Genomic DNA, 57,671 nt, shown 5'->3' on the forward strand with positions numbered 1-57,671 from the left:
CACTGCGGCTGGCCGGGGAACTGGGTGTAAAAAAAATTGTAATGATGAGCGGCCTGCCTCCGGCCAGTCCGCATGACACCATCCCGAACTGGATCACCTATACCGTCAGCTGGCCACCCACGCTGAAAAACTGTCTGGACTATCAGTGGAATGAGGTTGCTATTCCATACTGGCGGGATCTGGTCGAGCAGGCGAAGACCAGCGGCGTAGAAAAATTTGCGCTGGAGAACTTCAGTTCAATGCTTGTCTGGAATCCGGAAACCCTGTTCCGGCTGCGTGACGCCGTGGGACCTATGGTTGGACTGAACCTTGACCCCAGTCATCTTATCTGGATGGGTGCCGACCCTATCGCTGCCGCCCGCGCACTTGGACCGGCCATACATCACTGTCACGGTAAAGACGTACGCCTTGAGCGTGGACTGGTTAACATCAACGGTCTGCTCGAAACCAAACCGGTTGAGGACGTCGCAAACCGCGCCTGGAACTATGTGGCTGTAGGTTGTGGTCAGGACCTTCAATGGTGGAAAGAGTTCTTCTCGGTCGTACGCATGATGGGCTACAACGACTGGGTTTCACTGGAGATGGAGGATTTAACCATGTCCGTTGAGGCAGGTGTTACCTCATCAGTTGCTGCGTTACAGCAGACTATCAGTCAGTAGTTTTTCCCCTTAAGGCTGCCGTAAAGCGGCAGCCTTATCAAAAATATGTTCATGCCTGAACAGACCATTAAAAAATGTACCCCACATAGCCTAATCTTCAGATGGAGTAGCCTGATGGAACATTATATTTCGAAAAATCCTGCCTCCGGCCCCAACAGTAAAGTACGAACTGAACCTCTCGTGAAGGTCATTACCGCCATTGCTACTTTAGGCGGTTTGTTGTTCGGTTATGATACCGGCGTGATTTCAGGTGCATTACTTTTTATGGGGCCTGAACTACAGCTAACCCCCTTCACCACAGGTCTGGTAACCAGTTCACTGTTAGTGGGCGCGGCTACAGGCGCGCTGATTTCAGGTGGACTGGCAGATCGCCTTGGCCGTCGTAATATCATCCTTATCCTTGCTGTCATTTTTGCTCTGGGAGCGCTGGGAACAGCCGTTGCGCCTAACCTGGAAGTTATGCTCATTTCCCGCGTGGTTCTCGGACTGGCAGTCGGTGGCGCTGGAAGTACCGTGCCTGTTTACCTGGCAGAAATTGCACCAGCAAACAGGCGCGGACAGCTTGTCACCATCAGCGAATTAATGATTGTCTCCGGTCAGATGCTGGCTTACATCTCGAATTTCGCGCTCAATGCACTCTGGGGTGGCGAAAACACCTGGCGCTGGATGCTGGGCATTGCCACGCTACCGGCAGTCGTTCTCTTTTTGGGTATGCTTTTTATGCCTGACTCTCCCCGCTGGTATGCGCTTAAAGGGCGCTTTGCTGAGGCTCGCCGTATTCTGAGCCGGACACGAGCAAAAGAAGATGTAGATTGGGAAATGATGGAAATCGAAGAAAATTTGTCGGAAGAAGCGCAGCAAAAAGGTTCGTTGCAGGATTTACGTACGCCCTGGATGTGCAAAGTTTTTTTTATCGGTCTCACCTTTGCCTTTTTCCACGCAGCAACGGCCGTTAACAGCATCATGTATTATGCCCCCATTATCCTACAGAATACCGGTATGAGCACGAATGCCTCACTGTTTGCGACCATAGCTAACGGTGTGGTGTCAGTCATCATGGTTCTGATCGGCATTGTTTTGCTGGGTTATATCGGTCGTCGGACCATGGCTGCGATGGGCCAGATAGGGTGCACCTGCTGCCTGTTTCTTCTCGCCGCCATATCGGCTTTTATGCCGGAACATATGGGTAACGATGTCAATCTGTTACGCAGTTATTTCATTCTTGGGGCAATGTTACTGTTCCTCTGCTTCATGCAGGGCTTCTACTCACCTGTTATCTGGCTAATGTTGTCAGAAATGTTTCCGAGTAAAATTCGCGGTATATGTATGGGCGGCGCAGTATGTGCGCTCTGGTGCTCTAATGTCATAATCACTATGTCTTTTCCGGTACTTCTTTCCTCATTCGGGCTTGCCTGCACATTTGGCATCTATGGCATCGTAGGAGTTTTAGGCAGCGCTTTTGTTCTGAAATTCATCCCGGAAACCCGCGGCCGAAGTCTGGAGCAAATTGAGCATTATCTGCGCGATATTTATAAGGATAAAAAAGGAGTGAAGTCGGCACTGTCTGAATAATTCAGATTTATAAATTCACAGAAATATTGCAAAAAATGAGGCATGACATAGCGCTTTTTATGACCTGCTGAACTGCTCCCCGCGATTTAGCATAGCAGGATGATGGAACGTCAGCTTCTCGCACAAAGTGGAAATGCGTGCTGACAGGTACGCTATGAGCGAGGAGCGGACGTTTACCAACGTTAACCTGCATATACTCAATTTTTGCCACTCTATATGCTGCTACCGGCACGTTTATCAGAAAAAATCGACATGCAATCCGCGCATCTGCTGGAACAAAATGCGTGCACAGAGCAATATTTCTACCTGTCATTTTGCCGGAAATGAAGTTTTCAAGGCCTGTTATTACTTCATCTGGAGAACTTATCCACAGGTACGTTAGATATCCTTAAGGATGTCAGGAAACCGTTCAAAACGCATTTTGCCTGCTGTCACCGGTATATAATAATCCCCCCAAAAATGGGATGACATGAGGTTTGCCTCGTGGTCCGGCCCCACAATAAACAGGTCGTCACCTTCACGCCGGGCTTCAGCACGGCGCGGCAGAATGTGCCGATAAACATTCATCTGCATTTCAGTCAACTCTGCCGCACTACCTTCAAACGGAAAGCGCAGGAACATGCCCGGACTGGATGCATTCTGCCCGCCATGCTCATCTTTATCCTCGCGACAGCCAAAGGTCAGTATCAGTCGGATGTTGCCGGAGGAGCTGTCAGGTTCAAACCGTTCTGCGAACCAGGTGGGTGATTCTCCGCGAAGGAGGCGCGCCGCCTTTTTAAGGCCCTGCTCACGCTGCTCCGTGTGGAAAGCAATAGAGTAGAGGTCGGCGCTTTCACACTGGTAGCTAAAGGTCACATCAGAATGCGAGGGCGCGCTGAGCCATGCTGTTTCCGGTTCCGGCATGGTGCGAGCGGATGATAAGAGGCTGGGCTGCAGGCCGTGAAAATGCCACTCTTTCGTCTGCCTGTAACGCGCCGGGGGCAGACAAAAATATTTTGTAAAGGTCCGGGTGAAAGCTTGCTGATTGGTAAAGCCGAACTGTTCAGCCGCATGGATGACAGGTGCGCCGGTCATTTTCAGCAGGATAGCCGATTCAGACAGTCTGCGTTCGCGAATGTAGGTGGCCAGTTTCATGCCAGTTTCCTGGCGAAACAGTCGCTGGAGATGCCACTTGCTGTAACCGGACTTCTCTGCCACTTCGTCGAGGATGATTTTTTTATCAAGATTCTCTTCAATCCAGACAATGAGATCGTGGGTAAAACTTTTCATTTGTATTGGCCCCGGAGCATCATAAAATTACATATCTATTGTTGAATGCCTGAGACAGGAAAGCCGATGGGTATTATTCATCGAAACGTTTTACGTAAAGCCTTAAAGGCCCTGACACACGTTAAGTCACGTGTGTCAGGGCAGCGAACCTGCTGCAAAAAATCTTTATATCAGTAAGGCGGGTAAAAGCGTGCTCGTGAAGAAAATGTCAGCATCTCAAGAGCCTTGATTCTTTTTTATTGGGGGTTCTTTGCTGAAGCAATTAGCGCATTTTTATTTTCAGTCAAGTATTCCCGCACCGTTTTCGCTGGCCTGCCGAGAATATAAGGAAGATCGTTTTGCACCATCGACATATAGGACATCCTGCCATCAAGCATCTGGGTAACAAAATCAATGTTTGCACTGGCATACCAGCTGTCAGCACCTTGAGAAATAAGTGAATCGATCAGCTGACGGAAGCCTTCCAGTCCTTTGTCTTCGCACCTGATTTCAAGCCCGGTCACCTCACTCATCAGCACGGCTATTTCTTCACCGTTCAAACTTTCCACGCTCAGCCAGTAATGCTGTCCGGCATGACGCGCAGGCCCATCGAAGAGCACTTTTGCAGCGACGGCGGCAATGTCCTCGGGCGCGATATAGCCGACTCTCCGATCGCCCCAGTAAGTTGTGTAGGTGAAATTTTTGGGGATATAAAGGCCGGTGAATACATTCATAAACATATTTGGATGGAGATGCGTCCAGGCAATGCCACTCGCCTCGATATATTTTTCAATCATCTGGTGCCATACAAAGTGGGCATCCGTGGTATCCCATTCAGCGAACACACCCACATGAACGATATGGCTCACACCTGACTTTTTGGCTGCATCCACCAGGGTTTTACTCTGCGTGAGCATGGCAACGCTGTAGCCGGTTAAGAGGAAGACGCGATCAACGCCCGCCATCGCGAGCGCGAAGGTCTCCGGTTTATCGAGATCGAGATAAACGCCATCTTTTCCTTCCCTGCGCAGCTGGTTTACCGTGTCTTGCTTGCGTGAAGCGATGCGCAGATGAACATCTTTATCGTCAAGTTCTTTGACGATATGGCTACCGATAGTTCCGGTAGCGCCCAGAACAAGGACGACGGGCTTCTGATGTATTGTCATGAGTACAATACCTTATTCAGTTGGTTGATAGAGCGTCAGGGCAACGCCACGTTTCAGGAAAGGAGATGTCTGAATCCCCCACAACGGGCTGCATACTTTGCCCGCTACGTCAGCTACATAAAGAGCGCGCGCGTCAGACGCACGGCGTAGTCCGCGTCGGGGTTGGTAGTGCTGTCGCCAACCCGTTCCATGATCGCCTCGATCGCGAGGTCGCGGCGTTTCGGCAGGCGGCCCCGCTCGGCTGCGGCCAGGGCATCGGGCACCTCATCGCGCGCCAGATCCGTACAGTAAACTGGTGCGCCGGGCTGCTGGCGCCATGATTCGCTGAGCGGTCCCGAATAAACCGCGTCGAGCCCGGTCTCGTCGACCAGTCTCATCGCCACATCACGTTCCCGCTCGCCGTTGGCTGCAACGGGAATGGCGATCCGCCCGGTCGATCCTGCAGGGACACCCTTCTGTGCGAAGGAGGCGGAGGTGATGGCGTTCCACGCTTTGGCAATGGGACGACCCAGCTGCCCTGCAACCCACTCACTCTCGGTTTGTCCGGCTTCGATGTCAGCGATTTCGCCGTCACGTTTGGGATAGTAGTTCGATGTGTCGATGACAACGGTGCTGGCAGGCACGCTCGCGAACAGCGGAGCGATCTTCGTAATGGCGCTGAGCGGCGTCGACAGGATTACCACGTCGACCCCCGTCACTGCTTCAGTGGACGTAACGGCCTGAGCGCCGTAGGTCAGGATGTCGCCTTCGATCGTGTCAGGGCCGCGCGAATTGGCAACCTTTACGTCATGACCAGCAGCGCTGAGTTTCATAACCAGCGTTATGCCAATGTTACCTGTGCCCAGTATGCCAATCTTCATGATGTCATCCTCGTAATGAGCAATTGCCGTTTGGGGGCGGGCAAAATGATGCCGCCCTGGTGTTTCAGTCGTGGAAAGTCACGCTGGTGTCCACCGGTACGCGATCCATACGGATCCGGTTGCCGGGTGCCGCTTCGTCCGGGTAGCCGAAAGAGATGCCAAAGAGCAATTTCAACTCATCGGGAATGCCGAGGAATTCACGGATTGTCCCGGCAAAAAAACCAAGCGCAGTTTGGGGAATACCACCGAGACCGCGCGCCGCGAGCGACAGCAGGAAGGTTTGGCCATACATACCTATGTCACCTGCAACACGGACATTGTCACCAAATGAGGGCATAAACAGGAACGCGACCTGGGGAGCATTAAAGAACGAGTAGTTCATCGCGCCCACGCGACGCCGCCCCTCCTTGTCCTCGCGCATCACGTTCATGGCTTCATAATAGGCCTTGCCCAGCGCGTCGTTACGCTTACGATATTCGCCGTAGTAGTCGTTCTGGTCGAAAGAGAAGTCCGGCGTGAATTCTCCGGCGTCGTTTTTGGCGTGCAGGATTTGAGATAGCTGCTTAAGCTTTTCGCCGCGGACAATGTGAGTATTCCAGGGCTGCGTATTGCAGTTGGACGGCGCGCACTGGGCATCCTCCAGCACCTCGCGGATAAGGCTTAACGGCACGGGCTTGTCGAGAAAGCCACGGATAGAGTGACGCGCGTGGGCTGCCTCGCTAAATGGCAGTGTCTCATCTGATGATGTTTCGGTTCGGAGATGGACTGGAGTCATAGTCATAGTCATAAAGGTTTCCTTTGTATGAGAGTTAGTGGTGATTACCACTTCGCACAAACATCTCTTGCTTACTAGACCATAGCGCACTAGATAAAATGGTGCAAAAAGGGCATGTACAGTCTCTTTAATCCTGTCGTGGTCTACTGAGATCGCGCAAGGTGTCGCGAAGCTCGATCATTCCCGCTTCGTCCAGTTTACAGGCGCTCTTGATCTTCTGACTAACGCTCAGGATTTCTTCCCGGATGCTCTCGACGCGAGGGGTCAGATCGACCAGCACACGTCGTTCATCGTTTGGGTCACGAGTACGAGTAACAAATCCTGCACTTTCAAGGCGTTTGACAAGAGGCGTGATCGTCCCCGTGTCCATGTCGAGACAGGCACCAAGCGTGCCCACAGATAAGGGCGATCCGTTCAGCAGTCTGAGCATCACCAGGTATTGCGGGAACGTCAGGCCTAACGGCTCCAGGAAGGGCTTGTGCATCCTGGCCATACGGTTAGCCGCTCCATAGAGAGCAAAAGAGAGCTCCATACCAACGCTGCGGGATTGTGTCATCATTAATTCGCCTGATATCTTCTAGTGCACTAGATTAAACCAGCTTGAAATAATTTCAAGTGTTGTAGTCGGCTGTGTGGGTAATAAAGCGTCAACCGTGCTGCGAATTATAAGCTTTGATTGCCTTTCTGGATGAGCGGGTGAAAGAAGCCAGGGCTGCTCAGCAATTAACGTAACATGAAAGTTGCAACGTCCGCTTTTGGCACAAAGCGGATGGAATCAGATAAACGTCCGCTATGAGCGAGGAACGGACATTGAGTGCAAAAGAACAGCAACACGCGATAATGGGGCTGGCTTTATCTTGTTTTGTGAGCCTGACATTACCGGGCATTACGACATTTCATGTATAAGAAATATTTCCCCAGAGCACGGTACGCATGAAAAATTCTATGTTCAGATTTTCCCCGACATTTTTACTCTTTTTGCTTGCCTCTTCAGCCACCGCACAAAATATCTCCCCCGAAATTACGACGCAATTTGGTAAGGTCAAAGGCGAAGACCATCACAATACGCTGTCATGGACCGGTATTCCTTATGCGAAAGCCCCGGTCGGAGAACTGCGCTGGAAAAAACCGGTTTCTCCGGACGCATCAAACACCGTCTTCGATGCGACCCGGCCCGCCGCCGACTGTATCCAGGTATCCCCTAACGGAGTCAAAGGTAATGAGGATTGCCTGAATCTCAATATCTATCGCCCAACTGGGACCAGCACCCCGCTTCCGGTGCTGGTTTATATACACGGCGGCAATAATCAGCTGGGCAGTTCCAGTGAGTTTGCTCCGGCGTTTATCGCTGAAAAATACAATGCTGTGATTGTTACCGTAAATTATCGTCTGGGCGCACTCGGCTTTAATCCATTAAAAGCCCTTAACGATGGCAACCCGCTGAATGATTCCGGAAACTACAGCTTACTCGACATCAAAAAATCACTGGAGTGGATCAAAGATAATATTCAGGCTTTTGGTGGTGACACAAATAATATTACCGTCTCCGGATTTTCGGCTGGCGGCAGAGACGTGATGGCGATGCTTATATCACCCTATTTTAAAAATACCTTCGACAAAGCCATTGTTTTCAGTGGCGGCATGACCACCTCTGACAAACATGAAGCGGAAAGCGTGTTCGCGCAAAGACTAGCACCTCTGGTAGTCAAACATGGCATTAAACCAGATGCCGGAGCGGCGAAAATCTGGCTCCTGTCAGGCTCGCCAGAGGTCCGTCATTTTCTCTATCAGCTCCCCGCCGCAGAACTGGCAATGCTGTTTGGCGATGCGGGGATTCGCATGAATCAATTTCCCCATCTCTACCGCGATGGTGTGGTGATCCCGAAGGATGGCTTTGAGACCAAAAAATATAATGCCGTCCCAGCCATTATGGCCACAGGGCAACAGGAGTTTTCTTTCTTCGCCCGTAACGACCCTATGTTTGCCACACAGGTGAAAGACGGTACGCTTGAAAACAACACCACCCTGCTGAATAAATACACCTTTGCAAATCACTATGGCGGGCTGCTATACAGCCTGTTTAATGTTAATCAGTCTGCTGAGGTGATGTATAAAAATTATCACGCGCCGCTGTATGGCATGGAGTTCCGCTATGGCACGGATGCGTTTGTTACTGGTGACAAATTATCCGCCATTGGTTCTTTCCACGGCGTGTTTATGCCTTTTTGGGATAAAGATAAGTATGCTGAATTTACGCAGGATGCGCTGAAGCTAAAAGGCTCCAGGGCACTAGGAGAATCTTTTAATACCTACATTAAAAACTTCCTGGCAACAGGGTCACCAAACGATCAGACCCTTCCGGAATGGAAGAAATGGACTCCGGAAAATGCAGCTGCGGGGGAATCACTTCTGATGATGGATGCCAACAGGCAGAAAGCCATCATCTACATGAGCAACAAGACCTATAGTTATAAAGATATTCTCACCCGCATTGAGCAGGACAACTCCTTGTCAGCTGTAGACAAAAACTTTGTTATCAAAAACGTGCTGAACAATCGCTGGTTCAGCGCACCGCTTGATCAACACTTTAGCCACTAATCCGATGCCTCCTGCTATTGCAGGAGGCAAATTTTTACTCAGCGAGCGAACTGTAGATTATTTTGCGTACTTTGCTGTTATTAGCTCCTGTTAATGTGCCACCGTATAGCTTTGCCGCAACCTTCATTCCAGGGCTTCCAGCATCACCCCTTCGGTTTGCGACACATTACGCTGAATGTAAATCGTGCTCTGTGCTCAGATGACGCCATATCGATTTAAACGCCAGAGCCCGAAAGCTGATTGATGTGATTTCTCTTTTTCTCGCTGGCTCTGGTCATAAAATCTGGCTCAGTATGCTGAGTTAGCCGCCTTTGCAGTCTTTTTCCCGAATGTCTGCCGAACGAACTTCACACACTGCCAACTTGTTCAATTAAACCTATCAACCTGACTGCACCAGCCTGGCATTAAACTGAAGACAACGCTGACAACGGTAAGTGCGTAGTCCGCTATGAGCGAAGAGCGGACTATGCGACTTTCGCTTAAAAGTTGAATAAAAGCTTAAAGGAAATAAAAAGTATGTACGTCATATAAAAGCCTTTAACTCCTCAGCATCTATGTTCGCCAGCATTGATGCTTTCAAGTTTGGGGATGATGCGAGATACCTGGCTATAAGGTTGAAACCTGCCGTATAACCCAGCCACCTTGGTAAATCTCCTGTTCCGAAAAACCAGGCATTATGGTCGTAATCAGTGCGATGCCAGTTTTCAAGCATGAGTGGATAGTAGGGCTTTACAATATCAGACCTGAGGCTTTCCCAGGGCTCACATTCACCCCCCAAAAGCTCAAGAGAAAAATGCCCGGCCAGTCCTTCAGAGACAAGCACTTCTCCCAGCGTTGAGCCGTATCCCGGTCCTGCCCACCTTGCAGCATGGTGAAGTTCATGAGCAAATAGACGCTCAATAGAGTGCGCAACGTTTTTGCAGAATGCAGGGTTTTCAGGATCGACGGTTACATAGATAACACCAGCTTCAGGACAATAACCGGCATGCCCTTTTTCAGGGATAACCAACTTCCCGGCCTTAACTACGACATCTACTGAAGGAGTCGGCATCAACCTTGTGACTTGTACGTAGGTATCGGTCAGGTTAGTTCGCAGCCATTCACTGTGAACAGTGAGTTTATCCTGAGCGTTCAGAATATGGATGGTTATTTGAGACATGTGATTCTTACCCAGAAACATTAGTAATGTGCGCATACTAACAGACATAGAGGGCATGCCATGTTGCTACTCAGCAAGTGGCCGAGCAATGGTCACTAATGTCCGCTCCTGGCACAGCGCGGACATGCGCGCGCGACAAAGTCCGCTATGAGCCAGAAGCGGACATCGACTTATGCAGCGGTCAGATCTGTGCCAGTAGCGCATTTACCGGCGATAAGTATGCGTACAAAATCAGCAGCAATGAAAGTCCGGTATCAATAAGTGGGGGCTAAAATCTCCCAGTACCGGACAACATGCCTCGTCCCGGAAAACCATATTACCTCATGCCATGAACGCGGTTGCGACCGCTGCTTTTCGCCTCATAAAGTGCTCTGTCAGCCTGCTGCTTCAGACGCTCAGCCTGATCCGCCTGGCCGTCAGAAATCAGAGCGCAGTAACCGGCGCTGAGGGTAACGACCCCTTCCGGAAGCCCGGAGCTTTCATGAACTATTCCGGCACTCATAACGGCCGCTACCGCCCGCCGTGCCACTTTTTCTGCATCGGCTTTACCGGTGAAAGGCAGAATAATGGCAAACTCCTCGCCGCCGTAGCGTGCCACCACGTCGCCACTGCGGTGAGTGAGTCCCTTCAGAATGACGCCCACCTTTTGCAGGCACGCATCCCCTCCCACGTGTCCGTACGTGTCGTTGTAACGCTTGAAGAAATCAATATCAAACATAATCAGGGATACAGGTTCGCCTGACGTGTACGAGCGCTGCAGGGCCTTTTCCAGCATAGCGTCAAACTGACGGCGATTCGCCAGCCCGGTCAGTCCGTCAATCAGCGCCAGAGTCTGCAGCGTGTGGTTGATGGTGGTAAGTTCATCCCTAACCTGCGTCAGTTCAATCTGGTTTCTGACGTTAGCCTTTACCTGTCTGAGCACAAACATACCCATGCCGGTAATCATCATAAGCAACACCAGGTTCAGCACAACGTCGGCAGCATTGGCAGAAAGCCACGCTGTCCTGATTGCATCACGGTCATATCCCGCTGTGACTATCAGGGGATACTGTTCAAGACGAGCGTAGCCATATACCCGCTCGACGCCATCCAGAGCTGAACGCCACGTTGCGCTGCCGCTGGCAGACGTTTTCAGGACCGTTGTAAACAGTGGGCTGGATGAAAGACTGCGGTTAATGGCCGTGTCCGGAAAAGGCCGGATATACAACACAGAAGTGTCAGCCAGTATCAGCGCCAGGACGTCGCGTTCACCCAGCGTATAGTAGCTGTAGAACTGCCGGAAGTAGTCAACCTTTACCGTAGCCAGCGCGATGCCGGCGAAGCGACCTACCTCATCATTCAGGCGCACCGATACGGGAATGACCAGGTCGCCCGTCGAGCGGCTGCGGATAACACGCCCCACGTGCACGCCCGTCCCGGTGTGTGTGCGGTGCCAGGCAAAATACTCTCTGTCAGCATTGTTCCCTTTTGCAGGCGTGTAATTACCCGATGTGGCAATCCACTTACCCTGCGCGTCATAAATAAACAGGCCGTGCAGCTGACGCAGCCTCTCCTGCTTCTCTTTAAGCTGCGAGGCAAAGGCGGGTGTTGCCGCATAGTTAAGCCCGTTAAGGGTGAGCTGCCTGACCGCATCAGCCAGCGTAATATCCACCTGAAGGAAGGCGTCTTCCGCCTGTTTTGCCAGCGAAACCGACAGGTTGCGGGCATCGTCCTCGCGTAACTTCTGATTGTGCTGCCAGGAGTTCCACAGCGTCCATATATTAACACCCACGACGGCAAGCACGGTCAGCAGCAGGAAAAAGGCCATGGTCCGGCCCAGCGAATTGCGCACATAAGGTGGCACGGAGCTGCCGGTTTTGTTATCCAAGGTATTCATATCCTCATCCAGTCTGAAACTGAAACATAATTTATGAATAAGCTTATCACATGAAGGGCATATCCCCGGAGGGTAATGCTGAACGGCCGGGATAAACCGGGCGTGACCCGATGCCATCTCTTCCTCCACACCGGTGCGGTCAGGGGCAGTGAGATTCATTTATTTCGTTAATGCATGCGCGGTGAGGTCATCCAACTCCGCTTCTGGCGCTGCCGGACATCAGCACGATGAGGTTGAAGCCCCCGGCACTGAGGGTTGAGGCTTTCATGTGGGATTTCGGGTGAGGCGGATTTATATTTTCATACAGACACTCACCTATTGGTTAAATTCACATCCTGAAAATCACCTTTCAGTCATGAAAAAATAGGGAAGATAATGAGAGGAGTACTGTTTTTCCACTCCCGGAAAGGAAGTATTACATGATGCTACGGGGTATCTTAAAACCATCCTGAGACAAATTGAAAAAACAAAGCGCATATTACTTCAGATGAGATGGCTGGCATGAACGAGGGTGCCGACGCGGAACAATACTGAAACAGCTGACACCATTACGCGTGCATTTCAGTGACTGCGTGATAGCATCATTCACAGTAAAGTCCGCTTCAGTTGTCTGAAATTTATTGAGCAGCAGATGAAGTGAATTAATTAAAACCGATCTGGCGACCGCCGGAAGCCGATCAGGATGATCCCGTTGCCTCTTTAAGGCCCATCAGAATTACCCTACAGCCGCGCAGCACACCAGGACTGAGAAGGTCAATACACATCTCCCTTTGAGTAATCAGAGAGAACATGCCCCCTGTCGGGATACCTCTGCAGACACCGCACGCAGGGCACTGCCCTGTCATCCGGAAAAAAGGGATATGAAAAGACGATCAATGCCAGGTCAGATCATCGTAATTGTCGGTTGAGTTCATGGTGAATTCTCCCATGCAACTTCTCTGTAGTGCATCGCGCCTTTTGATTTCGTCGCTGACATCATTGATTGCCAGTTTCAGGGCATCAATCCTGTAAGTATCGCTCTCTGTTTTGAGAAAACTGTTCAGCTTGTTCAGTATGCCCGGCCATGAGACGCGTGTGTTGTCATTAAGTATGGCAAGGGTCGCCTCCCCGATGAACACATCACGCAACAATTGCATATCCTGTTCTGTCATTACCGCAACTGGTCTCCTGTCTCACAACACCGAAAAGACGGCAGCGTAGTAAAACTCATTTACTGAACAACAGCTCTATCAGCGCATGCAACTGCTGCTCTTCTGCATCAGATGAAGCCTTATCAAGACGTACAATCAGCCTTAAGCAGATAGCTTTGCGGTTCAGTATCTGACCTGAGCGGAGAATCTCAGCAACAACTGCACCGAGAATTTCCTGCTGCGAAGGTAATTTTGCGCGGCTGAAATAGTCAGCGATATCGCTGTTGAAACCTGTGCTGTTCAGCTTGAGTTGCATGACTGACCCCACTGTATGATTCGAAAATGACCTTTTTTGCGCAAATTATACAAAAAACATGGCTTTGTACAGATATTTCCGTTTCGCTTACAACAGCTACTGACAAGGACAGAGGCCGGGAGAGTATTCATCCGGGTGAAGTATTGCTACAGCCTGACTGGAGTCTTATCTTGCCCGGGGCGGGTCCCATACCCGCGTTGTATAGGCTGGCGACAGCATGTCTCTCTTCATCGACCAGGATTTCTGGATCCCCTGCCCTGCAAATAACAGGCCGGCCTTCCCGCTCTGGTTAAGTCCGTCAACCACCCGCATCAGAACCTCATTGTTAGCCTGTGGACAGTATTCATCAAACAGACTGAGCTGAGCCACGCCCTGGCTATAGAAGTCGCCCAGCATTACGCCCGCATTCATATAACGATGCCCGTCTACCTATATCCGTTAAAGCGCATCTATGGCGACCTGGATAATATCGCGGGTGTCGTTCGACGGGGTCAGCAGTTTGCCGGTTGCCTGATTACCGTAAGACACCCCACCGTCAGCATGCCGGCTGGTCGGCACAAAAACGGTTATCTGCCTGCAGTACTGCCTTTCTTTTCTCAGCTCTTCGGCGGCATGCTCAGCAAATGCGCATACCGCCTGCCGCATATCCATGTACTCAGTGATACGTGAACCGAATGAGCGTGAGCAGACAACCTGCTGTCTGGTGGGTGCAAATTCCTCAAGCGCCAGACATGACTCGCCGCGCAGCTCCCTGAGCGGGTAAACCAGCGCAGCATATAAAAAGTCGGCTGATGCCGGCTTTTTCACACTGTTATGCCCGCAGCCTGGTAAAAAATCAGAGGCTGACACGGTTCCCGTGCTCATCAATAACTGTTTCACCCTGCTCTTTGGTAAATGCGCCCTTCTGCGGGTCCGGCAGGATGTCCAGAACCTCTTCGGAGGGACGGCACAGCTTCGTTCCGAGCGGCGTCACCACCACCGGGCGATTAATGAGGATCGGATGAGCCAGCATGGCATCGAGCAATTCTTCATTGCTGAAGCGGTCTTCTGCCAGGCAGAGCTGTTCGTAAGGTTCGGTATTTTTGCGCAGCAGGGCACGCACGCCGATGCCCATGTCCGCAATCAGCTTCTTCAGCTCATCGCGCGACGGTGGCGATTTCAGATACAAAATAACCGTGGGTTCGGCGCCGCTGTTACGGATAAGCGCGAGGGTGTTGCGGGATGTCCCGCAGGCCGGGTTGTGGTAAATGGTAATGTCAGTCATAAGTGGTACTCCGTTAAGGCGCTGCATAGTCACAGCACCGTTGCCAGTGTTAAACAGACAGGCGCAGAGCAAGCGCCGACAGCGTCACAAACAGTACCGGCAGGGTCATCACCATGCCCACGCGGAAGTAGTAACCCCAGCTGACGGTAATGTTTTTCTGTGCCAGGACGTGCAGCCACAGCAGGGTAGCGAGGCTGCCGATAGGGGTGATTTTCGGGCCGAGGTCGCAGCCGATGATGTTGGCGTAAATCATCGCCTCCTTCACCACGCCCTGCGCGGTGCTGCCGTCAATCGAAAGCGCCCCAACCAGCACGGCAGGCATGTTGTTCATCACCGAGGAAAGCGCCGCCGTCAGAAAGCCGGTGCCGAGCGTTGCGCCCCAGACACCATGCTCTGCAAACCGGTTCAGCGCGGCGGAAAGGTAATCAGTCAGCCCGGCATTGCGTAGTCCGTATACCACCAGATACATGCCCAGCGAAAAGATAACGATCTGCCAGGGCGCACCTTTCAGTACCTTTCCGGTATCAATCACATGGCCTTTACGGGCTACCAGCCAGAGAATAAAAGCCGCCACCGCTGCCACCAGGCTGATCGGCACGCCGAGTGGTTCGAGGGCAAAGAAGCCGACCAGCAGCAGAATGAGAACAATCCAGCCGGTTTTAAAGGTGCGCGCATCGCGAATAGCCTCACGCGGTGATTTAAGCTTCGCAAGGTCGTAAGTGGCGGGGATATCCCTGCGGAAAAACAGGTGCAGCATGACCAGCGTGGCGGCAACTGAGGCTATATTCACCGGCACCATCACCGAGGCATATTCGCTAAAACCCAGCTTAAAGAAGTCCGCCGTGACGATGTTGACCAGGTTCGATACGATGAGCGGCAGGCTGGAGGTATCGGCGATAAAGCCCGCCGCCATCACAAATGCCAGCGTGGCACCGGGGCTGAAGCCCAGCGCCAGCAGCATAGCGATAACGATCGGCGTCAGAATGAGCGCCGCCCCGTCATTGGCGAACAGGGCCGCCACCGCCGCCCCCAGCAGAACGATATACGTGAAAAGCAGCCTGCCTTTACCGCCTCCCCAGCGGGAGACGTGCAGCGCGGCCCATTCAAAAAAGCCTGACTCATCGAGCAGCAGACTGATGATTATGACCGCAATAAACGTGGCCGTGGCGTTCCAGACAATCTGCCAGACCACAGGGATGTCTCCGATGTGTACTACGCCGGTCAGCAGTGCCAGCGCAGCGCCGATAACGGCACTCCAGCCGATACTGAGTCCTTTTGGCTGCCAGATAACCAGTATCAGGGTCAGGACGAAAATCGCACCCGCCAGAAACATATCTTCTCCTTTTTGAATAAAATGGCCCATTGATCCGTGCTGCTTATAACATATTCGAAAATTCGGATATGTTTCGATAAAATTTTTACATGCAGACCGGCTTGCCGTTAGTTGTCGCATTATTGCGTTCAGCCTGCTGGCTGAGTTGCATAATGTCATCCCGCTGGCAAAGGTAAGCCTGTTCAATCACTGCTGCTGCCCAGGCTGGCATGTGCGGAGACAAACGGTAATAGATCCATTTTCCATCCCGCCGGTCGATAAGCAGTCCGCCTGCTCTGAGAAGAGCCAGATGTCGTGAGATTTTAGGCTGCGTTTGTTTCAGGATGTCTGAGAGTTCGCAGACGCAGAGCTCACCTTTTTCGCGCAGCAGAAGCACAAGGCTGAGCCGCGTGTCATCTGAAAGGTTTTTAAAAAGCTGCAGGGGGTTTACTGACAACATGGTCACTCCTGATGGTTACTGACTGAGTCTCCCAGAGAAGCTCTGTATGTTAATAATATATTCAATAAACCATATTTGTATATCCATTTCCTGATTACAAAGGCCTGCAGAATAACCGGCTGTCAGAGTGCCGCCGCCCCCCATTCTGCAAACGGCATTTTCGTCCTCTGCGTTGACCCTGTTAACAACTGGTGTAGAGTAAAAAACGCTTTTTGCCGTGCGTCAGCTGCACGGCTGGCATTCATGACCGGTACTGAACAGCTCTTCAGACGGTCTTTCTGGTTACTCGCGCTGCTCTGTCAGCCGTGAAGGAGTGATAAACACCGCCATGCGTCTTACGCCACCCTGAGTTTCATCCCCTCTCCGTCGCACTGAATAAACTTCGGCGCGCACTCAAAAACATCCCGTCTGCGGATGTGCTTTTTCGTCTGTAAATTTTTTGCCCTCACGGGCTAACCGCAATCAAAAACTGAGAAATGACTATGTTGCTGTCCTCGACACATAAGGACTGGCTGGGTAATGTCCGTGGTGACGTTCTTGCCGGTATTGTGGTCGCGCTCGCGCTTATACCTGAAGCGATCGCCTTTTCCATTATTGCCGGTGTGGATCCGCAGGTCGGACTCTACTCTGCATTCTGTATTCCCCTGGTTATGGCCTTCCTCGGTGGCCGTCCGGCGATGATTTCGTCGGCTACTGGCGCTATGGCCCTGCTGATGGTCACGCTTGTAAAAGATCACGGCCTGCAGTATCTGCTGGCCGCATCGGCGCTCACCGGCGTCCTGCAACTGGCGGCCGGTTACCTGAAGTTGGGTAGCCTGATGCGCTATGTTTCGCGCTCGGTAGTAACCGGCTTCGTTAACGCGCTGGCCATTCTGATTTTCATGGCGCAACTGCCGGAACTCACCGATGTGACCTGGCACGTATATGCCCTGACCGCAGCGGGCCTGGCCATTATCTATCTGTTCCCGTATATCAACAAAACCATCCCCTCACCGCTGGTCTGTATTATCGTGCTGACGGCCATTTCCATGTGGCTCCACCTGGACGTGCGCACCGTCGGCGACATGGGCAAGCTGCCTGACAGCCTGCCGGTTTTTCTGATCCCCGATATTCCGTTAAACCTCGACACGCTGATGATTATCCTGCCGTACTCTGCGGGCCTGGCCGTGGTGGGACTGCTGGAATCAATGATGACCGCCACTATTGTGGATGACATGACCGACACGCCGAGCGATAAAAACCGCGAGTGCAAGGCGCAGGGCGTGGCCAATATCTGTACCTCGTTTATTGGCGGCATGGCGGGCTGCGCGATGATCGGTCAGTCGGTGATTAACGTGAAGTCGGGCGGACGCGGGCGTCTCTCCACGCTCACAGCTGGCGTGGTGCTGCTGCTGATGGTGGTATTCCTGCGCGACTGGGTCTCCCGGATACCGATGGCAGCTCTGGTGGCCGTGATGATCATGGTCTCCATCGGCACTTTCTCCTGGCGCTCCATTGCCAATCTGCGCAGCCATCCACTTTCAACCAGCGTGGTCATGCTGTCAACGGTCGTGGTAGTGGTGGCAACCGATAACCTTGCCTTTGGCGTGCTGACCGGCGTGCTGATAGCCTCGCTGAACTTTGCCACCAAGGTGGCTCGCTTTATGGTGGTTAACTCCACGCTGAGCAATGGGACCCGTACCTACATCGTCACCGGGCAGGTATTTTTTGCCTCGGCCGATCGCTTTATGAGCCACTTTGACTTTCGCGAGGCGGTTGAACGCGTGGTGATTGACGTCACACACGCGCACTTCTGGGACATCACATCGATAAGCGCGCTCGACAAAGTGGTGATTAAGTTCCGCCGCGAAGGCACAGAAGTGGATATCCGCGGCATGAATGAGGCAACACGCACCCTCGTTGACCGCTTCGGTGTACACGATAAGCCCGAAGAAGTGGACAAGCTGATGGGCGGCCACTAACCGAGTGCCCTGGATGAAATTCTCGCGAAACCGGGCTGAACACGGCTAATGGTGCTGGGTCGCCGTGGTGCGCATAACCCGGTGGGCAGCCACCTTGAGAGCATCATTCGCCTGCAGAAACGGCCGGTGATGGTTGTGCCGGAGACGTTTACGCCGCCCGCACGAGTGATGTTTGCATACGACGGCAGCAAGGAGAGTCGCAGTAACCTGACGCGCCTCACGGTCAGCCCTCTGCTGAACGATCTTGCCTGCCATATTGTGATGGTAAACGGCGAAATGTCCGCCCTGCAGGCCGCACAGGCGATTTTGCAGGAGGCGGCCACCACCACTGAGGCCCATTTACATAACGATGAATCCGTTACCCGGATATTCCTGATTATGGATGGATCACATACGGGGAGCGGGTCAGTTTACATAACAACCTTTAACCCATACATTTAGTATGGCTAATCGAATTCCCAAATAGGTCGTAGTTAGAGGATGAGGCAGAATCGAAAATCGCCGCTCAGGCTCAGGAGCAGGGTGCGCAGTACAAAATTACGGAAGCGAACACTCATAATCGTGTTCACATGACCCCAGAACTGTATAAATAACGGATGGTCGCAAATGGATTTGCCAGAAGAGGCTGCCCAATGGGCAGCCTTTTTTATTCCTGCTCAGGCAAGGCGGGTGGCAGGTGAGCTACCGGTGCGCCACCATAAAATCAGCGCCAGCAGGGCTATCGCCCCGAGAACTGCAAACGCAGTGCTGTAAGAATAACGCGCGGCGATTGCTCCGGTCATGGCCGGACTCAGCGCAGCGCCTGCGCCCTGCATCAGCATAATGACGCTCTGCCCGGCATTAACATGGCCGGTCCCCCGCATCAGAGACACAATATAGCCCGGCACCGCCACGCCCAGAATCCCTGCCGCAATACCATCCAGAATCTGAACCGGAATGACAAAGAGCGGTTCGGCAAAGCCTGCTGCAATAACCGCGCGCAGCGGTAAAATCATCAGGGCGACCATGATGAACAGGCGATAGCCGTGCGTTTCCACCCGTTTCGAGACCCACAGCGCGACCGGGATCATCACCAGCTGGGAAATCACCACCGTTGCCGCAGCGTACAGACCGGGACTAACCGCCGCCTGTCCGCCTGCGGAGGCGACGCGCATGCTCAGCATTGGTAATAGCGCGGCATTGGCAAGGTGAAACAGCAGCAGCGTCACGCCCGCTATCATCAGCGCCGGTTTACGCATCAGCATCGATAAGCTCAGCGCTGGCTGACGCTCTTCATTCTGTTCAAAGCCTCGCGCCACCTCGTTATCAATCTCATCACCGCGAATCGCAAGTGTGGCGAAGGCAGCAAAAATCGCCATCACCGTCATCAGAATAAAGACAGCACCCATGCCCCAGTACCAGGCAGAAAAACCCGCCAGCAACGCTGCAATGGTGTTACCACCATGATTGAAGGCTTCATTGCGTCCCATCTGCTGGTTGAAGCCGCGCTGACCGGTCAGCCCCAGGGTGATCCCCGCCACGGTCGGACCGATAAACGCCGCAGCAATTCCCGCCACAATTTGCGAGACCATCGCCGTCCAGGTCTGATTGCTGTACCACAGCAGCAGCGTAGCAACGGTGATCACCAGACAACCCAGCAGCACAATCATTTTTTTATGGCGGGTCGCATCGGCAGCTATCCCAGCAGGCAGCGTGGCAAGTAGTCCGGCGATGCCGCCACAGGTCATCACCAGTCCGATTTCATCAGGACGCCAGTGCCGTTCCGTCAGAAATATGCCCAGAAAAGGTCCCAACCCGTCGCGGACATCAGCCAGAAAAAAGCTCATTAAACAGAGCGCATAGAGTGAACGCTGAGACATGTTATTTCCCTGGAAAGTAAGTGTTAAAGGCAGTAGCGCTTCGGTTAACAGGGAAATTATGTGTTACAAAGAAGAAAGTCACATTTCGTTATAGTAACAAAATGAAAAAGGCCACCCGTCACAATGGACGGATGGCCTGATACTTTTCACTTCGCGCAGAAGGAATTATTTATCCGTGCCGAAACCCTGTTTCAGCAGTGCGGGCAATACAGCCGGGAAGTAGATATTTTTATAGTAACCGCTGACGCTTTCGCTCCAGCTCTCACCGTCGTGACGACCGATGTTTTTCCAGTGCTGAACCATTTCATCGTTGTAAGCTGCAATCTGCTGCTCCAGCCCCTGCGTCTGATAGGTCTCATCATGGCGGAAAGTAGCCAGAGGCAGACGCGGTTTCTGATGAGCAGGCTCGTCCACGTGACCGATGACCACACCCGCAACCGGGAAGGTCAGCGGCGGCAGCTCCAGCAGTGAAATCATCGCCTGTGGATCGCGACGGATTCCGCCAATCGGCACAATGCCCAGACCTTCTGCACGCGCAGCGGCCATGACTGAGCCCAGGGCAATACCAATATCGGTAGAACCCGACACGATGCTCTCAATGCTCTGATGGGCAATCTGCTGCTGATCGACAGCGGCCATTCCCACCGCCGATTTATGCATGTCCAGCACGAAAGTGATGAAGACGGGTGCTTTGGCAATCCACGGCTGACCGCCCGCGATGGCGGCGATCTCTGCGCGACGTCCGGCATCACGCGTGATCACCACAGAAACCTGCTGTGAGTTTACTGATGTCGGTGCGCGGTATGCAGTACTGATAATACGATCCAGCACCGCTTCATCGACAGGTTGCTCAGTGAAACTGCGTTCACTTTTATGACTTGTAAAAATATTAATCAGTTCGCTCATGGTTCCTCCCACATAAAGCGCAAGAATAGCAGTAAGTCACAGGGAAAAACTTAACCGCACTGGTCATGCTGTCCGGGCATTTCAGCCTCCCCAGCGGCTTTTAAGGTAGCTCACCGCCTGCTGAGTCTGCGGCTGATTCAGATAGTTCTCTCTGAACAGAATGGTGCCATCAATATTGGGGTTAGATTCATTCAGGTCGAGCTGCTTTTTCAGTTCAGGCACACCACCCTGGAGCGTCCAGTCAGGTTCAATTTTTGATGGCTCGCCGACTTTATAAAGCGCAAGACCGATGTAGAGCCGGGTTTTAGTCGGTTTCACCACTTCTGCCCACCAGTTTGCCAGCACGTCATATCGGGCAGCCTGACGGGAAAAAGGCCAGTAGAGCTGCGGGGCGATGTAATCCAGCAGACCCTGCTGCACCCAGTGACGGGTATCCGCAAAGGCTTCGTCGTACGCTGCCGCGCCTCGGGTATCGGAACCAGCAGGATCGTGCGACAGATTGCGCCAGACGCCCGCCGGACTGACACCAAATTCAACGTCTGGCTTCAGCTGTTTGATAGTGCGTGACACCTGCTCAATCAGTTGCTGAGTATTGTGACGTCGCCAGTCCGCTTTACCGGCAAAACCCTGCCCATAGCGACTGAAGGTCTGATTATCGTTGAGCAGCGAACCTGCTGATTCGGCATAGAAGTAGTCATCGAACTGCACACCGTCGATGGGATAACGCGCCACCACCTCGGCCACAATACTGGTGATCCAGTCACGCGCCTCAGGAATGCCCGGATCGAGCACGTAGCGATCCCCTGCGGTGCGGATCCAGTCGCGGTGCAGCACAAAAACACTGGCCGGATGCAGTGACAGCGTGCGGTTCAGTTCGCTGACGGTCGAAGGTTTAGTATTGACCGATACCCGGTAGGGATTAAACCAGGCATGAACTTTGATGCCGCGCGTGTGCGCCTCATCCAGCATAAACTGCAGCGGATCATATCCTGGATCTTCACCGATTTTGCCAGTCAGCATATCCGACCAGGGGAGGATTTTTGAGGGCCAGAGCGCCGTGGCATCCGGCTTCACCTGGAAAAACACCGTGTTAATGCCCAGGCTTTTCAGCTTATCCAGTTTGTTGGTCAGGGATTGCTGCTGCAGGCGGATACGCTGCGCCGGACTGGTGCCGTTCACCGACGCCACGGGCGGCCAGTCGAGACGTGACACCGTGGCTAACCAGACACCCCGCATCGGTTGACTAGCCTGAGGCTGTGCTGGCTTGCCGGGCACAGGTAATGGCTGTTTCGTTACCGGCGGAAAAGGGGTCACCAGCGATTTCGGCGGTTCGGATGCGCAACTGACCAGCAATAACGCCGCAGCCAGCGCAGCGCCTCGCTTAATAGCCGCTCTGGCCTGTGCAGAAAAGGGATTAAGGGCGATGATAAACTCCAGTATTTTCTGGTCGAAACGCAAAGAGCTGTATTCTCGGTGACGCTGATGAAATGTCAATGCGTTAGCACAGCTCCAGCCCTGAAACTGCTGCCTTTTAAAACCCATGAACCGCTAACGCGGCGGACTAAAGACCATCCCTGCGGACATAAGACAGGCTTTGAGTGTGCCAAAGGCGTCCTGACACTGCCGCTCATTGACGCAGGCATAACCCAACAGCAATCCGCGCGCCTCCTGCGGATGCATATAGTATTGCGAAAGCGGTCGCACTTTGACCCCGCGTTTCAGCGCCTCTGCAGCTATCGCAACGTCATCCGCGCCCGCTGGCAGCGGCATCACCAGATGCAGTCCCGCCTCATGATTGAATGCCGGTAAAAATGCTGGCCCCAGATAGCGCTCAATCAGCCTGCAGAGAAACTGCCGCCGCTGACGATAAAGCAGGCGCATCCGGCGAATATGCTCCATGTAGTGGCCCAGTCGGATAAACTCAGCCAGCGCCCGCTGAATCAGCAGGTGTCCGCCGCGATAGAGTTCCGCCGCCGCGATGCGCAACGGCTGTGCCAGCGATTTCGGCACCACCATGTAGCCAATACGCAGAGCGGGATAGAGTGTCTTGCTGAATGTGCCCATGTAGATGACCGGTGCATCGGCTTCCAGCCCCTGAAGTGAGGGATGAGGCTGACCGGAAAAGCGAAATTCGCTGTCGTAGTCATCTTCAACAATCCAGCTTTGATGACGGCGTGCCAGGGCGATCAATGCCTGACGACGCGCCAGGCTCAGGTGCACCCCCAGCGGATACTGATGGGAAGGCGTTACAAACACCATTTTAGGGGCCGGGCCGCTGTCCGGTACCAGTCCCTGCTCATCCACCGTCATCGCGCGAATCTTCAGACCATTCATGCGCAGCAGATTACGTGTTCCCCAGTAGCCCGGTTCCTCCATCCAGACCCGATCGCCGGGATCACATAACACCCGCGTCACCAGATCAACCGCCTGGTGAACCCCTTCGGTAATCAGGATCTGGTCAGCATCGGCCCGTACGGAACGCGCCACCCGCAGATAATCCACCAGCGCATGGCGAAGATCGGGACAGCCGCCGCCGCTGCTGTAGACCAGGCGATGTACGTCAGGTTCGCGGTTCAGCCGCGCCTGAATCTGGCTGAACAGCTTGTGAGGAAATTCGGTGACATCGGGTGCGCCGGGCACAAACGCGCCCCACTGATAGGGCGAGGCAGTTGCATGCCCCAGCAGACTGGCACCCCGCTTTGACAGCGTCGCGGGTCGTTGCGCCCTCACCGCCTGAAGATCGGCAATCGCATCACTTTGCAGAGAATTCTCCGGCAACGTCTCGGCAATCCATGTCCCGCTGCCGGTGCGCGCGGTGACATACCCCTGCGCCATCAGACTTTCATAAACATGCATTACCGTGTTTCGCGACACGCCGAGTTCGCGCGCCAGATCGCGGGTTGGCGGCAGACGGCTTCCGCGGGGAAACACCTCTTCCGCGATTGCGGCCTGCATACAATTCAGCAACCGCTGATGTAATGAGCCGGTTCTTAAAAACTGTAACCGTGCTAATAGATGATCTGCGTACAAGAGTCGCAATTGGCTCCACCTTTCCTCTGAGAATTGGCTCTGGCAACTCACCACGCCTCAGGCATAAATAAACGTGTTTGTCGGGAATTGTAAACACGCATATTAACGAGGTGGATGAAATGAGCGAAAATAATAACCTGATGCAGCAGCGCAAAGCACAGGCTCTCCCTAAAGGCATCGGTACGCTGTGCGACTGGTACGTTGCCCGGGCAGAAAACGCCACCTTATGGGATCAGGCCGGTAAAAGCTGGATCGATTTCGCTGGCGGCATCGCGGTGCTGAACACGGGCCACCGCCATCCACGTATTGAACAGGCCATTGCCGATCAGTTAACAAAGTTTACCCATACAGCGTTTCAGATAACCCCTTACGAAAGTTATATCTCCCTGGCCGAGCGCATTAATCAGCGCGTGCCCATTGCCGGATCGGCCAAAACGGCCTTCTTCACGACTGGCGCGGAAGCGGTGGAAAATGCGGTCAAAGTGGCTCGTGCCTATACCCGCCGTCACGGCATCATCACCTTTGGTAACGCTTTCCATGGTCGTACTTTCATGACGATGGCGATGACCGGTAAAGTGGCGCCCTACAAGCGGGACTTCGGCCCGATGCCACCTTCTGTCTTCCATGCACGCTACCCCAGCGCAGTTCAGGGGATCAGCATTGAGGCGTCACTGATCAGCCTCGACGAAATCTTTACCCAGGACATTGCACCGCATGATGTGGCCGCGATCGTGCTGGAGCCGGTGCAGGGGGAAGGCGGATTCCATGCCGCACCGGCAGAGTTTATGGTGCAGTTGCGGGAGCTGGCCGATCGCCACGGCATTCTGCTGATAGCGGATGAAGTCCAGAGTGGATTTGCCCGGACCGGCAAGCTGTTCGCCATGGAGCACTATCCGGTGAAGGCCGATATTATCACCATGGCAAAAAGCCTGGCAGGCGGCATGCCGCTTTCCGCCATCGCCGGTCGTGCAGAGGTCATGGACGCACCTGCGCCTGGGGGCCTGGGCGGAACCTATGCCGGTAACCCACTGGCTATCGCCTCAGCCCATGCGGTGCTGGATGTGATTGAAGAGGAGCAGCTCTGCCAGCGCGCCGTCGATCTCGGTGCCAGGCTTGAAGCTGAACTGCTGGAGCATCAACGCAAACATCCGGACATTGCTGACGTACGTGCGCTGGGTTCCATGGTGGCGATGGAGTTCTATCAGGCCAGCACCGCGCAGGCGGTTCAGAAGATGGCAATGGAACAGGGCCTGCTGCTGCTGACCTGTGGAGCTAAAGGCAACGTCATCCGCTTCCTCTACCCGCTCACCATTCCTGATGCCCAGTTCAGCCAGGCGCTGACCATTCTCTCCACGGTAATTAATCACTGTGTTGCTTCTGCCGGACATCCCGTCGTCCCGGCCTGATTTCGCTGTGCGTTCACGCAAGCCTGTTCCCCTTTCGTCCGGCTATTCAGGCCGGACGTCGCCTGGAGACGTTTACATGACGATGAATCAGAGTGCGAATGAAGATTCGCTGGCTCAAAACCTGAAACCGCGCCACGTGCGTATGCTCTCAATTGCGGGTGTGATTGGCGCAGGGCTGTTTGTCGGCTCCGGCCACGCTATTTCTGAAGCCGGTCCTGCGGTGCTGATCTCTTACGCGGCTGCCGGTGCGCTGGTGGTGTTAATTATGCGGATGCTGGCCGAGATGGCCGTCGCTTCACCCGATTCAGGCTCTTTCTCAACCTATGCGGACAAAGCGCTGGGTCGCTGGGCCGGTTTTACCATCGGCTGGCTCTACTGGTGGTTCTGGGTGCTGGTGATCCCACTTGAAGCCAATGCAGCGGGGACGATTCTGCACGCCTGGTTCCCCGAGGTCGCCATCTGGCAATATACCTTTGCCATCACGTTACTGCTGACCATTACCAACCTGCTCAGCGTTAAAAATTATGGGGAATTTGAGTTCTGGTTTGCGCTGATCAAGGTCGTGGCCATTATCCTGTTTCTGGGTGTGGCGGGGGCGGCAGTATTGGGTCTGCTGCCTGACAGCAACACCAGTGGCCTGTCGCATCTTTATGACACGCACGGGTTTATGCCGAATGGTATGAGTGCGGTTGTAGCGGCCATCCTGACCACGATGTTCTCTTTTATGGGTACCGAAATCGTCACTATTGCCGCTGCCGAGTCTAAAAACCCTGGCAAGCAGATTACCCAGGCAACTAACTCGGTTATCTGGCGCATTGCGCTGTTTTATCTGCTGTCGATTTTCTTTGTGGTCGCACTGGTGCCGTGGAACACGCCTGGCCTGGTTGAACAGGGCTCATGGCAGACGGTATTAACGGCGATGAACATTCCGCATGCCCGGCTGATTGTCGACCTGGTGGTGCTGATGGCGGTGTGCAGCTGTCTTAACTCTGCACTATATACCTCATCGCGCATGCTTTACTCCCTCTCCCGCCGCAAAGATGCGCCTGCTGCTGCTTCACGCACTAATCGCAGCGGCACGCCGTGGGTTGCGGTATTGCTCTCGACCGCTGCTGCGTTTCTGGCAGTAATTGCGAATTACCTTGCGCCAAGTGTCGTGTTTGAGTTTTTACTGGCGACGTCGGGGGCGATTGCGCTGCTGGTCTATCTGGTGATTGCCGTATCGCATCTTGTGCTGCGTAAAAAGCGCGAAAAGGCGGGTGAAGTCCTGAATTACCGGATGTGGCTATTCCCAGGCCTGACGTGGGTAACGATTCTGTTTATCACGACCGTACTTGTGATCATGTTGTTTGACGCGAAGCATCAGGCTGAATTACTGGCAACCTGCGGATTAACACTGTTGATCATTACCACCAGTCTGGTTCTGCGTCGTAAAAAGGAGAAGCGTCAAAGTACGAAGTACTTTACTCAGCGCTCTTCTGATCCTTCGTGATCCCCGGATGTTTTTTATAAAACCATTAAAAACCCACCTTTAGCTATAAAGGTGGGTTTTTATCTTTATCCATTCGGGAACCGGTATAGCGCTTGAGAACACATAAAATAAAAGAGTTTTAATAAATTGTCAGCATCATCAGCCTGCACCTGGAATTCACTCACCTGAATCTCCTGGTGAAGGTGCAGCACATTGTTTCTTGCTGAACAGGTATACGGAAGATTAGACCTTATTATGTCAGGGACTTTATGCTTTATTCACTCTCTGCGAGTTATGACCTGCAGATCGCACTGGGGTTTTCAGGTAAACACTAAAATCCGTTATGGGAATCAGAGATAGCTGACCTCAATAATCCCTTTCGATTTCGCAGGGTTAAACCAGTGCATTTTTACTTCTACAGGCAAGCCAGTCAGGGATTTGGGGTTCATCAGGTCAGCAGTTGTAACGACAGCCTTGCCACGAGCGGGATCATAGCAGTCAAACACAACAGGATTCTGCCCGATATTCATATTACACGAACCGTTCGTTATGGCTCCCCTGAAGATGATAGTACCTGAATTTGGATCTGCACTCGCTGGACCAGCCAGGGTGATCAGCAACGTGGTAAAGCAGAGAGATAAAAATAATTTCATAGTGCGTCCTCCTGAGTATGTATCACCTGTTATCGGCATACATGCCCAAAGATTAAGTGCTGAGTGAAAAAATAAATGTAAATTTTAAACACTTACCCAAATGAAATTCATTACAAAGACAATGTTAAGAATTATCTAATCCAGCTAAGTAACGTGAGTGTAGACCATAGCGTGAAAGATTTTTTCGCCTGGGTTCTTTTTCCTGATGACCTTTTCAGAAAGAAGCCACACCTTCAGCCCCTTTATTTAATCTTTACACTCATTACCATGCTACGCATGGATTTTTTGTTAGCGGATCGGGTAATCATTAATTGTCCTGCTGTAAATGGCAGGCTGAATTTCCTCTACGACTGAAATAAAGCCGGTAAAGTTAAAACATATATTTATTATGACTGAACATTCAAAATAAAATGCAGAATACAGGCGCGTTTTTTACGCTATTTAAGTCATCACTGGTAGTGTCGAAAACGCTTTCAGCTTATTCCAGATACTGGCTAAAGCGCAGCAGATAACCATCTGGATCCTGTACCAGAAACTCCCGCTGGCAGGCGGTTGTCTCGCCGGTGTCATAGTAGTTATCACTCAACGCACGAAAAAGTGGCACGGCATGCTGTTGCAAACCTGTCATTACAGCTTGAATGTCATCGACTTCGATCTGAAAATTAATGCCCCGCCCCAGCGGCCTCTCCAGTTCAGCTGTGTTCCACCCCTGCGGATGGCACTGTTCAATCATCAATTGCGCCTCACCAAAGCAGAGGTATGCGAAGTCAGGATTCTGACGCTGGATCCGCACCTCAAAGCCCAGCACATCGGTGTAAAAATGCAGCGAAACGGCAAAGTCAGTAACGGTCAGTTCTGGCACCATAGGGTTCCAGTACAGTTGTTGATCATCATTCATAAATGTCCCCATCATTCTCAGTTCGATTTCCTCTCATCACCGGCTCTGAATGCTGTTTTGCAGTTCATCCAGCATCAGACGCAGCGCGGCAGACTGGTGCTCACGCGACAGGTAAAGCCCCCAGATACCGATGCGCTGCGGCGCATAATCGGGCAATAACTCAACCAGCTTTCCCGCTTCAAGCGCAGGGCGTGCTTCCAGTTCAGGCACCATCGCTATCCCACAATCTGCAATCGCTGCGTCACATAACAGTGACGAAATGCCCGCACTGAAATTCCCTTTAACGGCGACAGAGATTTTCTCGCCACCAGCCGCCGTGAAATGCCAGCTCTGACCGGCAAAACGACTGTAGTAGAGGCAGTTGTGCTGCGCCAGATCGCCAGGCGTTTGCGGAATGCCTCGCTTCTGCAGATAGACGGGGGAGGCGCAGAGTACAGAGTGACATTCACCGAGACGGCGTGCGATTGCTCCCGGCTCTGGCGCATCGGTGATACGGATGGCGAGGTCGATGCGCTCGCTGATCAGGCTTACCGGCTGATTGTTAATATCCAGTTCGATGCGCAGCGCCGGATAACGATCAAGAAAATCGGGGACGACCGGGCCGACAAGATGAAGCGCCGTAAAATGGGCACAGGCGATGCGTAGCGTTCCGGCTGGAACACTCTGGGTGGTTTCCTGCTGGATCGCTTCTGACAGCAGAGCCAGCTGGCGGGTCTTTTGCAGAATCGCCTCACCGGCAGGCGTCAGGGTCAGCCGGCGCGACGAGCGATGCAGCAGACGCGTTCCCGCCCACTTTTCCATCTCTTCCAGATAACGGCTGACCATCGGCCGCGAGATCCCCAGCGCACGCGAAGCAGCACTCAGGCTACCCAGCTCACATATCCGGTTAAAAACGGCAGCTGCCGTCACTCTGTCCATCCCACTCACCTGTTCGGATTATGAAACTCAGCATCTCTGATTCCGGGAATTCTAACAGATAGCAAGATGCGTAGAATAGCGCTACTGATTCTGCACATCGCCCGATACACCTGCCTGAGTCGGGCATATATCTCTGAGGAATATTAATGAAAACTGCTCTGTTGCCTGTGATACTCGTTCTGGCTTCCGCCTCCGCCAGCGCGGCCACGCTGCAACTGGAAACCTATAATCCGCAGGAGAAAGGTATTTTTGCCGTCTCCTCAACCCTGGTCTCCGGGCCAACCGAAGCAATTCTGTTTGATGCCCAGTTCAGCATCCAGGATGGTGAGAAGCTGGTGGAGATGATTAAAAAGCGTGGTAAAAAGCTGAAGGAGATTGTGATCACCTCGGGCGATCCCGATTTCTACTTCGGTCTGGAGCCGATTGTTAAAGCCTGGCCGGACGTCAAAATCGTTGCCGCACCTGCGGTGGTAAAGCATATCCAGCAGACTCATGACGCCAAGCTGAAATACTGGGGCCCTCAGATGAAACAGGGTGCACCGGATAAAGTCTTTGTGCCAGACGTTACGCATCAGACCCGCTTCAGCGTGGATGGCGAGGCGCTGGAACTGCGTCATCCTGATCAATATGCTGCATACATCTGGATCCCCTCTGTGAGCACCATTCTGGGCGGTACAGCCCTTTCCTCTGGCATCCACGTCTGGACGGCTGACACTCAGACCGTTAAGAGCCGCAGTGAGTGGCGCCATATCCTCACTGAGATGCAGACGCTCAACGCGAAAAATGTTATTCCGGGCCACTATCTGGGTGAGCGTCCAGCCGGCTCACAGGCTGTGGATTTCACCCTGAATTATCTGAAGAGTTTTGAAGCGGCGCTGTCAGAACATAAAACCTCAGCAGCGGTAATTGCCGCCATGAACACCGCCTGGCCAAAACTGGCTGAGCCGGCGTCACTTGAACTCAGCGCGAAAGTGAATACCGGCGAGATGAAGTGGTAAACTTTCAGAGCGGTTCGCTCATAACAGATTGATCCGCCTTACAGCGACCATTCTGTGCGGATGCCAGTGACTGAAAGTAAAATGACCGGGCGCTATCTTTTCATCAGATAGCGCCTGTCGTCACGCGCCTGCAATCGTGCCTCTGCCGGTGTGGGAAAAATATAGTGAAACAGATCGCGGTAAAAACTCAGGTGCTTCAGTAATCCATCCTGAATGGATTTACGAAGGTCTTTAATCAGGAATTCCTGAGTTGTATTGAAGTTAGTCACACTGAAAAAGGTTTTGTCATAGACGTTGACCACCCCTTCCCATTTCATCACCTGCTCTTCCGGAGACGCGCCTTCCGAGGCGACAAACATCCCTTTATGAGATTTCACCCCCTGTTTACTCACATAGGTGGTTAAGGCGTCATAGCTGCGCTTGTTGCGCCAGCGACAGAATTCATAAGGCACATCGTAATGTGGTAGTACAAAGTCCGGGCTGCGAAAATGTTCATCGCCGATCAATCCATCCAGGGTGACTGTGAAATGAAGGAAGTCCTGCAGGAAGTCGAACTGACGAGTTTTGGTGAGCGTGATATTAATGCTGTAGTGACCAGCCTGCACATACCAGTAATTTGTAAAGCCGGTTACCAGAATACAGAATGCCTGCCAGTCACTGAGTCTTCTGTCGCCCGCCAGCCCCCTGAAACGGCTGATCATCATCCGTGATTTGGGATGCTGATACGCTTTCAGCAGCGGATCGTTCATACCTTTCAGTAACATCAGGCACACTCCTTGATAGATTGCGCTTATCCTGCCACGCCCTGATGAGGGTGAAAAGTGTCGTTGGTCTGAATGTGAACCTTTTAAAAAATCTGGCTTATGGTGGCAAAAGCACTGTCTGATTAGGCGTAAGAGAAGGCTGAGTTAACCCGCCGGGCATCGGATACCAGGCGCATGTGTGAAAGAATGCGCTGCACACCATCCGGACGGTCATATCAGAGCTTTGCGAGGGTTTTAAGCGTTTCCGGGTTTTGCTGCACCCTGCGAATTAATAAAATCGCCTGGGCATCAGATCTGGCTCTGCCCTGATCCCTGCATCAACACCTCACTTAACCGTCCGACCAGCTTACGGACCTTATAAGGAATAAAACGGGCATCCGGGAATAGGGCATAGAGATAACGGTCGGGCATTCGCCAGTCCGGTAACACCCGCACCAGTCGGCCGGAGGCCAGCGCGTCTGCGCCAGGCAGCGTCTGTAAGCCGCCGATACCGAGGCCTGCTTCAAGGGCCTGCATCAAGGCATCGCTGTTATTAGACCGAAACACGCTTTCTACCGGAACAGAGACTTTCGCGGTCGCAGAAACCAGCTGCAGCGGCGCATCAGTCGCTATACCACTAAAACGTATATGCGGATAGCGCATAAGGTCATCGGGCGTCTGCGGCGGGCCGTTGCGCGCTATCCACTCAGGGGAAGCCACCAGCACGGTTTCAATCGTGGCGAGCGAACGGGCAGCCAGCGTGGCAGGTGGCGACTCGCTGACACGAACCGCCACGTCAACGCCTTCCACGATGAGGTCCGACAGGCGATCCTCCAGCGCAATATTCAGACGCAGCGCAGGATGCACCTGCTGGAAAGCGATCAGATGCGGCATCAGCCGCTGCCCGATGCCGCTCGGCAACTGAATATGCACTCTGCCATGAAGCGGCTGCGATTCAGGCCGTAGTTGCTGCTCCAGTTCGTCCATCGCACCAAGCAGCTGCCTGACCTGTTGCAGATAATGGTGACCCGGCTCAGTTAACGCCATGGTTCGCGTGGTGCGATGCAGGAGCACCACGCCCAGTGCCTCCTCCAGTGCGGCGATCTGCTGGCTAACAGCCGACTGCTTCATGCCGTTTTGCCGTGCTGCCGCCGAAAAGGAGCCCGCTTCCGCCACCCGGATGAAGGTCTGCATCGCAGTCAGTTTGTTCTGCATTTATAGATTTTCCTGATAAGTGATATCCGGTTACGGGGATTTAATCAGAATTTTACACAGGTGAGAATGCGGCTTCTTTCTTAATCGGATAGCGATCATGAAAACGACACAGGGTAAAAAGGTTGCGCTGGTGGCGGGTGCCAGCGGGATTGTGGGTCAGCAACTGAGTCAGGCACTGGTAGCAGACCACTGGCAGGTCAAGGCACTGACGCATCGGTCAGACTTTGCAGTCAGCGGAACAGAGATTATAGCGGTCGATCTGCGCGATAGTCAGCAGTGCCAGCAACGGCTGGCATCACTCACCGACGTCACGCATATCTTTTACAGCGCCTGGCTGAACGCTTCTGACTGGGGAACGATGGTCGGACCAAATCTTGCCATGCTGCAAAATCTGGTTCAGACCATGGAGGATGTCGCCCCACTTGAGCATGTCAGTCTGATGCAGGGATACAAGGTGTATGGCGCCCATCTCGGACGCTTTAAAACGCCGGCGCGGGAAAGCGATCCTGGTGTACCGGGTGCTGAGTTTAACGCCGCGCAGCTGAACTGGCTGAGCGCACAACAGCATGGTAAAGCCTGGCACTGGAGTGCGCTGCGGCCCGGTGTGGTCGGCAGTGACAGGCCGGGCAACAGCATGAACCTGGCGCTGAGCCTGGCGCTCTACGCTTCAATCTGTCGCGCGGCGCGGCTGCCCTTACGCTTTCCCGGTTCGCCAGAAACCTGGCAGAGTATGGTCGATTTTACCGATGCCACTCTGCTGGCCGACGCGACGATCTGGGCCGCACGCACTTCTGACGCACGCAATCAGGCCTTTAATATCAATAATGGCGATCTCTGGCGCTGGAGTGAGCTATGGCCGGTCATTGCAGCCTGGTTTGAACTGGAGATCGCGCCGCCGGTTTCGCTGTCGTTCCGGCAACTATTTCAGGATTATCGTGCGCTGTGGCGGGAAATCGCCGGGGATAACACATTAGTTGAAGCAGATATTCTGGCACTGAGTGACGGCGCTTTCGCTGATTTTATTTTTGGCTGGAACTACGACATGTTTGGCGACGGCAGCAAACTGCGGCGGGCGGGCTTTCACGGTTATCGCGCGACGGATGAGATGTTCTGCGATCTGTTTGCCCGCTTTCGGGCGGCGCGCGTTATTCCGTGATGCGCCCGTGAAAGCACAGAGGGCGAGAATATCGCTCTCTGCATCGGACTGGGTTTAGCGCCCTTTCTTCTTCCGTCCCGGCTGGACAAAGCGCTTGCGCGAGGCGCCAGCCGCATCCGCTTTTTCAGCAGGTTTCGCACCGCTCTTCTGCGGTTTTTTTGCGGCCGACGTTTTAGCCGGAGCTTTAGCTTTCTTCGCGGGTTTATCTTCTGAAGAGGAGTTCTCCAGCAGTTTAAACAGCTCAACGAGTTCGTCATCGGTGAGGTCGCGCCATTCCCCGAGCGGTAATCCCTTGAGATTGACGTTCATGATACGGGTGCGCTCAAGCTTCGTGACTTCAAAGCCGAAATGCTTACACATGCGACGGATCTGGCGATTCAGACCCTGGACCAGCGTAATACGGAAGACAAATGGCGCTTCCTTTTTCACTTTGCACTTTTTGGTCACCGTGCCCAGCATCGGCACGCCTGCGCTCATTCCGGCAATAAACTCATCGGTGATTGGCTTGTCGACCGTAACGACATACTCTTTTTCGTGGTTGTTACCGGCCCGCAGGATCTTGTTGACCAGATCACCGTGGTTGGTAAGGAAAATCAGGCCCTGAGAATCTTTGTCGAGGCGACCAATCGGGAAGACGCGCTTGCTGTGATTGACGAAATCGCTGATGTTATCGCGCTCGCCCTCTTCCATGGTGGTGATAATCCCCACCGGCTTATTCAGGGCAATCAGCACCAGATCGTCTTCATCGCGCGGCTCGATAAGCTGACCATTGACCTTCACCACATCGCCTGCAAATACCTGCGCGCCTACAGTGGCGCGTTTGCCGTTAATAAAAACGTTGCCCTGCTCGATGTAACGATCGGCGTCACGACGGGAGCAGATGCCGCTCTCGCTGATGTATTTATTAAGACGAGTTGATGATTCAGTCAGCATGATTCCTCCAAAAAACGCGGACTATACCTTACCGGCGGGGGCTTGCGAAGTCTTTGCACCGGAAACTTTTGCTCAGCTTTGCCAGCCTGACGGCAGCGGGCATTCACAGATCAATCGCCATCTCAGTACAGCGCAAATCGCTGCCCGCCAGCTTTGACGGATAGAAACTTTCGCCCAGCGGGTGGAAGCCATGCTGCTGGTAAAAGCCCACGGCGTTCGGCGTCGAAGCGAGTGTCAACCGGTGGTAGCCACGCTGCAGCGCCTCCGCTTTGATGGTGTCGATGATCAGCCCAGCCATTCCCTGTCCGGTAAATGCGGGCAGGGTAAAAATGGCTTCCACGCTGGCGGCGGCAAGGTCCAGCGATCCGGTAGCAACCGGCACGCCGTCCGGGCCATCAATCACGAAGAAGGGATTGGCGCGGATCATCGCAGGAAAGCTGGCGGGCATGCGGTCCGGCGTCCAGGCGGCGAGCACGTCGGGTGGATAAGCATGCTGGCAGCCATGGCGGAGTGCCTGATTTCGGATATTCCATAAACGATACGCCTCTTCAGGCGATGCCTGTCTGACTATCATGATCCCCTCCGGTTCTCATCGCGTCGCGCTTCGCTACGTTATCACAGCCCGTTCCCGGTAACTGACATTCTGGCACTGTTGATGTCAATAGCGTGATGGCAGTCATTCACCGTTCACCGATTTGTCCAGGCATTGCTGCTGCATTAGCAACCCGGTTGTTTCAACCGTGCCGCATTTGCAACACGCCCAGCTCGCCTTTAGCCGTTTACTTCCATAAAAACAGTAGCTTATTTTATGGCACGGTTAGTGCTTAGCCTTTTCTTTTATATCTTAAAGTTTGGAAAAATTAACTATTCCATTAATCCAGCTATATGCCAGGAGAAAACCATGTCACTGAACCAACCTTTACAGTTCGCCTACTGGGTGCCGAATGTCTCGGGCGGACTGGTGATCAGTCAGATAGAACAGCGAACCCGCTGGGATGCTGCCTACAACCGTAAACTGGCGCAAATCGCCGAACAGGCGGGTTTTGATTATGCGCTGACGCAGATCCGGTTTACTGCCGGGTATGGCGCAGACAATCAGCATGAATCCGTCACCTTCTCGCAGGATCTGCTCAGTCACACCTCGAAGTTAAAAGTGATCGCCGCGCTGCTGCCTGGCCCGTGGAATCCGGTATTAGCCGCAAAGCAGATCGCCACCATCAGCCATCTCTATGGGCCACGTATCGCCGTTAACATTGTCAGCGGCTGGTTCCGGGGCGAATTCAAAGCGATTGGTGAACCCTGGCTCGATCACGAAGAGCGCTATCTGCGTTCCGAAGAGTTTATTCGCTGCCTGCAAGGCATCTGGCGCGAAGAGAACTTTACCTTTGCAGGTGATTTTTATCGCTTTCGCGATTACGCCATGAAACCTAAGCCACTGTCTCCGTTACCGGAAATTTTCCAGGGTGGCAGCTCACGTGCGGCGCGTGACATGGCTTCCCGGGTGTCAGACTGGTATTTCACTAATGGGAATACGCCGGACGGTGTCCGTCTGCAGATCGCGGATATCCGTGAAAAAGCAGCACGCAATCAACATCAGGTCAGAGTCGGACTGAATGGATTTGTGATTGCGCGTGAAAGTGAACAGCAGGCGCAGGCGGTGCTTCAGGAGATCATCAGCAAAGCCAACCCGGATGCGGTGAAAGGCTTCCAGCATGAGGTCAAAAATGCAGGCAGTGCCTCACCTGAAGGAGAGGGAAACTGGGCGAAATCGTCGTTTGAAGATCTGGTGCAGTACAACGACGGCTTCAAAACCAATCTGATTGGCCCCCCCCAGCAGATTGCTGAACGGATTATCGAACTTAAGCAGGCCGGTGTCGATCTGCTGCTGCTGGCGTTTCTGCACTTTCACGAAGAGGTGGAGTTCTTTGGTCGCGAAGTAATACCGCGCGTTCGTGAGCTGGAGGCGCAGGCGGCACTGATCGAAGCGTGAAAACCACACGCCAGGGCGAGTTTAACGCTCCGTCGCCGCGGCGTAATGAATAACGCGCAACATCGTCTGCCGCACCATTTCAGACAGCGGTAGACGATCTCTGCACGGCCTTTTGATACAGCTATCATTTAAAAACGGGCGTTAAGTCCGACGTTCCATGTCACCTGGTGATAGTCGCTGTTACCTGTCACCGATGAAACGCCAGCAAATGCGTTCACCGATGTGCCAATGGGCACGCTTGCGCCCAGAGCCATATTGATCCAGTTATCATCCCGTGAGCCACTGCTGCGGGTAAAGGCAGTGCGGGTCGATTTCAGTCCGGCGGTAACAGCAGAGTCGCTGTCGCCGAACTGATGGTTGTAACTGACCTGCGCCCAGGGATTAATCACTAAATCTTTACTGTCGATACGCCAGCCAACTGACCCGATTTGAGAATGCAGTGTCTGGTCGCCAAAGCGCATCGAGGTGCTGCTGTTCCCTTCTTCTCTGTAGCCATCAATCTGGGTGTAGTCGAGCGCATAGCTGGCCATCGGGCCGGTGGAGACATAGCGGCCCAGCGGTAAGTCCCAGCCGGTCTGCACCCGCATCCCCAGCACTTTGCCGTCGCTGCTGCCCTTCTCCGTACGGGTCGCCGGTCCCAGCCTGACCTTACGCTCAATATCATCAAAGTTCAGATCGGCATAATGGGCATCTGCATTAATCCATCCTCGATCCAGATAATTTAATTGGCTCCACAGCGCCACCAGATTGCCGCGTAAACGATAATCAAAGCGCGACGAGGGATCCTGCCGTTGCGAGGTAGTGGAGAGCATTGCACCGGCCTGCCAGTGATCGGACAGCTGATAGCCCACTCCTACGGTGCCGGTAGCGCTTGTTGCATCACCGTCCAGCAGGCTGTCGCTGCGGAAATCTCGCTGCTGTCCGGCATAGCCACCGAAAACCGTAAACTCTCCGGCGCTGGCGGGCTGCTGACGCTGCTGTTGCAGATGTCCATCCAGCGTATTCTGCGCATCCCCCACCAGCATCGATGGTGCCTGACTCAGCGCGGCCACCTGCAGCGGCGCACTCAGCACCGACTCAATATAATCGGCGATCAGCGCATGCACTGCCGGGCTGGGATGCAACCGGTCGGCAAACAGATACTGTTGCGATTGTGAAAATCCTGGCGTTGAGGCGGTGCAGTCCATTGATGAGACGCCGGGCGGACAGGCCATGCCGGCCGTGTTGCTGAGTCCATACAGGCGCGGGTTATCGATCACCTCATTAAACAGGCCATTGATATCCACCCGCGCGATATTGCCGCGTGCCGCCACCAGCCCCTGCTCTTCAGCCTGGTTGTAACGGTCGGTGAGGGCTGCCGCCTCCTGACTCAGCAACTGCCAGGCGGCAAACAGCTGTTGTGCAAGCGCATCGCGGATCAGCGGAATAGAAGTGACCTGACCAGCTGCTTCGTTAAGCGCGGTTTCAATTGCCTGCTCTCTGGCGGCGCGGTCAGGCGTGGCGGTGGTACTCAGCGACTGAAACAGCGCCGCCGTGGCAGGCTGGGCGGCCGGCCCCAGCACCTGCAGAATCGCCTGAAGCAGCGCGGGCGTCGCTCCGACGTTTGGCACCGTCGGAACGATGACCGTGCCGGCCCCGGCATCCAGCAAACGACTGACCTGTGAGGCCGCGGCACTGGCACTGTTATCCACGATCTGCTGTGCAGCGAGCGGCGCAAGGGCTGCCGCCGCTAAGTCATTGCCGCCAATCCAGTGAATATAGAGTCCGTCAGAATCGGCTCGTCCGTCGCGCGTCGCAAGGTAATTATCCAGCTGATCCTGCGTATTAAACATGGGATTTATCGCCGGTACCGCAACGGCGCCACCTTCGGCATAGTTGCTTCCGCCCTGGGATGAGGGGCGCAGAGTGTCACCCAGCGACTGCGCTACGATCTCGTCATAGAGCGGATGGGTCGCACCATCATAAGTAAAGCGTCCTACGTTGCCGCCATCACTCAGGCTGTCACCAAATACGGTAAGGTCACTCCATGCCATCGCAGGCAGCGGCGACAGGAGGCTCAGGGTGGCACAACAGAAAAGGTATTGCGCGTGAAGGGGTTTCATCAGCAGCTCCGCACAAAAAAAGTAAAGTGAGAAAGAGTAAAAGCCGCACCCGGAGGCGCAGCACGCTGTAAGCGTAGTCGCCCTGATAAACGGGCTGATGAAAAGACGCGATCGCGCTCGCAAAGCGGGAAAATTTGACTTAAAGGTGAGCCCGTTTTTACCGGAAAATTCCGGTCACGGCTTAATCCTGCAGATTACTTTTTGCTGGCGGGTTTCAGCCCGCGATAGAGATCCTGTAGCCGTTTCATGGTTTTAACGGTGCGCTGCGGCAGCGTCGAAGCAACTGACAGGATTAGCATCTCCAGACAGACCATTATGGTGCCGTGCAGCGGAATGCGCCCCTTCTCACCACCGCGAGGCACGTTGATCACCACATCCGCCTCACGCGCAAAAAAAGAGTCGGTGGCGTTGGTCAGCAGGATAATCGGGATATTCAGCCGTTTCGCTTCGCGCACCACGGTGGTCCCTTCCCGGTGCGCCGATTGCTGCGCCATCATTATCAGCACGTCGCCACGCTGCAGCGCCAGCATCTGCTCTGCCAGCGCAATGCCGGCGCGATTAAGCGAAAAGGCGGGCAGACCGATACGGTTCAGCAGCCGCACGCTGTAGTCCGCCAGAATCCCTGAGGCGTTAATGCCAAAAATAGCCACTTCCCGCGCTTCACTCAGCAGCGCCACGGCGTCTGCCACCGCCACCCGGTTCTGCGGCTGCGACAGCACCTCACAGGCGTGCCGGTGGCCCGCCAGTACAAAGTCGATGGCACTGTTTACGTCACTGGTCACCTCACTGACAGTAGTGAACATCTTATCTTCCGAGGTCAGCGAGGGACCAAACCAGGCTCTGAGCGTCTGTTTGAGATCGCGCAGTCCGCTGAATCCGAGCGCCTGAATGGCGCGGATCACGGTGGCATCAGACGTGTGATTCGCGACGGCGATCTCCATCGCAGTACTTTCGAGCACCGTTTCGCGCTGTTGATCGATATAACGTGCCACAGCCAGCAGACGAGGAGAAAGCTGCTTTTCGCGGGCGCGCAGACGCTCTGCCACCACATCCACTCTGTTTTTAACTGGCCGGTTCTGTTTCATGCTGTTCCTGCTGCTGGTGTTTAAGGTCCGAAAGGCTGATTACCGATCTGATTAATGGAGGATATTCCACGGTCAGAAATTGTAGTGAAAGCGTAATTCTATTCTGAGTTTGACCTGCAAATGATAGGGATTTAAGCGTATCCTGTCATCTCGCCATGAAATAATAATCATTATTTTCAACGAAATAAACTCATCACCTGGACTGTAAGTCAGTAAATATCGATACAGCAGAAATGTAGTAAATTCTGTTCAAATTATGTTTACTACTACTTTGTTGGATGTTTGAATGATTCTCAATTACAGATGAGAAGCATTGTCGTCCGGTCAGCGCAATGATGTCTGAACCCGAATGCCGTTCTCTTCTGCTTAAAGCGCTGCATATTGCAGACCACCTCCAGGGAAGCCCTGTATGACAGCCAGTCATCAGAGCGAATTTGCTTCAGAAACTGCCAGTAACAGATACGAAAAGAAAAATGAAAAACAAAGACTCACGATATCCGGCCCGACACCCCGCTCTGGTCGTGGCAATTTGCGGCAGCATGATGCTGCCACAGGTCAGCGCAGCAGCCAACACAGCACCGGATATGACCGTGACCGCCGATGCTGACTCAGAGGGAAATTACAGCGCCAGCGAGAGCAGCGTCGCCAGTAAAATGCCAACCGCTCGGCTTGATGAGGTGCAGTCGGTCAGCGTGGTCACGCAGCAGCAACTGGACGATTACCAGGCAAGCTCATTGGCGGATGCGATGCGCTTTGTCAGCGGCGTTTCAGAAGCTAACACGCTGGCTGGCACCGAAGATGGCTTCGTTCGACGCGGTTTTGGCAGTAATGCCGATGGGTCGGTCTACCGGGATGGCATTCGCAGCAGTCAGGGACTCAATTTTGATGCCACAACCGAACGAGTTGAGGTGCTGAAAGGCTCCTCTTCGCTGCTCTACGGCATTCAGAATCCGGGTGGCATTATCAATGTGGTCAGCAAAAAGCCGCAATACAGCTGGCACTCCAGCGTTAGCGGACGCAACGCCAGTGAAGGCGGCGGTGCAGGCACGCTGGATGTCACCGGCCCGCTGGGCAATGGCTTTGCCTTCCGGCTGATCGCCGAAAAGCAGAATCAGGATTACTGGCGCAACTTTGGCAGCGAAGAACACACGCTGCTGGCACCCTCTCTGCAATGGTTTGGCGAGCAGGCCAGCTTTCTGATCAGCTATGCCGACTACCGTTATGACATTCCCTACGACCGCGGCACGGCCTTTATCGACGGCAAGCCGATCGATATTGCTTACAAAGATCGTCTGGATGACAAAGCTAATCACGCCTGGGGTCACAACAAAACCCTGAATGCCCACTATGACTGGCAGTTTAATGATGAGTGGCGCACCCGGCTCACCCTGGGCTGGAATCAGCGGCGTTATGACAACGATGAGGTGCGCGTAACGGCGGTCAATGCCAGCACTGGCGTAGTAACACGTCGTGCCGATGCCAACCGTGGGTTTAACCACAAAACCAAATATGTGAGCTGGGATCTGCTGGGCAATCCGGAGATTCTGGGCATGCAGCACGCGCTGGTGGCAGGCACCGACTATGAGATGAATCAGACTTATCGCGCCCATCAGTATCAGGGCAAGGTTAACCGCCAGTTCAACTACTTCAATCCCGACTATGACATCCTGTCACCGGTCACGGACACCAGCACCGAAAATAGCGCAGCAGCCAATAACCTGAACCGTATTCATAGCCGATCGCTCTACGCCAAAGACACTATTTCACTCACACAGGACTGGATTGTGGTGCTGGGCGGCCGTTATCAGCATTATGAACAGCGCGCCTCCCGCGGCGTTAATCCCCAGTCAGAAATCCTGAACGATGAGGGCAATAAGTTTCTGCCACAGGCCGGGGTGATCTACAAACTCACGCCTGACCTCTCTTTCTACACCAGCGTCAGCAAGTCGTTCACGCCGTCAACCGACGTGGATGATGATGGCAATGTCGGCAAGCCGGAGCAGGGCACCAGCTGGGAAGTCGGCAGCAAATGGCAGCTATCGCCAAAACTGCTGGCAACAGTGGCGCTCTACCGGATTGATGAAAAAGCGATGTCGCTGAATATTAATGGCAGCACGCGGGCCATTGATAAAGCCCGATCGACCGGCGCTGAGTTTGAGCTGAATGGCGAAATTGCACCCGGCTGGGATTTGAGTGCGAACTACAGCTATGATCAGGCAGAGATCGTCAGCGATCGGGTGAATCCGGATAACAATGGCAATCGGCTGCAGAATGCGCCGCGTCATGCCGGTGCGCTTTACCTGAGTCATGAGCTGCAGGTCAGTGGCCTGCCCGGCACGTTCCGGCTCGGCGGCGGTACGCGCTATGTCGGCAGCCGTGCGGGCGATCCCGATAACAGTTTCACCCTGCCCGACTATGTAGTGGCAGACAGCTTCGTAGCGTGGAACAACCGGCTGTTTGGTGAAAAAACCCAGCTGCGTCTGAATATCAATAATCTGTTTAATCAGCACTACTACAGTTCAAGCGGCGGCAATCTGCGCGTCCGTGAAGGCGAAACCCGTAATCTGATGGTACAGGCCCGTGTGGAATTTTAACTCGCTACGCTCAGTGCTGCTGACGATCACTGTGATGCTGGTCAGCGCGTGTGCACATTCCCGCACGCTGACCGACATCACCGGTCGCCAGGTCACGATTCCCGACCATCCGCAGCGCATTATGCTGGGTGAAAGCCGGATGCTCTACAGCGTCGCACTTCTGATGCCCGGTAATCCGCTGCAGCATATTGCTGGCTGGCCGCAGGATCTGAAAAAGTACGATCCTCAGACCTGGCAGGTTTTTGCGCGCCAGTTCCCGCAGATGGAGACGATTCCGGTCGTGGGGCTGGATGGCGTTAACGATATGAATCCCGAACAGGTGATCGCACTTAAGCCGGATGTGGTGATCCTGCCGCAGCTGGCGCGCGACAGTGAAAACGTTGCCGTGCTGGAGAAGATGCTCGCTGCGGCGCATATTCCGGTGGTGAAGATCGATCTGCGGGTTAATCTGCTGAAAAACACTGAGCGCAGCATCACTTTGCTGGGTGAGGTGCTCAATCAGCCACAGCGCGCGGCTCAGTTTAATCACTTCTACCGCAGCCACATGCAGCGCATTTCGAGTCGGCTGGCGGATTATCACGGTCCGAAACCGTCCGTGCTGTTGCAGTTACATCTTGGACGACGCAGCGAGTGCTGCGTCACCTCGGTGAATGGCAATCTGGGTGAGCTACTGACGTTTGCTGGTGGCAATAACATCGCCAGCCAGCAGATCAAAGGCGTATTCGGACGGCTGAGTGAGGAGAGTGTGATTGCGGCACAGCCGGATTACTACTTTGCCACCGGCACCGGCAGCGCCGATGAAGCGGGAGCCTTAAAACTCGGCCCCGCCGTCACAACAGCGCAGACCCGGCAAAGCCTGCTCGCACTGACCAGTCAGCAGAATGCGCTGAAGCAGCTCACCGCGCTGCGCGACGGTCATGCCGGAGTTATCTGGCACAATTTTTATCTCAGCCCGTGGCACGTCGTAGCGACCGAATTCTTTGCTGCCACGCTCTACCCGCAACTGTTCCGCGACGTCGATCCCGAACAGACGTTACAGCAGCTGTTCCGTGATTTCCTGCCGATACCCTTTTCAGGCAGCTATCTTTATCGGCTGGCGCCCGAGAAGACGCCGGGATCAGACGGCTGACTGCGCGCTATTCTTCACCCGGACGATATCGGCCATGACCGACAGCGCAATCTCTGCCGGAGTCTTGCTGCCGATGGGCAGGCCGATGGGCGCATGGATGCGGTCCAGTTCGGCCCGATCCATTCCGGCGATCTGTTGCAGTCGCGCCCGTCGTTTCTCGCTGTTTTTCGCCGAACCCATGATGCCGATGTAGAACGCGGGTGTGGCAATCGCCTCCATCATCGTCAGATCATCAATGCGGGGATCGTGGGTCAGTGCCACAATGGCTACCGCGGCGTGCGCCCCGTTCAGTTCCAGCCAGCGCGCCGGATGCTGTGATACCAGCGTCACGTTATCCGCGTCGCTGAAGTGACTTTCCAGCTCCGTCCGCATTTCCGGTCGGTGCTCACAGACCCGCACGTGAAAGCCCAGTATCTGCCCCAGCCGGATGCACTCATGTGCCACGCTGGAGTAGCCCGCGATCAGGAGTTCCGGTATCGCGCCCACCGGCAGTAACAACTGTTGCTCGCTGGCATCCAGTGCGGGCAGCCTCCTGTCGGCGGCAATCGCCTCCCACTGCGCACGCGCGCCCGGGCGTATCAGTTTTACCAGCGGCTGTTGCCCGCTCAGCGCGCGCTGCATCGCCGTCAGCAGCGCCAGCGTGGCGTCATCAGGCGGCAGAAATTCTATGACGATTTCCAGACTGCCGCCGCACGGCAGGCTGACGTCAGGACGCATCCCGCCCTCGCCATAGCGTACCCGCTGACTGCTGGCGCGATACGCCCCTGCCGCCAGCTGTGCCAGAAAGTCCTCTTCGATGCAGCCGCCCGACAGCGATCCGCAGTATGCGCCGGTTTCGTTAACCGTCATGAGTGTCCCGGGTGCGCGGGGCGAAGAGCCATAGGTGCGCAGCACCGTGCAGAGCCAGACCTGCTGGCCCGCCTGGCAACTGCTCAGTGCCGCATTAATCACGCGTTGATCCAGCGTTATCATGAAAATTCCTTTATCAGCTGCAGATCGGCAGGGAAATCGATATCACAAAGGCAGCCGCGATCGTGAAGCGGCAGCCGGACAGCCTGTGACCTTACTATCGCCTGTGGTCCGGCATCGCCCTGTAACGTGCTCAGCATGGGAAAAGAGTGATTCTGAAAACCCACCGGATGGCCCGGTTTTCCCTCAATGACTGGCCTGACGATGGGCGAATCCACCAGCGCAGCACTGATGGCACGGTAACTTTCAGGCGTCACAAACGGCATATCGCCCAGCGCAATCAGCCAGCCGTCGTAGTCACGGCTGGCGTTAACGCCCGCCGCGATGGACTCGCCCAGCCCACCGCTGTCGCACAGCACGACAGTCGCCCGCGTACAGAATGCCTGGATTGCCAGGGCGTCGGGACGGGTCACCACGAACAGGTCAAGCCCGCTGGCAGCGGCCTGATCCAGCGTGCGCTGCAGCACCGGTTTGCCTTCAAGGTCAGCCAGCAGCTTATGCTCGCCCCCCTGCTGGCGAAAACGTTGACTCAGCCCGGCGGCCAGTACAATCAGCGCTATCTTCACTCTCGTTCTCCGCTATACGTGAAAAACGGGCGCAGGCTTTAGCCCGCGCCCGCATGACCTGAGTCTGACCTGCTGGCAGCAGGTCAGGAACCGGTTCAGATAAGCTTGTCGAGCGTTATCGGCAGGTCGCGTACGCGCTTGCCGGTGGCATGGAATACCGCATTACTGATCGCTGCCGCAACGCCGACGATACCCAGTTCACCCACCGGTTTACCGCCCATCGTGGTCGCCTCAAAGTCGGGTTCGCCGACGTTGATGGTGGTAATGCTCGGGATGTCGCCATTAACCGGCACTAAGTAGTCTGCGAGGTTATTGTTAATTACCCGACCGTTACGCGGATCGATGATGCCCTCCTCCATTAGCGCCTGACCCACACCCATGATCATGCCGCCAATCCACTGGCTACGCGCCAGTTTCGGGTTATAGAGACGACCGCTGTCGAGCGCTGCCACCATCCGTTTAACCCGGATGGTACCGAAATCCTCATCGACCCGGACCTCAACAAATTGCGCACTCCAGCTGTGAGCAGAGAATTTTTCAGGACGGGTGCCGTCATTAAGATTACGCACCATCTTGTCGCGGTCACTTTCTGACATATCATCCGGGAACGTGCCGCCTTTCACCGCCAGACTCTCTGCCGGTGCCAGGCTGGCCAGTTCCGCGTATGACACGACCCGGTCGCTGCGCTGCATGTGCTGCACCCCATCGCCTTTCAGCGTGAGCTGAGACGCAGGTGTGCCTTTTAATGGCGACTGAGGTAGTTCGCTGGCCAGCTTCAGCAGCTGGTCGCGCATCCGTTTAGCGGTGTCGTCCACCGCGGCGGTTACGTTACCTGCCAGCTGCGATCCGCCCGCTACACCTGCGCGCGGCAGCTCGGTGTCACCCAGCTGCACTTCTATGGTGGTGGAGGCGACACCCAGAATATCGGCAGCGGTCTGCGCCAGGATGGTATAGGTTCCGGTGCCGATATCTGCGCCGCCGCACTGCACCACAAATGTTCCCTGCGGCGTCAGGATGATTTTCGCCTCGGCGGGCAGTTTGTTGACCGGATAGGTGCCGGAGGCCATGCCCCAGCCAATCAGTTCACGCCCTTCACGCATTGAACGCGGCGCCATGATGCGCTTGTCCCAGCCAAAAGCTTCAGCGCCTTTCTGATAGGCTTCTTTCAGACGGCGCGAGCTCCACGGCAGATCGAGCTGATAATCTTTATCTGCCCAGTTACGCAGACGCAGTTCCAGCGGATCGATGTTCAGGGCATAGGCCATCTCATCCATCGCCACTTCCAGTCCAAAGGCGCTTGGGTTTTCACCAGGCGCGCGCATCCAGCCTGGCGTTACGGTATTGATTGGCCTGACCTGATGCCGGGCGGAGACATTGCCTACCGCATACATGCGGGCGGTAACTTTGCTGCAGTTCTCGGCAAAAACGTCGATGAGTGACGTTTCACTGAAGCTGCGCTGGATAATCGCCTGGATTTTGCCGTCGCGCGATGCGCCCAGTTCCAGCTGCTGCGAGGTCGCCGGACGCCCGCCAAGACCGGTGAAAGTCTGCGGACGGGTCAGTGACACTTTGACTGGGCGCTTCAGTGCCCGCGAGGCGACTGTCGCCAGTGCAACGTGGGTGTAAGGCACCGGCTTAGAGCCAAATCCCCCACCGACATACGGTGAGATGATCCGCACGTTTTCCACCTCAATGCCCATCCACTCGGCAATCTCCACCTGCGCGCCGGCGACCCACTGGCTCGGCTCCCAGACGGTAATGCGCCCATCCTGCCACTCCGCCACACAGGCGTGCGGCTCCATTGGCATGTTGTATTCACGCGGGGTGGTGTAACGCTGGCTCAGACGCACCTCGGCCTGCTGCATCGCCGCCTGAGCATCGCCCATATCGATATCCTGCTTCGGGAGCGGTTTAGGTTCAACGCCCTCATCGGTGGCAAAAATCAGTGCATCAGACGTTTCATACTCAATCTCCACCAGCGAGGCGGCATAGGTCGCCTGTTCAAACGTTTCGGCGACAACCAGACCAATGTTCTGACCGTTGTGAATAATCACATCGTCCTGAATCGGGGTGTAGGTTGACTGCGCCGCGCCGCCATCGGCAATCGCCGTGGGCTTGTTGATTTTCAGCGTGTTCAGATGGGTATAGACCGCCAGCACACCTGCGGCCTGCTGCGCCTTTTCCGTCGCCATACGGCTGATGCGACCGCTGGCGACGGTAGACTGGATTACCACGCCGTAAAGTAGATTTTCCGGCTGATATTCAACCGCATAACGCGCCTCACCGGTGACTTTTACTTTGCCATCGCCACGCGCGCGGGGAGCGCCCAAGCCTTCAATCTGGGTGTCTGTCGCTGAGCTGGCGTTGATCACATCCGGACGCGCTTTGTCGTTTACTTCACTCATGAGGTTTCTCCTGCTGCCATCAGCGCGCGTGCAATCACTCGTGGCGCCAGTTTTACTTTATAGGCGTTGTGGGTCAGCGCCTGCGTCTCCTGAGTAATCTGCTCTGCTGCCTGAAACACCGTCTCTTCATTAAACGGCTGGCCTTCCAGCGCCTGCTCTACCGATCGGACGCGCCAGGGTTTGGTCGCAACGCCGCCGAGCGCGATATGCACGTCACGCATCACGCCGTTTTCCAGGGTAAAGCCTGCGGCCGCGCTGGCTGCTGCAAACTCATAGGAGCTGCGGTCACGCACTTTGAGGTAGTGTGAGTGGCGGAGTGACTCGGTTTGCGGCACGTCAATGGCCACAATGATCTCGTCATCGCGCAGATCGTGCTCACGGTCAGGCGTATCACCCGGCAGCAGGAAAAAGTCATCAATTGGGATGCGACGGATGTCCCCCCGCTGATTCTGCAGAACGACGATGGCGTCAAACGCCACCAGCGCAACCGCCAGATCGCCGGGATAGACCGCAATGCAGCTGTCGCTGGCACCCAGAATCGCATGATTGCTGTTAACGCCATCCCGTGCGGCGCAGCCGGAACCGGGATTGCGTTTGTTGCAGGCCGGGAACGTTGCCGGGTCACGGTAGTAGTTACATCGGGTGCGCTGACGTAAATTTCCACCCAGCGACGCCATATTACGAATCTGCGGGGATGCAGCCTGCCACAGGCTGCCATAGATGGCAGGCGCATTCTGCTGGCAGGCGGGATGGTCGGCCAATTGGCTCATGGTCACCAGTGCACCGGCAGTGATTTTTTCGTCGTCAAATTGCAGGTTTTTCAGCGCCGTTATCCCGCTGATGCCGATTAACTGCGGTGGCGTGAAGACCCCACACTTCATCAGATCGAGCTGTGTGGTGCCGCCCGCCAGCAACTGGCTACCGGATTGCTGTTTCAGGGCTGCGGCTTCCTGGGGAGACTGCGCAACTTTCCAGCTGAATTCATTCATGCGGACTCCTTCGCCATCTCAGCAGCGGCCTGTTTAATCGCATCGACAATGTGTGGATAAGCACCGCAACGGCAGAGGTTGCCGCTCATATATTCACGGATCTCATCGTCCGAACCGGCATGGCCCTCTTTGATGCAGGCGACGGCGGACATGATCTGACCCGGCGTGCAGTAGCCACACTGGAAGGCATCATTCTCCATAAAGCAGCGCTGCACCGGATGCAGGTCACCGTCAGTGGAGGCCAGCCCTTCAATGCTGGTGACGTCAGCACCATCCGCCTGGGCCGCCAGCGTCAGGCAGCTCAGCACCCGCTGACCATTAATCAGTACGGTGCAGGCACCGCACTGTCCCTGATCGCACCCTTTTTTGGTGCCGGTCAGATTAAGATGCTCACGCAGTGCGTCGAGCAATGTGACCCGTGAATCGACCTGCATCTGTTGCGACTGACCATTAACCTGCATTGTTAGCGATATTTTTTCCGACATTGTCTGCTTCCCATTGTTGGGGGCCAAAAGATGGTTTTTTTATAGGTTTAGTTCTGACGGGAGTTAAATCGGGGAAAATCGTGATAACCCTAATCTTTACGCGCGTATCTGTGTCTTAAGGTTTAGCAGCTTTTTAGCAATCTGGCAGGCATGTCGGGAAAAAGTCAGCGTTTTCCGAGGCAAAAAGGAAAGCAAATCGCTGTATAATGTTTATTATAGCGAATTCATATTATTGAATTTAAAAGATATATTTCTGGAGTTTTCCAGCCTGTCTCGCTTACAGGATTGATGCAGCCACCTCACTAATTTTTCCGCAAATTGTAGCCCTGACATCATCCGCCAGTTGCAGTGGCAGAGCTGATAGCAGGCGGAATGAAAAGGCTGATCACCTGATGGCGCCAGCTCTGACAGAAGAACTGGCGCGTTCAGGTGTGCTTAATCAGACACGTTTCAGATGAGGAGTCTGGTCAGAAAGGTGGTCCCTGGCGGATTCATACGCCCGTCTTTTCTAAAGGCTATCCATATCCTCTGCGAAAGTGGCAGAAATGCTCAAACCCTTCCCTGGTCAGCGATACTGGCCGATTACATATCATGTCTTCAGTGTGACGATGTTACAGCGATAGTTGAATCATGATTAGCTGCCGCCTATAAGATGCTGACAACGATTTCTGGCGTCCCAGTTATTCTGAGGTAGCGTTTTGAAATCAGACGCAATTCTGGCCGGGTCTGAATTAACAGTAATGGTATAATCCGACGAAATCTCCCGGGGACCATATTTAGTATCAAGAAAGTAGCGTTTGCCTGGCTGTGGAATAAATGGAACCCATTGTGAGAGCAAATAGCTTTCCGGGAATTTCGTTTTTTTTCCGTGTGCATCGTAATGGCTCATTATCGTGTTGAGCTGCTGAAAAGCCATGAGCCTGCCAGGCTTGACCTTTGCGGTCATAACGTGCCCTGCGGAGGGGATAAGATTTGATTCCAGCTGATGGCGATCAACCCTGTCATAACAGGTGCCTTTCTTCTCATAGACCGAAAGATAAAATGTACCCACAAATCCCTCTGGATTGATGGCCACCACCGTCGCTGCATCTTGACCTTCGTAATCTGTGTAATTAAGGGGTAACAGCGTGGAACAGCCAGTGAGGAAAATAATGGTGAAAAACGTAGCAATTTTCATAACTTTCGGGATGACCGGCATTTTTTTCTCTTCCTAAGATGCGTTATGCTGGACGCTATCAGCAAACGGGAATGACATTTAACGATATTTATCTGATTAATAAGATTTGTAATTAATTTTAAAAAAGGCAGAACTGCCGGACTGAACATTATTTAAACAGTTTATAGTATTGATTTAATTATGAATTTATATACAGACGTAGCATTGATATTTTTTTTGCTAACACTATCAAAAAGCCCCTAAGGGGCTTAACGTTACATTATCATCTGGCGTACAGGATCGAATCAGAAGCGATATTGCAGACCGGCTGTAATGGTATAGTTTTTATTCGATATACCAGCCGCATCTCCACCAATGGATGCTGATTCACCGGAGACTCTGTCAATAATCTGAGTGCTGCCTTTGCCTTCTTCATATTTGCTGTAAGTGAATTCGGCAAATACTTTGGCATTTGGCGTTACATAATAGCCAGCATCTACTGATGTTCCGTAGTACCGCGAATTAGTCGCTTTCTCACGGAAGGTAAGATCGCGCATGTAATGCTCGTCATTATCGTGTGCCCGCACCCAGTCACTGAATTTAAATAAGGCGTTAAATTCAAAGTCGTTTATACGATACTGGCCCGCAAGACCAATATACGGCATGGAAAAACGCTGGCTATAGCCAATACCGCGCTCGCCTCTTGGGAAATCACCCGTAGAAGCGCCGTTATCGTAATTATATGAACCGCCAAAAGCTGTCCAGCTTAAACGGGTTTCCTGATAACCAGCTGTCAGTCCGGCTTTATAGTTATCGCCCTGTAATGCCCAGCCTTTTACATTGAGATCGTATTCATTGGCGTAATTAACATCTGTGCGGGGATGGGATGAATGGTCCGTCCAGTCAGACTGGTTGTCATCGAGCCAGTCATAGTCATCCATGTGACCCGAACCAGAAGCCAGTGAAGTCCAGCCTCGCGCATTCAGCGTCAGAAATGAGTATGCATCCCAGGATAACTCGCCTTTGAGAATAGCAACATTCTTTATTTTCCAGTCCAGCTGACTGACTTTGCGGCCTGTTTCGGTGTCGTAAACCATCTCATGAGATTTGCCACTCAGCATCCCGGCTGACGTCGACACAGTAAAGCTTTCCGGAGAAAAATTCGGTAAAAATCGACCTGCATCTGCACAGGCTCCGCCTGACAGAGTCGCCATCATCATCACTGCAACGGTGCTTTTTTTCATTTCAGTTCCATATCCATAAAGGTAATCCCTGTACAGCAGCGCCGTTCTTTTCGTAGCACGGCTGCTGCGCTTCTATACTCACCTGCGGGGTACAAGCCCCGGAACACTGGCGAAAGCCTGCGCGGCGGCTCATGCGAAGCCGCGGGTTTCTTACCCCTTTTTGCTCGCAGCTTTGAACCGTTAAGGCAAATTCCTTAATCGGCTGCTTTCTGAAAAAACATTAATTATTTTTGTTATTTCACTGTGCGTCATTCACCAGCCCCTCTTTTGGCCAGTCAGAAATTTGTTTTCAGGCGAGCAACTGCTGCGGCTGGCAAATATCCGCTTTATGGGAAAAAGACCAATGAGACGATGACGACAATAAGGAGAGATGTTTCTGAAGTGAGGTTTGTAACACCACGCCGCACAGGGCACATCACAGGTGCTGTTTTGCATTCTGCAAGGTCTGCGGCTGGTCGAAGCTTCTATGCGCAATAGCTTAACCAGTAGTGCAGCGAAGTACAGGCAGGTTTGCTCAGGCCTTACCACTGAGCGCAGCATTCACAATGCTGTCATCTGCCCTTCCACCCGAGGTAATCAAAAAGGTTAGCGCGATAGTTGGATTTTTTCAGCGTTCCAGCTCAGGCTGCGGCACTCTTTTTCAGGCGCAAGCCTGGCGGTAAAGCGCATCAGGGCGGCATGGCTGACTTTACGCGGGATTAGGCGGCAACAGGGGTATCTTTACTCTCCCCCTGTTCCCTTTCATGCTCTTTTTTCTGTAGTCAGAAAATGAAAAAAACGAATGTTGTCTTAGCGAGGAGTGACAGACAGGTGCCTGTCACCCATCCTTATCTGCCGGAAAAGCAGACCATCGGAGATGTGGATACTGGCAGCGCCTTCAACAGACGAACGCTATCGCCAGAGGTCGTCACACCTGAAACGCGGCTACCATGCCCCGCAGCGCGTGAGCCTGTTCAGAGAGCGACTGTGAGGCTGAAGACGATTCTTCCACCAGCGCAGCGTTATTCTGCGTCACGCTGTCCATCTGCGTCACGGCGACACTGACCTGAGATATGCCCTGCATCTGCTCTGATGAGGCAAGGGAAATCGTATCCATCGACACAGCCAGTTCATTCACCATGCCAACAATTTGCATAATGCTGTCGCCGGTTGACGAGGCGACTGTGACGCCGCTTTCCACCTGGGTTACCGCTTCTTCGATAAGCAACTTTATATCCCGTGCGGCGGAGGCACTGCGCTGCGCCAGCGTCCTGACCTCACCCGCTACAACAGCAAAGCCGCGTCCTTCTTCTCCTGCACGAGCCGCCTCAACGGCTGCATTCAGCGCCAGGATGTTGGTCTGAAACGCAATACTTTCAATCACAGAGGTGATGTCCCGGACTTTAGTCGCGCTCATTGATATGGCTTGCATAGTCTCTGCCATACGTTTGACATCTGCTTCCCCGGCGCGGGTAAGGCGCGCGGTTTCACGGGCTGAGTTGGCGGTCTGATGCGCCCCGCTTGCATTGTTTTTTACGGTAGCGGTGAGCTGTTCCATGCTTGCCGCCGTTTCCTGCAGGGCGGCAGCCTGCTGTTCGGTTCGGGAGGAGAGTTCTGTATTACCCTGTGAGATTTCATCTGCGGCCAGTGCAACGGATGCAGATGTATCTCTGATATTTGCCACCATACTGCGCAGGTTGGCCTGCATAACATCCAGCGAGGCCAGCAGGCTGGAGGTATCGTTATGTCGTAACAGAACAGGCGATGTCAGATTACCCGACGCAATCGCCGCGGCCAGCGCCTGTGCCTGCGCGGGCTCACCGCCCAGCTGGCGCATGAGCGTCCGAATGATGGAGTAACAGGCTGCGATAGCGATGAGGAAAGAAATCAACACCATCACCGACATCAGCATAGCCGTTTGCGCAGCGGCTTCCCTGGCATCCAGAACGGTTTTCCTGCTTACCTGCATCTGAATAGTTGAAAGCCGATCAAGGGCATTCAGCATTGTTCGCTGTCCTGGCCTTACGGTTTTTAGCAGGTAATCAACGGTTTCAGACTGAGGTGCCGCCATCGCTTTCCTGCCCGCCGTCATAAGCAGGCTAAGTGCGGATTCATCCGTGGAGGTCAGATTTTCCAGCGCACTTTTACCTTCCTCTGAGACGTTTTGCGACATACTGGCAGTGAGTTTGTCCCTGTTCTGAATGTAGATGGCTTTCTGAGCGACCATCCTGTCCCATTCAGGCTGTCTGTCATTCTGTTCATTCAGTAATGCAATATTCCTGACTGCGATCGCCATATCTCTGGCCGCATTTCGCATGTTCTGAATCAGTTCATAGCGGTAAATTTTATTATTTACAGCGTTTTCCATATCGTCCCTTGCCTGCCAGAGTGCATGGAGTGCCGTCCCGGTGCAGAGAAGAAAAAGGATGATTAGCAGGCTATACCCTGCGACAAGACGCGTGGCTATTTTCATATTATTTTCCGTTATACTTTTGAGATTGCTATGTTGCTCTGGTGTTAAGAAATGAGGTTGAATAAAAAAATCATTAAAACTTTTTCTGGTTGCGCCATCAATAACGGCGCGACAGAAAATATATATAGACGATGGGAGAGGAAACTAAGAAATCAGAAAGAGAGAAACACGCATGGAAAAACACAACCCATTGATAATTATCAATTAAAACAATAACTATCAGCAGATTAATTAGTGTTAAAAATCATTTCACGCTACAAATTATTTCTAAGCGTATTTTTTGTTCAACGCGATTGAATGGATTGCCGGAATCATACATTTCTAAGGAAGTGCGCTACTTTAGTTTTTCGCATAATTATCTAAATCGGTGCTGACACCACCATTAATAATTATTGAGTGATTAAATTATCCGCTCCGGGCACAGAGCGGATATCACTGCCAGACCCGACAAGATGAATCATTCGCCGTTTAAAACGTCAACGTTCAGGCATGAGAATAAGCCTGATTAGACGCCAGCCACTCTGAAATCTGAATTTCACCACGCCGTATTATTGCATCAGGATTGTTTATCACCGCAGACGCTCTTTTCGTTATAACGATGTTTCAACCTTTCCAGCTGCCGGGTTTTCCGCCCCGCAATGACCATCGCGACAATAAATACCACTGCAAACAACACCACGATCGTCGGCGCAGGCGCACTGTCGATAAAGAACGAAAGATAAACGCCGCTCAGTGACACGATCACCGCTACAACAACCGCCGCCAGCAGCGCATGTGAAAAACGACGGGTGATCAGCACCGCGATTGCGCCGGGCGCGATTAGCAGGGAGATTGACAGGATGATCCCCACCGCCTTTAGCGTCGCTACAATTGTCAGCGAGACCATGCAGAGCAGCCCGTAATGCAGCAGACGGGCGGGTAAGCCAGAGACCTGCGCCTGCTGAGGGTCGAAGCTGAACAACATAAAATCACGCCACTTCACGACAATCACCATAACGATGATCAACGCGATAATCGCGGTCTGAATGATATCTGCGCCGGTTATGCCAAGCATGTCACCAAACAGAATATGATCGAGGTGCACTTCGGGTTTCACGGCGATGTAGAGGATTAGCCCCACCGCAAACATGCCGGAGAAGACAATGCCCAGCACGGTGTCCTGCTTAATACGGCTGTTGTCCTGCAGAAATCCACTGGCAACGGCACAGAACAGCCCTGCAACAAACGCGCCCACCGCCAGCGGCAGTCCTGCCATCCACGCGAGCACGATGCCAGGGAATACCGCATGGCTCATGGCATCGCCCATCAGCGCCCAGCCTTTCAGCACCAGAAACACCGACAGCAGCGCACAGGGGATCGCTACGACAAACGCGATAAGCAAAGCGCTATTCATAAATGCAAACTGGAAGGGTTCAAGGATCCACATCAGACAGGCTCCCTTTTGGGTTGCTGGCGGCCACGACGCCGGTTAGCCAGCAGACCATGTTTCGGCGCAAAGACAAACGCCAGCAGGAACAGCAATGTCTGCGCGACCACGATGATGCCGCCCGTTGCGCCATCCAGGTAGTAACTCGCCCAGGCACCAAGAAAACTGGTGATGCTGCCAATCGCGACAGCAATCATCAGCAGACGTGGAAAGCGATCGGTGAGCAGCCAGGCGGTTGCGCCGGGCGTCACCACCAGACAGATCACCAGAAAGGCGCCAACAGTTTGCAGCGCCGCCACGGTTGAAACTGCGAGCAGAGTAAAGAAGAGGATTTTCAGTCGTTCAGGGCGCAGACCAATGGCGCGCGCGTGGTTCTCATCAAAGAAGGTGACCATCAGATCTTTCCACTTAAACAGCAGAATGATAATCGACAGCCCGCCAATCAGCGCCAGCTGGAGAATATCGGCTGGCGCAATCGCCAGTATGTTGCCCAGCACAATGGTCTGTATGTTCACGGCTGTCGGATTGAGCGACACCATAAACAGACCCAGACCAAAGAAAGAGGAAAATATCAGACCAATAATCGCATCTTCTTTTAAACGTGTGCGCTGATTAAGTAACAGCATACTGCCCGCTGCCAGCCCGCCGGAGAGAAATGCTCCCAGTGCAAACGGCAGTCCCAGCATATAAGCGCCCGCGACGCCAGGAACAATAGAGTGTGAAAGCGCGTCACCTATCAGCGACCAGCCCTTGAGCATCAGATAGCAGGAGAGAAACGCGCAGAGTCCGCCTACCATCGCGGATACCCACATCGCGTTAAGCATGTAGTGATAACCAAAAGGTTCCAGTAACAGCGCCATGTTCAGCTCCCCTCTTCCCGTGCGGCATGAGGTGCGATAAAGGGGCGTTCATCATCGGTGATGATCTGATCGTCCAGCCCCTTCACCATCACATGACGCAATACCCCGCTGAACGCGCGCTCAAGATTAGCGGTAGTAAACGTAGTCCGGGTTGGGCCGCTGGCCAGAACCGTGCCTTTTATCATTACCGTGTAATCACAGAACGCCGTGACCGATCCCAGATTATGGGTGGAGACCAGCATGGTTTTACCTTCATCGCGCAATTCCCCCAGCAGGCTGATGATTCTGGCCTCGGTCTGAACATCCACGCCAGTAAACGGCTCGTCCAGCAGGATCACGCTGCCCTGCTGCGCAATCGCGCGTGCCAGAAATACCCTTTTCTTCTGCCCGCCAGAGAGTTCGCCAATCTGACGATGGCGATAATCCAGCATATCGACCCGCGCCAGCGCCTCACTGACTATCTGCTGGTCATGCAACTTTGGCCGCCGCAGCAGCCCCATATGCCCGTAGCGCCCCATCATCACCACATCTTCCACCAGCACCGGAAACGACCAGTCCACCTCTTCCGACTGCGGCACGTAGGCGACAAGACTCTGGCGTAGCGCCTGGCGGGTTGGCATCCCCAGCACCGAGATGCTGCCGCTGGCGAGCCGCACAAATCCCATCAGCGCTTTAAACAGGGTTGACTTGCCGGAGCCATTAACGCCCACCAGCGCGGCGATCGATCCGCCCGGCACGCTGAAGCTGGCATCATGCAGTGCAGTATGTCCGTTGCGATAAGTTACCGTGACGCCTGAAACCACAATGGTGTCTGTCATTGCACTTTCTCTCCCGCTTTAATGCCCTGCACCAGTGTCTTCGTGGTGACTTTGAGCAGATCGAGGTAAGTTGGCACCGGTCCCTGCGCGTTACTTAAGGAGTCGACGTAAAGCACACCACCGTAATGGGCACCGGTTTCCCGCGCGACCTGGCGGGCGGGCTTATCTGACACGGTGCTTTCACTGAACACCGCCGGAATGGCATTTTTCTTCACCTGGTCAATCACTCTTCTCACCTGCTGCGGCGTACCCTGCTGGTCAGCATTGATCGGCCACAGGTAGAGCTCTTTCATGCCCAGGTCACGCGCCAGATAGGAGAACGCACCCTCACTGGTCACCATCCAGCGTTTCTGCTCGGGAATAGCGGCAATCTGCTGGCGCAGCGGATCCAGTGCAGCGGTAATTTTTTGCTTATAGGCGGCAGCGTTCTGACGGTAGGTCTCTGCGTTGACCGGGTCATATTTCACCAGCGCATCGCGGATGTTATCAACATAGATCAGCGCATTGTCCGGTGACATCCAGGCATGCGGATTTGGTTTACCGTTATAAGGCCCTTCGCCAATACCCATCGGCGTGACACCAGCTGAAACGACCACTTCCGGGACGCCGTCCAGATGCTGATAAAAGCGCTGAAACCAGCGTTCGAGATTAAGCCCGTTCGCCATAATTAACTGCGCACCCTGCGCCCGCCTGATGTCGCCGGGAGTGGGCTGATATTCGTGTATTTCAGCACCGGGCTTAGTAATAGAGGTGACCTCCGCGGCATCGCCAGCCACGTTCTCAGCCATGTCAGCTATCACCGTAAACGTGGTGACTATCTTAAATTTTTCTGCTGCATAGCTGCTGCTCACCATCAGGG

Annotated in this window: 48 protein-coding genes and 3 pseudogenes (2 of these 51 cut by a window edge); 13 read left to right on the forward strand and 38 right to left on the reverse strand. The window is 53.8% G+C overall.

Annotated features, from left to right (window positions below; all coding sequences use genetic code 11):
- Positions 1 to 659, forward strand: partial view of a sugar phosphate isomerase/epimerase gene (locus N1689_RS08845; protein ID WP_161736043.1) — the 3' portion only. Its footprint begins 283 nt before the window's first position; only the last 659 of its 942 coding nucleotides appear in the window; the start codon falls outside the window, past its left edge; it ends in the stop codon at positions 657 to 659.
- A gap of 114 nt (positions 660 to 773) precedes the next feature.
- The gene (locus N1689_RS08850; protein ID WP_161736042.1) at positions 774 to 2,231 is read left to right on the forward strand and encodes a sugar porter family MFS transporter; all 1,458 of its coding nucleotides are present in this window, start codon (positions 774 to 776) and stop codon (positions 2,229 to 2,231) included.
- 378 nt (positions 2,232 to 2,609) lie between these two features.
- Here the strand turns inward: N1689_RS08850 and N1689_RS08855 are convergent, their stop codons facing one another.
- The 5 genes from N1689_RS08855 to N1689_RS08875 form a co-directional block, all read right to left on the reverse strand.
- Positions 2,610 to 3,500: a helix-turn-helix domain-containing protein gene (locus N1689_RS08855; protein ID WP_260058615.1), complete on the reverse strand. Its 891-nt coding sequence runs from the start codon at positions 3,498 to 3,500 to the stop codon at positions 2,610 to 2,612.
- Positions 3,501 to 3,736: 236 nt separating this feature from the next.
- The gene (locus tag N1689_RS08860; RefSeq protein WP_260058617.1) at positions 3,737 to 4,645 is read right to left on the reverse strand and encodes an NmrA family NAD(P)-binding protein; all 909 of its coding nucleotides are present in this window, start codon (positions 4,643 to 4,645) and stop codon (positions 3,737 to 3,739) included.
- A 113-nt stretch (positions 4,646 to 4,758) separates the two neighbouring features.
- Positions 4,759 to 5,505 (reverse strand): NADPH-dependent F420 reductase, encoded by a 747-nt coding sequence (locus N1689_RS08865; protein WP_253418061.1) that lies wholly within the window; start codon positions 5,503 to 5,505, stop codon positions 4,759 to 4,761.
- A gap of 64 nt (positions 5,506 to 5,569) precedes the next feature.
- Positions 5,570 to 6,286 carry a nitroreductase gene (locus N1689_RS08870; RefSeq protein WP_253418059.1) on the reverse strand — a complete coding sequence of 239 codons (717 nt, stop codon included), beginning with the start codon at positions 6,284 to 6,286 and terminating at the stop codon, positions 5,570 to 5,572.
- Positions 6,287 to 6,407: 121 nt separating this feature from the next.
- Positions 6,408 to 6,839, reverse strand: coding sequence for a MarR family winged helix-turn-helix transcriptional regulator (locus tag N1689_RS08875; protein ID WP_161736038.1), 432 nt, complete (start codon positions 6,837 to 6,839; stop codon positions 6,408 to 6,410).
- A gap of 386 nt (positions 6,840 to 7,225) precedes the next feature.
- On the opposite strand from N1689_RS08875, the gene N1689_RS08880 reads away from it, so the two are divergent.
- Positions 7,226 to 8,878, forward strand: coding sequence for a carboxylesterase family protein (locus N1689_RS08880; protein WP_260058623.1), 1,653 nt, complete (start codon positions 7,226 to 7,228; stop codon positions 8,876 to 8,878).
- A gap of 523 nt (positions 8,879 to 9,401) precedes the next feature.
- Here the strand turns inward: N1689_RS08880 and N1689_RS08890 are convergent.
- The 8 genes and pseudogenes from N1689_RS08890 to N1689_RS08925 all read right to left on the reverse strand — a co-directional run bounded on the left by N1689_RS08890 (position 9,402) and on the right by N1689_RS08925 (position 16,395).
- Positions 9,402 to 10,037 (reverse strand): DUF2268 domain-containing protein, encoded by a 636-nt coding sequence (locus tag N1689_RS08890; RefSeq protein WP_260058624.1) that lies wholly within the window; start codon positions 10,035 to 10,037, stop codon positions 9,402 to 9,404.
- 316 nt (positions 10,038 to 10,353) lie between these two features.
- Positions 10,354 to 11,913: a sensor domain-containing diguanylate cyclase gene (locus N1689_RS08895; RefSeq protein ID WP_161735752.1), complete on the reverse strand. Its 1,560-nt coding sequence runs from the start codon at positions 11,911 to 11,913 to the stop codon at positions 10,354 to 10,356.
- An 872-nt stretch (positions 11,914 to 12,785) separates the two neighbouring features.
- Complete coding sequence (locus N1689_RS08900; protein WP_161735750.1) at positions 12,786 to 13,064, reverse strand: hypothetical protein; 279 nt, start codon at positions 13,062 to 13,064, stop codon at positions 12,786 to 12,788.
- Positions 13,065 to 13,119: 55 nt separating this feature from the next.
- Entirely contained in the window at positions 13,120 to 13,359 is a 240-nt protein-coding gene (ycgZ, locus tag N1689_RS08905; RefSeq protein ID WP_253418014.1) for a regulatory protein YcgZ, read from the reverse strand.
- A 165-nt stretch (positions 13,360 to 13,524) separates the two neighbouring features.
- A pseudogene (locus N1689_RS08910) lies at positions 13,525 to 14,115 on the reverse strand (DUF4113 domain-containing protein); the annotation flags it as partial.
- Positions 14,116 to 14,194: 79 nt separating this feature from the next.
- Positions 14,195 to 14,623 (reverse strand): glutaredoxin-dependent arsenate reductase, encoded by a 429-nt coding sequence (gene arsC / locus N1689_RS08915; RefSeq protein WP_222925570.1) that lies wholly within the window; start codon positions 14,621 to 14,623, stop codon positions 14,195 to 14,197.
- Between the two features lie 49 nt (positions 14,624 to 14,672).
- Complete coding sequence (locus N1689_RS08920) at positions 14,673 to 15,956, reverse strand: arsenic transporter (protein ID WP_374206942.1); 1,284 nt, start codon at positions 15,954 to 15,956, stop codon at positions 14,673 to 14,675.
- A gap of 85 nt (positions 15,957 to 16,041) precedes the next feature.
- Positions 16,042 to 16,395 (reverse strand): metalloregulator ArsR/SmtB family transcription factor, encoded by a 354-nt coding sequence (locus N1689_RS08925; protein WP_161735738.1) that lies wholly within the window; start codon positions 16,393 to 16,395, stop codon positions 16,042 to 16,044.
- Positions 16,396 to 16,877: 482 nt separating this feature from the next.
- On the opposite strand from N1689_RS08925, the gene N1689_RS08930 reads away from it, so the two are divergent.
- From N1689_RS08930 to N1689_RS08940, 3 genes and pseudogenes are all read left to right on the forward strand, one after another.
- Positions 16,878 to 18,356, forward strand: coding sequence for a SulP family inorganic anion transporter (locus tag N1689_RS08930; RefSeq protein ID WP_260058764.1), 1,479 nt, complete (start codon positions 16,878 to 16,880; stop codon positions 18,354 to 18,356).
- A gap of 6 nt (positions 18,357 to 18,362) precedes the next feature.
- Positions 18,363 to 18,716 (forward strand): annotated as a pseudogene (locus N1689_RS08935) (universal stress protein); the annotation flags it as partial.
- 119 nt (positions 18,717 to 18,835) lie between these two features.
- Positions 18,836 to 18,949, forward strand: a pseudogene (locus tag N1689_RS08940) (YdgH/BhsA/McbA-like domain containing protein); the annotation flags it as partial.
- 63 nt (positions 18,950 to 19,012) lie between these two features.
- Here N1689_RS08940 and N1689_RS08945 read toward each other — a convergent pair.
- From N1689_RS08945 to N1689_RS08960, 4 genes are all read right to left on the reverse strand, one after another.
- Positions 19,013 to 20,215: an MFS transporter gene (locus N1689_RS08945; RefSeq protein ID WP_161735736.1), complete on the reverse strand. Its 1,203-nt coding sequence runs from the start codon at positions 20,213 to 20,215 to the stop codon at positions 19,013 to 19,015.
- A gap of 165 nt (positions 20,216 to 20,380) precedes the next feature.
- Entirely contained in the window at positions 20,381 to 21,121 is a 741-nt protein-coding gene (locus N1689_RS08950) for a nitroreductase family protein (RefSeq protein WP_222925572.1), read from the reverse strand.
- 81 nt (positions 21,122 to 21,202) lie between these two features.
- A complete protein-coding gene (locus tag N1689_RS08955; protein ID WP_260058636.1) occupies positions 21,203 to 22,579 on the reverse strand; it encodes a glycoside hydrolase family 10 protein in 1,377 nt (458 codons plus the stop codon).
- A gap of 90 nt (positions 22,580 to 22,669) precedes the next feature.
- Positions 22,670 to 24,160 (reverse strand): PLP-dependent aminotransferase family protein, encoded by a 1,491-nt coding sequence (locus N1689_RS08960; RefSeq protein ID WP_253418004.1) that lies wholly within the window; start codon positions 24,158 to 24,160, stop codon positions 22,670 to 22,672.
- A 110-nt stretch (positions 24,161 to 24,270) separates the two neighbouring features.
- Here N1689_RS08960 and gabT point away from each other — a divergent pair, with 110 nt between their 5' ends.
- Together gabT and gabP are read left to right on the forward strand one after the other, a co-directional pair.
- Entirely contained in the window at positions 24,271 to 25,557 is a 1,287-nt protein-coding gene (gene gabT, locus N1689_RS08965) for a 4-aminobutyrate--2-oxoglutarate transaminase (RefSeq protein ID WP_260058638.1), read from the forward strand.
- 76 nt (positions 25,558 to 25,633) lie between these two features.
- Positions 25,634 to 27,049, forward strand: coding sequence for a GABA permease (gabP, locus tag N1689_RS08970; RefSeq protein ID WP_161735729.1), 1,416 nt, complete (start codon positions 25,634 to 25,636; stop codon positions 27,047 to 27,049).
- A gap of 329 nt (positions 27,050 to 27,378) precedes the next feature.
- Here the strand turns inward: gabP and N1689_RS08975 are convergent, their stop codons facing one another.
- From N1689_RS08975 to N1689_RS08985, 3 genes are all read right to left on the reverse strand, one after another.
- Positions 27,379 to 27,681 carry a type 1 fimbrial protein gene (locus N1689_RS08975; RefSeq protein ID WP_161735727.1) on the reverse strand — a complete coding sequence of 101 codons (303 nt, stop codon included), beginning with the start codon at positions 27,679 to 27,681 and terminating at the stop codon, positions 27,379 to 27,381.
- A gap of 478 nt (positions 27,682 to 28,159) precedes the next feature.
- Complete coding sequence (locus N1689_RS08980; protein WP_253418000.1) at positions 28,160 to 28,579, reverse strand: VOC family protein; 420 nt, start codon at positions 28,577 to 28,579, stop codon at positions 28,160 to 28,162.
- 36 nt (positions 28,580 to 28,615) lie between these two features.
- Positions 28,616 to 29,497 carry a LysR family transcriptional regulator gene (locus N1689_RS08985; protein WP_161735723.1) on the reverse strand — a complete coding sequence of 294 codons (882 nt, stop codon included), beginning with the start codon at positions 29,495 to 29,497 and terminating at the stop codon, positions 28,616 to 28,618.
- Between the two features lie 146 nt (positions 29,498 to 29,643).
- Between N1689_RS08985 and N1689_RS08990 the strand changes: the two genes are divergently transcribed.
- Positions 29,644 to 30,495, forward strand: a complete 852-nt coding sequence (locus N1689_RS08990) for a Vmh family MBL fold metallo-hydrolase (RefSeq protein ID WP_161735721.1) — start codon at positions 29,644 to 29,646, stop codon at positions 30,493 to 30,495.
- Between the two features lie 92 nt (positions 30,496 to 30,587).
- On the opposite strand, the gene N1689_RS08995 is transcribed toward N1689_RS08990, so the two are convergent.
- Positions 30,588 to 31,259 carry a hypothetical protein gene (locus tag N1689_RS08995; protein WP_161735719.1) on the reverse strand — a complete coding sequence of 224 codons (672 nt, stop codon included), beginning with the start codon at positions 31,257 to 31,259 and terminating at the stop codon, positions 30,588 to 30,590.
- Positions 31,260 to 31,547: 288 nt separating this feature from the next.
- Positions 31,548 to 32,453, reverse strand: a complete 906-nt coding sequence (locus N1689_RS09000) for a LysR family transcriptional regulator (protein ID WP_161735717.1) — start codon at positions 32,451 to 32,453, stop codon at positions 31,548 to 31,550.
- Positions 32,454 to 32,550: 97 nt separating this feature from the next.
- Between N1689_RS09000 and N1689_RS09005 the strand changes: the two genes are divergently transcribed.
- On the forward strand, positions 32,551 to 33,609 hold the full coding sequence (locus tag N1689_RS09005; RefSeq protein WP_253417997.1) for an SDR family oxidoreductase: 1,059 nt from the start codon (positions 32,551 to 32,553) through the stop codon (positions 33,607 to 33,609).
- Between the two features lie 54 nt (positions 33,610 to 33,663).
- Here the strand turns inward: N1689_RS09005 and rluF are convergent, their stop codons facing one another.
- Together rluF and N1689_RS09015 are read right to left on the reverse strand one after the other, a co-directional pair.
- Complete coding sequence (gene rluF, locus N1689_RS09010) at positions 33,664 to 34,542, reverse strand: 23S rRNA pseudouridine(2604) synthase RluF (protein WP_253417995.1); 879 nt, start codon at positions 34,540 to 34,542, stop codon at positions 33,664 to 33,666.
- 103 nt (positions 34,543 to 34,645) lie between these two features.
- Positions 34,646 to 35,116 (reverse strand): GNAT family N-acetyltransferase, encoded by a 471-nt coding sequence (locus tag N1689_RS09015; protein ID WP_161735712.1) that lies wholly within the window; start codon positions 35,114 to 35,116, stop codon positions 34,646 to 34,648.
- Between the two features lie 327 nt (positions 35,117 to 35,443).
- Here N1689_RS09015 and sfnG point away from each other — a divergent pair, with 327 nt between their 5' ends.
- Positions 35,444 to 36,532, forward strand: coding sequence for a dimethylsulfone monooxygenase SfnG (gene sfnG / locus N1689_RS09020; RefSeq protein ID WP_253417993.1), 1,089 nt, complete (start codon positions 35,444 to 35,446; stop codon positions 36,530 to 36,532).
- A 128-nt stretch (positions 36,533 to 36,660) separates the two neighbouring features.
- On the opposite strand, the gene N1689_RS09025 is transcribed toward sfnG, so the two are convergent.
- Both N1689_RS09025 and N1689_RS09030 read right to left on the reverse strand, forming a co-directional pair.
- Positions 36,661 to 38,634: an autotransporter outer membrane beta-barrel domain-containing protein gene (locus N1689_RS09025; protein ID WP_222925597.1), complete on the reverse strand. Its 1,974-nt coding sequence runs from the start codon at positions 38,632 to 38,634 to the stop codon at positions 36,661 to 36,663.
- A gap of 194 nt (positions 38,635 to 38,828) precedes the next feature.
- Complete coding sequence (locus N1689_RS09030; protein ID WP_253417989.1) at positions 38,829 to 39,719, reverse strand: MurR/RpiR family transcriptional regulator; 891 nt, start codon at positions 39,717 to 39,719, stop codon at positions 38,829 to 38,831.
- A gap of 473 nt (positions 39,720 to 40,192) precedes the next feature.
- On the opposite strand from N1689_RS09030, the gene N1689_RS09035 reads away from it, so the two are divergent.
- Positions 40,193 to 42,313: a TonB-dependent siderophore receptor gene (locus N1689_RS09035; RefSeq protein WP_222925599.1), complete on the forward strand. Its 2,121-nt coding sequence runs from the start codon at positions 40,193 to 40,195 to the stop codon at positions 42,311 to 42,313.
- Between the two features lie 34 nt (positions 42,314 to 42,347).
- Positions 42,348 to 43,442 (forward strand): ABC transporter substrate-binding protein, encoded by a 1,095-nt coding sequence (locus N1689_RS09040; protein ID WP_260058765.1) that lies wholly within the window; start codon positions 42,348 to 42,350, stop codon positions 43,440 to 43,442.
- Here N1689_RS09040 and N1689_RS09045 read toward each other — a convergent pair.
- The 12 genes from N1689_RS09045 to N1689_RS09100 all read right to left on the reverse strand — a co-directional run.
- Entirely contained in the window at positions 43,431 to 44,414 is a 984-nt protein-coding gene (locus tag N1689_RS09045) for an XdhC family protein (RefSeq protein WP_222925600.1), read from the reverse strand. The genes N1689_RS09040 and N1689_RS09045 overlap by 12 nt on opposite strands.
- Positions 44,411 to 44,977 carry an NTP transferase domain-containing protein gene (locus N1689_RS09050; protein WP_161735700.1) on the reverse strand — a complete coding sequence of 189 codons (567 nt, stop codon included), beginning with the start codon at positions 44,975 to 44,977 and terminating at the stop codon, positions 44,411 to 44,413. Before N1689_RS09050 ends, N1689_RS09045 begins: the two co-directional genes overlap by 4 nt.
- Positions 44,978 to 45,072: 95 nt before the next feature.
- On the reverse strand, positions 45,073 to 47,382 hold the full coding sequence (locus N1689_RS09055) for a xanthine dehydrogenase family protein molybdopterin-binding subunit (protein ID WP_260058642.1): 2,310 nt from the start codon (positions 47,380 to 47,382) through the stop codon (positions 45,073 to 45,075).
- Positions 47,379 to 48,371 (reverse strand): xanthine dehydrogenase family protein subunit M, encoded by a 993-nt coding sequence (locus tag N1689_RS09060; RefSeq protein WP_260058643.1) that lies wholly within the window; start codon positions 48,369 to 48,371, stop codon positions 47,379 to 47,381. Before N1689_RS09060 ends, N1689_RS09055 begins: the two co-directional genes overlap by 4 nt.
- Complete coding sequence (locus N1689_RS09065; RefSeq protein ID WP_161735753.1) at positions 48,368 to 48,832, reverse strand: (2Fe-2S)-binding protein; 465 nt, start codon at positions 48,830 to 48,832, stop codon at positions 48,368 to 48,370. The genes N1689_RS09060 and N1689_RS09065 overlap by 4 nt, the downstream gene beginning before the upstream one ends.
- Positions 48,833 to 49,490: 658 nt before the next feature.
- A complete protein-coding gene (locus N1689_RS09070; RefSeq protein WP_161735693.1) occupies positions 49,491 to 50,054 on the reverse strand; it encodes a hypothetical protein in 564 nt (187 codons plus the stop codon).
- 263 nt (positions 50,055 to 50,317) lie between these two features.
- Positions 50,318 to 51,256: an omptin family outer membrane protease gene (locus N1689_RS09075; RefSeq protein WP_260058644.1), complete on the reverse strand. Its 939-nt coding sequence runs from the start codon at positions 51,254 to 51,256 to the stop codon at positions 50,318 to 50,320.
- A gap of 907 nt (positions 51,257 to 52,163) precedes the next feature.
- Complete coding sequence (locus N1689_RS09080) at positions 52,164 to 53,708, reverse strand: methyl-accepting chemotaxis protein (RefSeq protein WP_253417979.1); 1,545 nt, start codon at positions 53,706 to 53,708, stop codon at positions 52,164 to 52,166.
- A 556-nt stretch (positions 53,709 to 54,264) separates the two neighbouring features.
- On the reverse strand, positions 54,265 to 55,134 hold the full coding sequence (locus N1689_RS09085; RefSeq protein WP_260058646.1) for a metal ABC transporter permease: 870 nt from the start codon (positions 55,132 to 55,134) through the stop codon (positions 54,265 to 54,267).
- Complete coding sequence (gene sitC / locus N1689_RS09090) at positions 55,134 to 55,994, reverse strand: iron/manganese ABC transporter permease subunit SitC (RefSeq protein ID WP_161736757.1); 861 nt, start codon at positions 55,992 to 55,994, stop codon at positions 55,134 to 55,136. The genes N1689_RS09085 and sitC overlap by 1 nt, the downstream gene beginning before the upstream one ends.
- 2 nt (positions 55,995 to 55,996) lie before the next feature.
- Complete coding sequence (locus N1689_RS09095; protein WP_161736758.1) at positions 55,997 to 56,812, reverse strand: manganese/iron ABC transporter ATP-binding protein; 816 nt, start codon at positions 56,810 to 56,812, stop codon at positions 55,997 to 55,999.
- On the reverse strand, positions 56,809 to 57,671 hold the 3' portion of the coding sequence (locus N1689_RS09100) for a metal ABC transporter substrate-binding protein (protein WP_222925605.1). 52 nt of this gene lie beyond the right edge of the window; the window shows 863 of its 915 coding nt (coding positions 53-915); the start codon falls outside the window, past its right edge; it ends in the stop codon at positions 56,809 to 56,811. The genes N1689_RS09095 and N1689_RS09100 overlap by 4 nt, the downstream gene beginning before the upstream one ends.

The organism is Pantoea sp. XY16 (assembly GCF_025153065.1).
Taxonomy (GTDB): Bacteria; Pseudomonadota; Gammaproteobacteria; order Enterobacterales; family Enterobacteriaceae; genus Pantoea; species Pantoea alfalfae.

Coding starts and splice junctions, on each gene's coding strand:
- N1689_RS08850 (WP_161736042.1), top strand. CDS start 774: ATGGAACATTATATTTCGAAAAATCCTGCCTCCGGCCCCAACAGTAAA.
- N1689_RS08855 (WP_260058615.1), bottom strand. CDS start 3,500: ATGAAAAGTTTTACCCACGATCTCATTGTCTGGATTGAAGAGAATCTT.
- N1689_RS08860 (WP_260058617.1), bottom strand. CDS start 4,645: ATGACAATACATCAGAAGCCCGTCGTCCTTGTTCTGGGCGCTACCGGA.
- N1689_RS08865 (WP_253418061.1), bottom strand. CDS start 5,505: ATGAAGATTGGCATACTGGGCACAGGTAACATTGGCATAACGCTGGTT.
- N1689_RS08870 (WP_253418059.1), bottom strand. CDS start 6,286: ATGACTATGACTCCAGTCCATCTCCGAACCGAAACATCATCAGATGAG.
- N1689_RS08875 (WP_161736038.1), bottom strand. CDS start 6,839: ATGATGACACAATCCCGCAGCGTTGGTATGGAGCTCTCTTTTGCTCTC.
- N1689_RS08880 (WP_260058623.1), top strand. CDS start 7,226: ATGTTCAGATTTTCCCCGACATTTTTACTCTTTTTGCTTGCCTCTTCA.
- N1689_RS08890 (WP_260058624.1), bottom strand. CDS start 10,037: ATGTCTCAAATAACCATCCATATTCTGAACGCTCAGGATAAACTCACT.
- N1689_RS08895 (WP_161735752.1), bottom strand. CDS start 11,913: ATGAATACCTTGGATAACAAAACCGGCAGCTCCGTGCCACCTTATGTG.
- N1689_RS08900 (WP_161735750.1), bottom strand. CDS start 13,064: ATGACAGAACAGGATATGCAATTGTTGCGTGATGTGTTCATCGGGGAG.
- ycgZ (WP_253418014.1), bottom strand. CDS start 13,359: ATGCAACTCAAGCTGAACAGCACAGGTTTCAACAGCGATATCGCTGAC.
- arsC (WP_222925570.1), bottom strand. CDS start 14,623: ATGACTGACATTACCATTTACCACAACCCGGCCTGCGGGACATCCCGC.
- N1689_RS08920 (WP_374206942.1), bottom strand. CDS start 15,956: ATGTTTCTGGCGGGTGCGATTTTCGTCCTGACCCTGATACTGGTTATC.
- N1689_RS08925 (WP_161735738.1), bottom strand. CDS start 16,395: ATGTTGTCAGTAAACCCCCTGCAGCTTTTTAAAAACCTTTCAGATGAC.
- N1689_RS08930 (WP_260058764.1), top strand. CDS start 16,878: ATGTTGCTGTCCTCGACACATAAGGACTGGCTGGGTAATGTCCGTGGT.
- N1689_RS08945 (WP_161735736.1), bottom strand. CDS start 20,215: ATGTCTCAGCGTTCACTCTATGCGCTCTGTTTAATGAGCTTTTTTCTG.
- N1689_RS08950 (WP_222925572.1), bottom strand. CDS start 21,121: ATGAGCGAACTGATTAATATTTTTACAAGTCATAAAAGTGAACGCAGT.
- gabT (WP_260058638.1), top strand. CDS start 24,271: ATGAGCGAAAATAATAACCTGATGCAGCAGCGCAAAGCACAGGCTCTC.
- gabP (WP_161735729.1), top strand. CDS start 25,634: ATGACGATGAATCAGAGTGCGAATGAAGATTCGCTGGCTCAAAACCTG.
- N1689_RS08975 (WP_161735727.1), bottom strand. CDS start 27,681: ATGAAATTATTTTTATCTCTCTGCTTTACCACGTTGCTGATCACCCTG.
- N1689_RS08980 (WP_253418000.1), bottom strand. CDS start 28,579: ATGAATGATGATCAACAACTGTACTGGAACCCTATGGTGCCAGAACTG.
- N1689_RS08985 (WP_161735723.1), bottom strand. CDS start 29,497: ATGGACAGAGTGACGGCAGCTGCCGTTTTTAACCGGATATGTGAGCTG.
- N1689_RS08990 (WP_161735721.1), top strand. CDS start 29,644: ATGAAAACTGCTCTGTTGCCTGTGATACTCGTTCTGGCTTCCGCCTCC.
- N1689_RS08995 (WP_161735719.1), bottom strand. CDS start 31,259: ATGTTACTGAAAGGTATGAACGATCCGCTGCTGAAAGCGTATCAGCAT.
- N1689_RS09000 (WP_161735717.1), bottom strand. CDS start 32,453: ATGCAGAACAAACTGACTGCGATGCAGACCTTCATCCGGGTGGCGGAA.
- N1689_RS09005 (WP_253417997.1), top strand. CDS start 32,551: ATGAAAACGACACAGGGTAAAAAGGTTGCGCTGGTGGCGGGTGCCAGC.
- rluF (WP_253417995.1), bottom strand. CDS start 34,542: ATGCTGACTGAATCATCAACTCGTCTTAATAAATACATCAGCGAGAGC.
- N1689_RS09015 (WP_161735712.1), bottom strand. CDS start 35,116: ATGATAGTCAGACAGGCATCGCCTGAAGAGGCGTATCGTTTATGGAAT.
- sfnG (WP_253417993.1), top strand. CDS start 35,444: ATGTCACTGAACCAACCTTTACAGTTCGCCTACTGGGTGCCGAATGTC.
- N1689_RS09025 (WP_222925597.1), bottom strand. CDS start 38,634: ATGAAACCCCTTCACGCGCAATACCTTTTCTGTTGTGCCACCCTGAGC.
- N1689_RS09030 (WP_253417989.1), bottom strand. CDS start 39,719: ATGAAACAGAACCGGCCAGTTAAAAACAGAGTGGATGTGGTGGCAGAG.
- N1689_RS09035 (WP_222925599.1), top strand. CDS start 40,193: ATGAAAAACAAAGACTCACGATATCCGGCCCGACACCCCGCTCTGGTC.
- N1689_RS09040 (WP_260058765.1), top strand. CDS start 42,348: ATGCTGGTCAGCGCGTGTGCACATTCCCGCACGCTGACCGACATCACC.
- N1689_RS09045 (WP_222925600.1), bottom strand. CDS start 44,414: ATGATAACGCTGGATCAACGCGTGATTAATGCGGCACTGAGCAGTTGC.
- N1689_RS09055 (WP_260058642.1), bottom strand. CDS start 47,382: ATGAGTGAAGTAAACGACAAAGCGCGTCCGGATGTGATCAACGCCAGC.
- N1689_RS09060 (WP_260058643.1), bottom strand. CDS start 48,371: ATGAATGAATTCAGCTGGAAAGTTGCGCAGTCTCCCCAGGAAGCCGCA.
- N1689_RS09065 (WP_161735753.1), bottom strand. CDS start 48,832: ATGCAGGTTAATGGTCAGTCGCAACAGATGCAGGTCGATTCACGGGTC.
- N1689_RS09070 (WP_161735693.1), bottom strand. CDS start 50,054: ATGCCGGTCATCCCGAAAGTTATGAAAATTGCTACGTTTTTCACCATT.
- N1689_RS09075 (WP_260058644.1), bottom strand. CDS start 51,256: ATGAAAAAAAGCACCGTTGCAGTGATGATGATGGCGACTCTGTCAGGC.
- N1689_RS09080 (WP_253417979.1), bottom strand. CDS start 53,708: ATGAAAATAGCCACGCGTCTTGTCGCAGGGTATAGCCTGCTAATCATC.
- N1689_RS09085 (WP_260058646.1), bottom strand. CDS start 55,134: ATGTGGATCCTTGAACCCTTCCAGTTTGCATTTATGAATAGCGCTTTG.
- sitC (WP_161736757.1), bottom strand. CDS start 55,994: ATGGCGCTGTTACTGGAACCTTTTGGTTATCACTACATGCTTAACGCG.
- N1689_RS09095 (WP_161736758.1), bottom strand. CDS start 56,812: ATGACAGACACCATTGTGGTTTCAGGCGTCACGGTAACTTATCGCAAC.